The organism is Microlunatus flavus (genome assembly GCF_900110855.1).
Taxonomy (GTDB): domain Bacteria; phylum Actinomycetota; class Actinomycetes; order Propionibacteriales; family Propionibacteriaceae; genus Microlunatus; species Microlunatus flavus.
The window spans coordinates 1-56,575 of record NZ_FOFA01000013.1 but is presented as its reverse complement, the minus strand read 5'-3'; the positions used below and the strand labels follow the sequence as shown (position 1 = coordinate 56,575).

The window sequence follows — 56,575 nt, the reverse complement described above, 5'->3', positions numbered from 1 at the left end:
CAGCTTCCTCGCGCTGCAGACCTCGGCGTCCCGCGTCATCTGGGCGTACGCCCGCGACGAGGCGCTGCCCGCGCACCGTGCGCTGTCCCGGCTCTCCCGCGGCCAGCGCCAGCCGGTGGTCGCCCTGCTGGTGACGACCGTCGTCGGGTCGGTGCTGTTCCTGCTGAGCAACCTGTCGCCGAACGTCTACCTGCTCATGGTCAACTTCACGACCGGTGGCTTCTTCATCGCGTTCCTCTTCCCGCTCGTCGGCGCGCTGGTCAGCCAGCTGCGCGGAACCTGGCGGCCCTCGACCTTCTCACTGGGCCGGGCGACGCTCCCGCTGAGCGTCGCGGCGGTGCTCTGGGCCACGTTCGAGTTCCTCAACATCGCCTGGCCCCGGCACGTCAACGACGCGCGCTACCTCGACTGGTCGGTGTGGATCGCCATCGTCGTGCTCGGCGTGGTCGGGCTGACGATCTTCGCCGTCGTCCGGAGGCGGATGTTCCCGGCCGAGGCCGGCGACGACGAGCTGGACGACGACGGGCACCGGGTGGTCGCCGTCGGAGGCCGCACGCCTCCAGGCGTTCCGCGAGCGCCAGCGAGTGGAACGCAGCGGGGGGTGAGGGGGGTCGTCCCCCCTCAGGACACCGACGGGGACGTCAGGTGAGCGCCGGGACCACCGAGCAGCCCGGCGTCGCCGTCGTCACCGGCGCGGCCAGCGGCATCGGGGCGGCCGTCGCCGCCGAGCTGCGCGAGCGGGGGTGGCGAGTCGCCGGCCTCGACCTGACGGCGAGCGGGGCCGTCGACCTCGCCCTCGAGGTGGACGTCCGCGACGGGGCCGCGATGGCCGAGGCCGTGGACCGGGCCGGGCGCGAGCTCGGCGACGTCACGGCCGCGGTCTCCGTCGCCGGCCACTACGCGATGGCTCCCCTCGCGGAGATCACCACCGAGCAGTGGCAGCGGATGCTGCGCGTGCACCTCGGCGGCTTCACCAACCTCGCGCGCGCGGTCCTGCCCGGCCTGCTGGCCCGCAGGTCCGGCAGCGTCGTGGCGATCGCGAGCGAGCTCGCGATCGGCGGGGGCGACGAGGACGCGCACTACGCCGCGGCCAAGGGGGCCGTGCTCGGCGCCGTCCGCAGCCTCGCGGCCGAGGCAGCACCGAGAGGTGTCCGGGTCAACGCCGTCGCCCCCGGACCGACCGACACCCCGCTGCTCGCCCCCGACTCGCCGTGGCGGGACCGGGACTACCTCGACACGCTCCCGTTGCGGCGGCTCGGCTCGCCGCAGGAGGTCGCGCTGTGCGTGGCCTGGCTGCTCGAGGAGGGCACCTTCTGCGTCGGCGAGGTCCTCAACCCCAACGCCGGAGCGGTGATCTGATGAGTCGTACGGACCTGACGGGGCGGGTCGCGCTCGTCACCGGCGCCGCCCAGGGCATGGGCGCGGCGCACGCCGCCCGGCTCGCGGCGGACGGGGCCACCGTCGTCGTCAACGACCGGGAGCCGAGCGAGGCCCTCGACCGGGTGGCGCACGAGGTCGGCGGCACCGCCCTCGCCGCCGACCTCAGCGACCCCGGGCAGGTCGCCGAGCTCGTCGCCCGCACCGAGGAGACGGCCGGCCGGCTCGACGTCCTCGTCGCCAACCACGCGTACATGAGCATGGCGCCGTTCCTCGAGCACGACGTCGACGACTGGTGGAAGGTCGTCGACACCAACCTCGGCGGGACGTTCCACCTGGTCCGCTCGGCCGCGGCCGGCATGGTCGCGCGGGGTGCCGGCCGGGTCGTCGTGATCAGCAGCATCTGGGGACTGACCGGCTGGCCGGAGGCGAGCGCGTACGCGGCCTCGAAGTCCGGGCTCGTGTCCCTGATCAAGACGCTCGGGCGCGAGCTCGCCCCGCACGGCGTGATCGTCAACGGCATCGCACCCGGGGTGATCGACACCCCCCAGCTGCAGGTCGACGCCGACGCGGCCCGCGTGCCGCTGGCGGAGATCCACGCGCGCTACGCCGAGGCCATCCCCCTGGGCCGCATCGGCGCGCCCGAGGAGGTCTCGGCCGCGGTCTCCCTGCTCGCCGACTTCCGGCTCCAGGCCATGGTCGGCCAGGTCGTGCAGGTCAACGGCGGGGAGCTGCGCGGACGTGCCTGAGCAGCCGAGCCGCCAGCCGACCAGCCACGCCGACCCCAGGAGCGGGTCGGGCACCCCCGAGACGGATCCGGAGCAGCCGTGAACGAGCACCACATCCACCACCCGAACGGCCACGTCGGGCAGGTCGACGGCCTCGTCGTGCCGCGGTTCGCCGACCTCACGACGTTCGCGCGCCTGCCCCGGCGCTCCGACGTCGAGCGTCACGACGTCGCCGTGGTCGGCGTCCCCTTCGACGCCGGCACCACCTACCGGCCCGGGGCGCGCTTCGGCCCGTCGGCGATCCGTGAGGCCTCGCGCCTGCTGCGCCCGTACAACCCCGCGCTCGACGTCGCGCCGTTCGAGGTCGCCCAGGTCGTCGACGCCGGTGACATCGCCTGCAACCCGTTCGACATCCCCGCCGCCATGGACCAGATCCAGGCCGGCGTCGCGTCGCTGACGACCGGCGGGCGGCCGCTGGTGGTCCTCGGCGGTGACCACACCGTCGCGCTGCCCGTCCTGCGCGCGCTGCACGCCCATCACGGGCCCGTCTCGCTGATCCACTTCGACGCGCACCTCGACACCTGGGACACCTACTTCGCGGCGCCGTACACCCACGGCACCCCGTTCCGCCGGGCCAGCGAGGAGGGGCTGCTGCGCAAGGACCGCTCGGTGCACGTCGGCATCCGCGGCTCGCTCTACGACCGCCACGACCTGATCGACGACGCCGAGCTGGGCTTCACGATCGTGCACTGCCGCGACGTGGACCGGCTCGGCGTCGACGGGGTGCTGGAGCGGGTCCTGGACCGCGTCGGGGACGCGCCCGTCTACGTGTCGGTCGACATCGACGTGCTCGACCCCGCCTTCGCCCCGGCCACCGGGACGCCCGAGGCCGGCGGCCTGACGAGCCGGGAGCTGCTCGCGATCCTGCGCGGGCTGCAGCCGCTCCGGATCGTCGGCGCCGACGTCGTCGAGGTGTCCCCCGCCTACGACCACGCCGAGGTCACCGCGGTCGCCGCGGCCAACCTCGCGTACGAGTTCGTCACGCTGATGGCGCAGGCGAGCGCGTCGTGACCGTCGAGAGCGGCGGGGCCGCCTGGCCGGACGGGTACCGCGCGGCCGCCGCCTTCACCTTCGACATGGACGCGGAGTCCGCCGTGCTCTGGGGCTCGCCGGAGAACGCCGACCGGATGAGCGTCATGAGCCACCAGGCGTACGGGCCGCTGGTCGGGGTCCCGCGGCTGCTGACCCTGCTCGAGCGCCACGGCGTCACGGCGACGTTCTTCGTGCCGGGCTTCACCGCCGAGCGCCACGCCGACGTCGTCCGCTCGGTCGTCGACGCGGGCCACGAGGTCGCCCACCACGGCTACCTGCACGAGCAGCCGACCGCGCTCAGCCTCGCCGAGGAGGTGACCGCGCTGGACCGCGGGCTGGAGGCCCTCGAGCGGGTGGCCGGCGTGCGCCCGGTCGGCTACCGCGCGCCGATGTGGGACCTGTCGTGGCGCACGCCGGGGCTGCTCGCCGAGCGTGGGTTCGCGTACGACTCCAGCCTGATGGACGCCGACGCGCCCTACGTGCTCGACGTGGACGGGCGCAGCAGCCTGGTCGAGATCCCCATCCAGTGGGCGCTCGACGACTGGGAGCAGTACTGCTACCTGCCCGACGTCACCGGTAGCGGGCTCATCGAGACGCCGCGCAAGGCCCGCGAGCTGTGGCAGGCCGAGTTCGACGCGCTCCGCGAGGTCGGCGGCTGCTGGGTGCTCACCAACCACCCCTTCCTCTCGGGCCGGCCGTCGCGCGCGGCCGAGCTCGGGCGGCTGATGGAGCACGTCACAGCCGCCGACGACGTCTGGGTCGCCCCGCTGCACGAGATCGCGGCGTGGACCCGGAGCCGCGACCTCACCCCCCGCACCATCGAGCGCATCCGGGCCGAGGACCTGCCGGGCTGACGGCTCCGCCGCCTGCCCGGCGCCCGGCGGTCAGGCGGGCTGGAGGTGGAGGTCCGTCGCGGCGGCCGGCGTGAGGGTCAGCGCGCGCACGTCGGCGACGAAGCGGTCGGCGATGCGCTGGTGGCCTGCGTTGGACGGATGCCCGTTCGCCGGGTTCGCGGCCCAGGTCCCGTCGCCCGGCACGAACCACCGCTCCGCGACCGGGTCGACGAAGACGGCTCCGGTCCCGGCTGCCGCGGCCTTGACCTGGTCGTTGACCCGGATGAACTCGGGGTCCGGCCTGCCGTAGGGAGTGGCGGGACCGAGCATGAGCAGCTGGGCTCGCGGGTAGCGCTCCCGCACGATGCGCACCGTCGTGGCCAGGTTGGTGTCGAGCTCGGCCGCGGTGTAGCGGATGTCGTTCGACGACCCCTGCAGGACGATCAGGTCGTAGGCGTCCGCCGGCTGCTTGAGGAGCCGGTCGGCGAAGATGCCGGCGCCGTACGTCGTCGGGTTCACGTAGCCGGAGCCGTGGCGGCCGTCGCGGGTGAGCGCCCAGCCGAGCGGCTCGGCGATCTTGTAGGCGTAGCCGTTCGACGACGGCTCCGCACCCACGCCCTCGGTGTAGGAGTCACCGACGAGCAGCACGTTCGGGTGCGCCGGCAGGTCAAGCCGTGGCGCCGGGGTTCCTGGCGACGCGGCCGGGTCTGGGGTCGGCGTGGGGGTCGGCGTGGGGGTCGGCGTCGGCGTCGGCGTAGGCGTGGGCGTGACCACCGGCGTCGGGGTCGGCGTGGGCGTCGGCGTCGGCGTCGGCGTGGGCGTGGGCGTGGGCGTGGGCGTCGGCGTGGGCGTCGGCGTGGGCGTCGGCGTGGGCGTGGGTGTGACCATGGGCGTGGAAGTCGGCGTGGGCGTGACCACCGGCGTCGGAGTCGGCGTGGGCTTCGGGTTGACCGTAGGCGTGGGCGTCGGAGTCGGGGTCACCACCGGCGTGGGCATGGGGGTCGGCGTCACCACCGGCGTGGCCGCGGGCGTCGGCGTCACCACCGGCGTCGGGCTCGGCGTCACCACAGGGGTGGGGGTCGGGGTGGGCGACGGCGTGGTCTGCGGCGGGCTGGGCGCCAGGTCCTTGGCGAGCGTCCGGGTCTTGACCGCGCTCGAGTAGGACGAGAGGTTGTCGCCGCCCTTGCTCGTCACGCGGACCTTCACGTAGTAGGTCTTGTCGCGCTTGAGACCCGTGAGGGTGCTCGTCGTGCCGGTGGTGCTCACGTACTTGGCGTCCTTCATCGAGGACGAGGTCGAGTACTGGAGGCGGTACTTCGGGGCCTTGGACACGGCCTTCCAGGTCATGGTCACCGAGCTCGTGGTGGGGGTGCTGGCCTTCAGGCCGGTCGGCGCCTTCGTCGAGGCGGCGTGCGCCGACCCGGGTCCGGCGGTGACGAGCGAGACGGCCAGCAGGGCGACGACCACGAGCAGCCGCGACCAGGACGTGGTCGCGCCACGCAGGGCGCTGAGGGACACGGGCACTCCAGGGATGGTCGGGACGCGCGGGGCGGGCGCGGCCGGGGACGACGGGGTCGACGTGGGTCGACGAGACGACGGCGGCGGCGTTCGGGCCGGCCGGTCGAGGTGCTGGGGCCGGCGCCGCCCAGGCCCCCGGTGCCTGGGTGGAGCCGGGTCGGGCCGCCCTGACGGCGGCCCGACCGGGCCCGTGGGGGGTCAGGCGGTCCGGGGCAGGACCAGCGAGGCGCGGATGAGGTTGTGGTCCGACGGGATGGTGCCGACGAAGTCGCCGTTCGCGTCCTTGTCGACCACGGTCTCCCACTCGGGGACCTTGATCGTCGGGGAGACGAAGATGTAGTCGATGTAGGAACCGTTGACCCAGCTCGGGTGGGTGTTCACCGTGCGGTTGAAGTCGTTGAAGCTGTCCACCCAGGTGTTGATGCGCTTGACGACCGTCGCGCCCGGCGCGGTCTTGGTGGTGCCGAAGGCGGCGCCCAGCGGGTCGACCAGGCCACCCTTGACGAGCACGTCGTACGGGGCGTTCGTGGGCGAGTACGAGTGCGCGAAGCGGCTCGAGTTCAGGTCACCGACGAACACGACCGGCAGGTGCTCGGGGTTGTGCTCCTGCACCGCCGCGAGCGCGACCTCGGTCTGGGTGCGGCGCAGGTCGTAGAACGCGGTCGAGCCGGCCTTGTCCTTCGTCGGCTCGAGGTGCGTCGAGGCGAACATGAAGCGGTTGCCGGTGGACAGCTGACGGAACTGCGCCCAGGCGACGTAGCGGGCGTTGTCGTCGGGGTCGACGAAGGGCAGCTGCTTCGAGCCCTGGTCGAGCATCGCGACCCGCGCGCTGTCGAAGATGATCTTCGTGTCCTGCGAGGCGCCCTGGTCCTTGTAGACGCAGTTCGACGGGGTCGTGGACTTCACGCAGTTGTTGCGGTTGGCGTTGGTCAGCGTCCAGGTCCCGCCGAGGCGGTTGCGCAGGTCCTCGAACTGCGACAGCGAGATGCTCTTGCCGCTCTCGTCCTTCAGCCACGACTGGCCGGCTTCCTGCAGACCGACGACGTCGAGGTGCTGGCCGAGGATCGTGTCGACGACGGCCTGGCGGCGGCCCTCCCAGCGCAGCTCGTTCGGCACGCCCGAGAAGCAGTTGGCGCACTTGATGTTGTAGCTCGCGACCCGCACCGGCTCCGCCGCGCCCTGCGTGGGCGTCGCGGTGGGCGTGGGCGTCGAGGTGGGCGTCGGGCTCGGCGTCTGCGTCGGCGTCGGGCTCGGCGTGGCCGTCGGGCTCGGCGTGGACGTCGGGCTCGGCGTCGGCGTCGGGCTCGGCGTGGACGTCGGGCTCGGCGTGGGGGTCGGGGCCGTCTTGACCGGGTCCGGCTCGGCGAGGGTCTTGACCTTGACGGCCTTGGAGTACTTGGAGAGGTTGTGGCCCTCCGCGTCGATCACGCGCACCTTGACGTAGTAGGTCTTGCCCGCCGTCAGGCCGTCGAGGGTGCCCGTGGTCCGGGTCTCGCGCTGGTACTTCGCCTGCTTCATCTTCTTGGAGGTCGAGTACTGCAGCCGGTACGCGGGTGCCTTGGCGACCGCCTTCCACCGCAGCGTGAGCGTGGTCGGGGTCTTCGCGCCCACCTTCAGCCCCGAGGGGGCCTTCGTCGTGGCGGCGTCGGCCTGGCCGGGCGCCGTCCCGAGGAGGGCGGCGGCGAGCAGGACGACGATCAGGAGCAGCCGCGACCAGGTGGTGGCGGTGCGGACGGCGGGGTTGGACACGGGGCCTCCAATGGAACGAGTCGCAGCACCCCGAGCGGCCTCTGGCGTCGCTTCCCCGCGGGGCGACTACCCCCGTACGCACGAGGCGTCGGTGAGGTCGTGTTGATCAGCTGGAAGATCGACCAGGTGATCGCTCGCCCGCGCCGGCGTATTAGCACGGCGCTCCTAAGAACGCGGTGTGGGGTTCGCCGAGGATCCTCAGGTTCCGCGGAAGGGCTCCAGCTCGAGGCCGAAGACGTCGGCGCACTCCTGGCACGAGCCGAGCCGCTGGGCCCGGTCGAGCGGGGCCGTCCACTCGGGCACGGTCCCCCGCGCGACGCGGCGGCAGGGTCGTTCCGCGCCGAAGCGGGTCGGGACCCGACAGCGGCCGGGGTGCGCGGCGCTCGGCTCCGGCACGCCCACGAGCTCGGGCTGGGCGTCCACGCTGCCTGCCTAGCACCCCGTGGTCACGGGCCGACGACGCCGGACCGGCGCGCCCTCGCGCTGAGCGCTCAGCGCGCGCCGAGCACCGTCCCGAGCGTCCAGGGCAGCACCAGCAGCAGGACGCCGACGAGCAGGCAGACGGCGTCGGCCCGGCCGAACGTCGAGGGCAACGCGTACGTCCGACGGCGGACGGCGGCGAAGCCGCGCGCGTCCATCGCGACGCTCAGCTCCTGCGCCGCGCGCAGGGCGTGCACGAGCAGCCCGAGCGTGAGGGAGGCCGCCTGGCGCACTCGCGCGACCGGCGAGCGCCGGGGGGCCAGCCCCCGGACGTGACGGACCTGCGCCATGGCCCGCCAGCTGCGGGCGAAGTCGTCCAGGCGCAGCAGGCCCGCGCTCGCCGTGACCACCGGGCGCGCGGGCAGGCGCAGCCGCTGGCCGAGGGCGTCGGCGAGCGTGCTCGGTCGCAGCAGCCCGACGAGCAGGGCACCGGGCACGACGAGGCACAGGATCCGCGTGACCTCCTTGGCGGCGAGGGCCCCGCTGCCGGGCGAGAAGGCGCCGCCGGCGTTCAGCAGCAGCGTCGACCAGCCGACGGACAGCGCGGCCAGCCCGACCGGGGCGAGGCGCAGCAGCACCGGCCGGACGCGCCGGACGGCGAACGGTGACAGCAGCAGCGTCACCGTGAGGGTGAGGAGGCCGACCAGCGCGTCCGTCACGGCGAACGACCCGACCCCGGCGAGCACGGCCGTGCCGAGCAGCGCCAGCGGGTTGCAGCGCCCGGCGGGCGGCAGGCCAGGCTCGTGCACGGGCCGCACGTGGTGGTCGGCCGGCTCGAGCGCGGTCGGGGCGTGGCCGTCGAGCGCGAGCCGGGTGCCGAGCCGCGCGGCGAGGCGCGGGTCGTGCGTCGTGGCGACCACCGCGCTCCCGGAGCGCTGCACGGCGTCGAGCACGCCCGCGACCGCCGCCCAGGTCTGGCGGTCCTGCCCGACCGTCGGCTCGTCGAGGAGGACGACGGCCGGGTCGTGGGCCGTCGCCGCCGCGAGCACGACCCGGCGCTGCTCGCCTCCGGACACGGCGTACGGGTTCTCGTCGCGCAGCGCCGTCAGCCCGAGCGCCTCGACGAGCAGGTCGGCGCGGGCCCGGGACGCGGCGAGCCGTTCGGGGTCGCCGGCGTGCAGGACCTCACCGGTCGCGCGCACCTCCTCCAGCACGGTCCGGGCGGTGAAGGCGGACTCGCTGTCCTGGGGCGCCCAGCCCACGTGGCGGGCGAGGACGGGCGAGCTCGCGGCCACGGTCGGGAGCGGGGTCCAGCCGTCCTCGGTCCGCAGGTCCGCGGTGCCGGCCGCCGGCCGCTCCAGACCGGCCAGCACCCGGAGCAGCGTCGACTTGCCCGCACCGCTCGGACCGACCACGGCCAGCGACTCGCCGGCCGCCAGCTCGCCGGCGGCGTCCTCGACGAGCGCGTGGCCGTCCGGCGCGGCTACCCGCAGCCCGCGCCACCGCAGCCCGGCCGCGGCGCGGCCCCGGTCGGGCAGCGCGAGGGCGAGGGGCTCGGGGTCGGGCGCGCCCGGGACCCACACGCCCGCGGCCAGGAGCGCCGGTGCGCGCGCGCTCAGCACGTCGCGCACCGCCCCGTCGGCCAGCACCCGGCCGCCGTCGAGCACGACCAGCCGGTCGCACACGTCGAGCCACGGACCGAGCTGGTGCTCGGCGACCACCAGCGTGACCCCGGCCGCGTCGGCGGCCTCGCGGACCGCGGCCACGACCCGCGTGGCGGCGGCCGCGTCGAGCATGGCCGTGGGCTCGTCGAGCAGCAGCACCTCCGGCCCGAGGGCCAGCGCCCCGGCCAGCGCGAGGCGCGCCCCCTCCCCGCCCGACAGCGCGGCGGTCGGCCGCTCGGCGCCGTACGGGAAGGCGACGGCGCCGAGGGCGTCGACCACCCGGCTGCGGATCGTCGCGGGGGGTTGCGACCGGTTCTCGGGCCCGAAGGCGACGTCGCGGCCGACGTGCTCGGCGACCACGCCCGCGCGCGGGTCCTGCAGCAGCAGCCCCACGGCGCCCGGACGTTCCTGGGGGTCCCGTCCGCCGAGCGTCACCTGACCGACGAGCTCGCCCTCGCTGTCGTCGAGCAGGCCGGCCAGCCCGCGCAGCAGGGTCGACTTGCCCGACCCGCTGGCGCCGGCGAGCAGCACCCGCTCGCCCGGTGCGAACCGGAGCCCGACGTCGACGAGCGTCGGCGTGGCGCGCGCGTACGGGCGCCAGGTCAGCCCCGACGCCTCGAGGGCCCCCACCGCCATCGGCGCGCCGACCTGGGCCCGCGCGCCGGGTCGAAGCGTCACGGGACCCGGTCGGTCAGCCGCGACCAGCGGCCCGGTCCCGTCCGGCCGCGAAGGGCGCCAGCGCCCCGGTGCGGGCCAGCGCCCGGACGACGACCCAGCCGAGCACGCCGGCGAGGACGGCCCCCGACACGGCCATGGTCACCGCGTAGAGGCTGATGTAGCCGAACGACCACTCGGGGTAGTAGAGCCGCCACTCGTACGCGGCTTCGAGGACGCCGGCGATCGCGGCCCCGACCGCCGCGGGCAGCAGGGTCCAGCGGCGGTAGGCGAGCAGCGCGAAGCCGAGCTCGACGCCGAGGCCCTGCAGCGCACCGGAGCCGAGGGTCGCGATGCCCCACTGGCCGCCGAGGAGCGGCTCGACGGAGGCGGCGACGATCTCGGCGAGCAGCGCCGCGCCCGGCCGGCGCACGATCAGCGCGGCGACGACGGCGGGGATCCAGTAGAAGCCGTAGATGAGGCCGGCCAACGGCGGCAGCGCGCTGAACAGCGGTTGCAGCACGTTGCCCACCGCCCCCCACCCGACGAAGGCGATGCCGAACGCGACGGCGAGCAGCACGACGGTGATCAGGTCGACGGTCCGCCACCGGCCCCGGGGACGGGTCGTGCGCGGCGGTGCCTGGGTGGAGCTGGTCATGACGAGGTCCCTTCAACAGAAGGGGCCCGCCCGGCGTGGGCCGGGCGGCGAGCTCTCGACTCCCTACGCCGGTGCGAGCCGGATCAGGTTCGAGGGTCTGCGGATCTGCCGCACTCTCAGCGCCCTCTCGGCGCTCCCCTGTCGTCGTCGACCACGGTAGCGCCCGCGTCGCGCCGCAGCGGTGACGTCCGCGCGCACCACCCGCCACCACCGCGAGAAGGAGCCGTGCGACACTTTCTTGCCTAACTTTACTAAGTCTGCCGGGGCGCCCTAGGGTCGGACGACGAGCCGCCAGCGGTTCGCGTCCCGGGCCCCGAAGCCCCTCCCGAGCGAAGGAACACCGCCGTGCCGCACGCCCGCATCGACATGCACCGCAGCCTCCAGCCCAAGATGGCCGACATCAGCGCGGCGATCCTGCGCGGGATGGTGACCGGCTTCGAGATGCCCGCCGACGACCTGTTCCAGATCTTCCGGCTCCACGAGCCGGGCGAGCTCGTCTACTCCCCCACGTTCCCGAACCAGCAGCGCGACGACATCGTCTTCATCGAGCTCGTGGCGAGCAAGGGCTTCACCGACGCGCAGAAGCAGGCCGCCATGGAGGCGATCGTCGACGAGGTCTCGGCCCTCGACATCAAGCGCGACAACCTGCTGCTGGTGATCAACGAGGTCGGCCAGACCGCGACCTGGTACGCCCCCGAGCCCGTCTGAGCGGGCCCGGCCCACCACCCGAACCGTCTCCACCCAGCCCCACCCTCGAAGCGGAGGAACCGCATGGCGCGCGTGCTGAAGCCCGGCCAGACGTCCCAGGTCTGGGTCGCCGGCCCCGACCTCGACGAGCCGCAGCTGCTGCTCGAGACCTCCGAGCTGCTGCTCGAGGCCCCGAACTGGAGCCTCGACGGGCGCACGCTGGTGCTCAACGGCGACGGTGCGCTGTGGACGCTCGACGCCGCGGGCGGGAGCGGTCCCCGGCGGGTGGCCTTCGAGGGGCTGCCCGAGATCAACAACGACCACGTCCTCGCCCCCGACGGCGAGCACGTCTTCATGTCGGCGATGGACACGCACGTCTACCGCGGGTCCCTCGCGGGCGGGCCCGTCGAGCGGATGACGCCGGAGGACGGCCGCTGGCACTTCCTGCACGGCGTCTCGCCCGACGGCACCCGCCTCGCGTACGTGGAGATCGCCACCATGGAGCAGCCCGTGGGCCGGCTCGTCGTGCTCGAGGCGGACGGCACCCCGCGCACCGTCGACACCGGGCCGGACCACATCGACGGCCCCGAGTGGTCGCCGGACGGCGCGTGGATCTACTTCAACACCGAGGGCTTCACCACCGCTCCGGGCCACGCACAGCTCGCGCGGGTCCCCGACGGCGGCGGCGCGGTGGAGCAGCTGGTGAGCACGGGCACGGTCGACTGGTTCCCGCACCTGTCCCCCGACGGCGCGTACGCGACCTCCATCTCCTTCCCGGCCGGCACGCTCGGCCACCCCGCCGACCTCGACGTCGAGGTGCGTCTCGTCGCCACCAGCGACTGGAGCACCCCGCTGCAGCGCCACCGGCTCTTCGGCGGCCAGGGCACGCTCAACGTCAACAGCTGGTCGCCCGACAGCACGCGCTACGCCTTCGTCGCCTACCCGGTCGCCTGAGCGGCGCGGCGGACACCCGTCCCCGGCCCGGCGGCGGTCGCGAGAGGATCGCACCCATGGCACGCGTCTGGCTCCCGTACGCCGACCTCGAGGAGGCGGCGCGGCGTCTCGGCGGGCTGCCCGACGGACTCGAGGTCGACTGCTGGACGGCCGACACCGACGAGACGCCGGCCTCGACCGCAGAGGTCGAGATGGTCGTGCTGCCCTACCTCCGCCCGGGCAGCGAGCGGGTGCTCGCCGGTCTGCCCGCGCTGCGCGTCGCGCAGACCCTGACCGCCGGGGTCGACGACGTGGCGCCGTACGTGCCGGCCCACGTCACGCTCTGCAACGCGGCGGGCGTGCACGACGCCAGCACCGCGGAGCTGGCGCTCGCACTGATGCTGGCCAGCGGGCGGCACCTCGACGAGTTCGCGCGCCACCAGGAACAGGGCCGCTGGCGCCGACGCTTCGGGACGGCGCTGGCCGACCGGCGGGTGCTGATCCTCGGCTACGGCGGCATCGGGGCGGCGATCGAGGCGCGGCTGCGGCCGTTCGAGGTCGCCTCCGTCACCCGCGTCGCGCGCCGGGCGCGCACGGAGCCGCCGGTCCACGCCACCACCGAGCTGTCCGCACTGCTGCCCGAGGCCGACGTGCTCGTGGTGATCGCCCCGCTGACCGACGAGACGCGCGGAATCGTGGACGCGGCGGCGCTCGCCCGGCTGCCCGACGGGGCGCTCGTCGTCAACGTCGCCCGGGGCCCCCTCGTCGACACCGACGCGCTGCTGGCGGAGACGAGCAGCGGGCGGCTGCACGCGGCGCTCGACGTGACCGACCCCGAGCCGCTGCCGGCCGACCACCCGCTGTGGCACGTGCCGAACGTGCTGATCTCCCCGCACGTGGGCGGGGCCAGCACAGCCTTCTTCCCGCGCGCCGACCGGATGATCGCCGAGCAGGTCCGACGCTTCGCCCGCGGCGAGCCGCTGGCCAACGTCGTACGCCGGCCCTCCTGATCCCGCTCGCCACACCCGCCCGTGGCGCGGGCGGTGGCGTTCAGCGCGGGGTGACGGCCTCCAGCGCCCACAGCGCGTTCTTCGCGGTCGGGCACGGGTAGGAGTCGAGGGCCTGCTCCTCGTGGCTGCGGCAGACCCGGCACCGCAGGACGGTGCGGCCGTCCGGACCGGTCCCCGGTTCCGGGTCGTGGCCGTTGAGGATGATCGCGAGCGCGCCGACCAGGCGGTCGCCGTTCGTCAGGGCCGGGCGCAGCACGTGGTCGCGGCGGCGCAGCACCTCGGCCTGCTCGTCGGAGCCGGGCGCGTCGTCCGCGGGCCAGGACGCGAACGCGCTCACCTCGTCGAGCCCCGCGAGGCTGCGGCCGTCGGTGAGGGAACGGGTGGTGGCGTCGAGGTCCTCGAAGCCCATGGTCCAGTCCGGGAACCGGCGCTGCGTCGCGGCGCTGCTCCAGACGGTCGTGACCTGCTGGTGCCGGACGTCCATCGCGATGCGGTCGTAGAGCTCGCGCACGACGCGTTCCTCCCCCTCGAGCAGCTGCATCACCCGTCCCCGGCGGTAGAGCAGCAGCCCGGTGACCCCCCGGTCGGCGTTGCGCGAGCGGCTGGCGACCAGCAGGTCGACGAGCTCGGCGTCCGTCATGGGCCGCACCATGGTGCTGGTGTAGGCCGTGGTGAAGATCACCCGCTGACGGTAGTGGCTCCTGCTGAGCGACGAGCCCGGCGCGGCACATCCACGCTCCGGCGCTAGCCTCCGGGCTCAGGACGGGTCGCTCGGCCCGTCCCCGACGACGAGGAGGCGGGGCCGATGCGGGCCGTGATCTACGACCGGGCGCTGGAGCCCGAGGCGCGCGAGGTCCCCGACCCGGAGCCGGGTCCCGGCGAGGTCCTGATCAAGGTGGCGCAGGCCGGCTTCTGCGGGACGGACCTGCACCTGCACACCGGCGGCTTCGACGCGCGCTTCCCGCTGATCCCGGGCCACGAGGGCGTGGGGACCGTCGTCGGCCTCGGCGCCGGGACCACGGGCTTCGACGTCGGCCAGCAGGTCGTCGTCAACCCGAACGCGTACTGCGGGCACTGCGCCTACTGCCGTGCGGGCGACCTCGTGCGCTGCGAGAACCTCCTCGCCGTCGGGGTGAACCGGGACGGGATGTTCGCGGAGCTGGTCTCGGTGCCGGCGGGGCAGGTCTTCGACGCCGACGGCCTCGACCCCGACGTCGCGGTCCTCGCCGAGCCGGCGTCGTGCGCGATGCACGGCCTGGAGCGGCTCCGGCCGCGCCCGGGCAGCAGCGCGCTGGTCTTCGGCGCGGGGCCGACCGGTTCGCTGCTCGCGCAGATGATGGCCTCCGGCGGCGTCGCTCACGTGAGCGTCGCCGACCCGTCGGCGGCCAAGCTGGAGACGGTCCGCGGGCTCGGCATCGACCAGACCCTGCCCATCGAGATGATCACCGAGGCCAACGCGGCCTCGGTCGTGGAACGGCTCCGCGCCGCCTCCCCCACCGGCACCGGGTACGACGTCGTCGTCGAGGCGACCGGCTCGGCGACCGTCGGGAACCTCGGCGTCCCGCTGCTGCGCAACGGCGGCACCCTGCTGGTCTACGGGGTCGCCTCCGAGCAGGCCCGGCTGTCGGTCGCACCGTACGAGCTGTTCCGCCGCGAGCTCACGGTGATGGGCTCGTTCGCCGAGATGACCTCCTTCGCGGCCGCGCTCGCCGCGCTGAGGACCGGCCGGGTCCGCACCCAGGGCCTGATCACGCACCGCTTCGGCCTCGACGACTACGCGGGCGCCATCGAGGCGGCGCGCCACGACCGCACCGCCCACAAGATCGTCATCGTCCCGTGAGCGTGCGCTCGGCCTTCGTGACCGGCGCCGCCGGGGGCATCGGCCGTGCGATCGCGCTGCGTCTGGCCGCCGACGGGCTGGCGGTGTCGGTCGTCGACCTGCCCGGCGCCCGCGACGCGCTCGACGCCGTGGTCGCGCAGCTCGGCGGTACTGACGGGGGCGCGCTGGCGCTGACGGCCGACGTGGCCGACAGCGCGTCCGTCGACGCCGCGGTCGCCGCCCACGTCACGCACCACGGCGGGCTCGACGTGATGGTCGCCAACGCAGGCATCGCCGTCACCGCGCCGCTGGTGGAGACGACCGACGAGCAGTGGCGCCGCGTGCTCGACGTGAACGTCGGCGGCGTCTTCCACTGCTACCGCGCGGCCGCGCGTCAGCTGGTCGCGCAGGGACGCGGCGGTCGCATCATCGGGGCGGCATCGGTCGCCGCGCACCGCGCCGGGAAGTGGCAGTCGGCGTACTCGGCGTCCAAGTTCGCCGTGCGCGGGATGAGCCAGTCGCTCGCCCAGGAGCTCGGCGAGCACGGCATCACCGTGAACGTCTACAGCCCCGGCGTCGTGCAGACGCCCATGTGGGACGCGATCGACGTCGACATGGCGGGACGGCGTGGGACGCCCGTGGGTTCGGAGATGCAGGCGATGGTCGCCGGCATCCCGCTCGGCCGCCTCGAGGTGCCCGACGACGTGGCCGGCGTGGTGTCGTTCCTCGCCTCGCCCGACGCCGCGTACGTCACCGGCCAGTCCATCGTCGTCGACGGGGGCATGTGGTTCGGCTGAGCCGGCTGCCCGGCCCTCTCCCCGCGAACCGCTGACTCCCGACATCCCGATCGCCAGATCGGCCGTCGGGAGTCAGCGTTTCGCGGGCGAGGACTGGTCGGGAGGTGGGGGACGGGCCGGGTGGTCGAGGGCCGCCTCAGCGGACCCGGCCGAGCGCGACGAGGGCCATGAGCAGCGCGCCGAGGCTCTCGTTGTCGGTGATCCCGCCGCGACCGATCGTCGCGAGGAGCTCGGCGACGGGCACCGCGCGGACCGACGAGATGCCCTCCGCCTCGGTCTCGGCCCCGCCGACCTCGGTGAGCCCCGTGGCCAGGAACACCTGCCCGCGCGCGTCGGCCACGCCGTTGAGCGAGTGGACCTCACCCAGGGCCCGCCACTGGAGCGCGGCGTACCCGGTCTCCTCGCGCAGCTCGCGCCGCGCGGCGACCAGCAGGTCCTCGCCGTCGCTGCCGCCGGCCGGGACCTCCAGGCTCGGGGCGCCGGTCGTGTAGCGGTCGACGGTGACCAGCAGGACCTCGTCGGCGTCGGTGACCGCCACGACGAACACCGCGGGGTGTCGCACCTCGACCACCCCGTACACGCCGGTGCCGCCGTCGGGACGGCGGACCTGGTCCTCGCGGACCCGGATCCAGGGGTTCTCGTACACGGCACGGCTGGCGAGGGTCGACCACACGAGGCCCCATCCTTGTCCCCATGCACCTCTACCTCGACACCGCCGACCGGGCGGCCGCGGAACCGCTGCTCGCCACGGGGCTGTTCGCGGGCCTGACGACGAACCCGACGATCCTGCAGCGGTCGTCGCAGGGCGTCGCCGACATCGAGGAGATCCACGCCTGGGCGCACGCGGCCGGCGCGCGGGAGATCTTCTTCCAGGCCTGGGGTGAGGACACCGCGACCCTGGTCGAGCGCGGGCTGCGGCTGAGCGAGCTGGGCCCGGACGTCGTGGTCAAGCTGGTCGTCTCCAAGGCCGGTGCCGCCGCCTGCACCGAGCTGTCGAGCCGCGGCATCCGGACGCTGCTGACCGCCGTCTACCACCCCGGGCAGGCGATGGTGGCGGCCGCCGCCGGCGCGACCTACATCGCGCCCTACCTGGGCCGGCTCGCCGACGCCGGGCGCGACGCGATCGGCGACGTGGTCGCCATGCACGAGCTGCTCGCCGCGACGGGCAGCCAGACGCGGGTGCTGCTGGCCAGCATCCGCGACGTCGACTCCATGGTCACCCTCGCCCGCGCTGGGGTCGCGCACTTCACCATGGCGCCGGCCGTCGCCGAGGCGTTCTTCACCGACGAGCTGACCGCCGCCGCGGCCCAGGCCTTCGAGGACGCGGTCGTCGCGACCACCCGATGACGCCGCCGGCCGGCCCGACCACGAGCGCGTCCGTCGTCGTCGCGGGTGACGCCTTCGTCGACCTGACCTCGGCCACCACGGCCTCCGGGGGTCCGGCGTACGAGCCGCACCCGGGCGGTTCGTGCCTCAACGTCGCCGTCGGCCTCGGCCGCCTCGGGGTGCCGACGGCGCTGCTGGCCCGGGTGTCGGACGACGGGTTCGGCGCGCTGCTGCGCGACCACCTCGCCGGCTCCGGAGTCGCCCGTGACCTGCTGCTGCCCAGCACCGACCCGACCGGGCTGTCGGTGGCCGACGTCCGCGAGGGCGTGGCCTCCTACCGCTTCTACAACGCCGGCACGGCCGACCGCGGCCTGGCGGGCGAGCACCTGCGCGGCGTACGGCTGCCGGACGGGGCGGCGCTGCACGTCGGGTCGGTGGCGCTGGCGTACGAGCCGCAGGCCACGACGCTGGGCGACCTCGTCGAGGCCGAGGCCGGCCGCCGGCTGGTGTCGCTCGACCCGAACGTCCGCCCGGGCGTGGTCGAGGACCCCGACCGCTACCGCGCGCGGATCGCCCGCTGGGCGGCGCTGAGCGACGTGGTCAAGGTCAGCGACGAGGACCTGGCGTGGCTGCACCCGGACGAGCCGGTCGCCGACGTCGCCCGACGCTGGCTCACCGCGCGTGCCGGCCTGGTGCTGGTGACCTCGGGGGCCGACGGGGCCTGGGCCGCGACTCCCGACCTGGACGCGCGCGTCGCCACCCCGACGGTCACCGTGGTCGACACGGTGGGCGCGGGCGACGCGTTCATGGCCGCGACCCTCGCCTGGCTGTGGCGGGCTGGCCGGCTCACGAAGGACGGCGTCCGCACGCTCGGGCAGGCCGACCTCGACGCCCTGCTCGCGCTCGCCGTGCGCGTCGCCGCCGACACGTGCACGCGGGCCGGCGCGGAACCACCGCGCTGGAGCCTGCCGGCCTGACGCGGGTCGGCGCGCGGCTCAGGCGGGCGTGACCCGCAGGACCCGCGCGGCCGGGACCCCGCTCGTGCTGACGACCCGGAGGCTGCGGTCGGCGGGCGACCACGTGGTCGTCCACGTCGTCGCCTCCCGCGGGAAGACCTGCTCGACCACGACCTCGTCGCCCACCGGCAGCCTGAGGGTCTCGAGGGCCCGCAGGTCGAGCACGGTGTCCGCGTCCCCCGGCTCGCGCGACCAGACGAACAGGTGCGCCACGCCTGCACCGACGAGCCCCAGCGCGACCCACGCGTCGTCCCACCCGGGCAGCCCCAGCGGCCAGCACGGCACCGTCCGGCTGAGGTCGTCGCGCAGGGTCTTGCCGAGCTCCACCGCCTCGGTGACGAGGGCGAGCTGCTCGGGCGTCATGCCGTCGAGGTGCCCGGAGAGGTACAGGCGCCCGGACAGGCCCGTGACGAGGGTGAACGCGGCCTCCTCCGGGCTCATCGAGGGCTGCGGGTAGGCCCAGCTCGCGGCCTGCTCGGGCAGCACCGCGGCCGGCGTCGCCGCGGCGATCGCCGCGTACCGCAGCGGGTCCTGCTGGTCGGAGGTGGACTGCAGCTGCAGGCGGGCGAGCATGGCGGGGTCGGAGCGCATGGCCCCCGAACCGCAGTTCTCGAGCACCAGCGCCGGGTGCCGGTCGAGGACGCCGTCCAGCCAGGCCAGGTGCGCCCGGTTGTGCGCGAGCAGCCCGGCGCCCGGGCTGTCGGCGTCCACGTCGGTGCCCGAGCCCGGGTCGACGTTGTAGTCGAGCTTGAAGTAGCCGACCCCGAGCTCGCCGACGAGCCGGTCGACCACGCCGTCGAGGTGCGCGCGGGCGGCCGGGTGGCGCAGGTCGAGCACGAACCGCTGGTTCTCGACGACCCGCTGCCCGGCCCGCTGCAGGAACGCCTCCGCCGGGAGCCGGTCGGCCAGCGGGCTGTCGACGCCGACGACCTCGGGCTCGAGCCACAGCCCCGGAACCATCCCGTGGCCGCGGATCCGGTCCAGCACCTCCTCCAGGCCACCCGGGAAGCGGGTGCGCGAGGGCTGCCACTCCCCCACGCTCGGCCACCAGTGCCCGCTGTCGTCGTACCAGCCGGCGTCGATGCAGAAGACCTCCGCGCCGGCCGCGGCGGCGGCGTCCACCAGGGGCAGCAGCCGCTCGGTGGTCGGGTCGCCCTCGAGGGTGTTCATGTAGTCGTTGAAGACGATGCGCGGCGGGTCGTCGAGCGGGTGCGGGCGCCGCTGCGTGCGCCGGTGGGCCGTGAGGTGCGCGAGCGCCCGGGTCAGGTCGGGCGCGACGGTGACGGCCACCGGGACCGACGTGAACGACTCCCCCGGGCGCAGGACCTGCAGCCACTGGTGGTCGTCGTCGGTCGGCCCGCTGAGCGCGAGGTAGCCGTCGGCGGTGTCCTCGCCCAGCTCGTAGCGCCAGGCCCCGTTGTGCTCCACCTGCCAGGCCCACGCGACCCCGGCGTCCGCGTCGTCGACGGCGGCGACCGGGACGTGGGTGCCGCTCGACCAGGTGCCCGTGGAGACCACGGCGCGCGTCCCGCGGGGGTCCTGGGCGGTGAGGTCCTGCCCGAGGTGGGGGTAGCGCGTGGCGTCGGCCGGCTCGCTGAACCATCGCCCCTCGCCCAGCCACTCGCTCAGCGCCCGGTGCAGCGTCCAGCGCCGGATCCCGGCCGGCGCGTCGGAGCCGGCGGGCGTCCCGAGGTGCGTGGCGAACGAGGCCACCGAGCGCACCACGACGGGCTCGGTGCCGTCGTTCACCAGGCGCACGGACGACCCCAGGGCGGGGACGCCGTCGACCAGCGTGAGCACCACCTCGCCGCGCAGCCCGGTGACCGGGTCGGCGACCGTGAGGACCAGCTCCGTACGCCGTCCGTCGTGCGTCTCGCGGTGCTCGACGTGGCGGGCACGGCCGCCGACGGTCGTGCCCACCAGCCGTCCGCTGGAGGCCGCGCGGCCGTCGGCGACCGTCACCACCTCGAGCAGCGGACGGCCCGGGGGCAGCTCGAGCGCCACCCCGTCGGCCTCGACGCCCGCCAGGCGCGGCGCCTCGTCCTCGGACCAGGCGATCGTCACCGCCATCGCCGTGCTGCCGAACCGCAGCCGCTCCTCCGGTGCCACCCGTGACCTCCTTGTGGGGCGCCGCCGTCGGCGCCGCCCTAGAGTGCCCCGCACGGGAGCAGGGCCGGACAGCGGGGTCGCACGCCGGCGGCGGCGTACGGCCCGGCGGGAGGAGCGGCATGAGCGGGTTCGACGGGCGGACGGTCCTGGTGACCGGGGCGAGCGGCGGCATCGGCGGGGAGACGGTGCGCCAGCTCGTGGCCGCGGGCGCCGACGTGGTGGCGAGCGGTCGCTCGACGGAGGCGCTGGAGGCGCTCGCCGCCGAGACCGGCGCGCGGGTGCTGCCCTTCGACCTGACGTCGGAGGACAGCGTGCGCGACGCGCTCGGGGGGCTCGAGGTGTACGGCGTCGTCAACTGCGGCGGCTGGGGCGGCGAGATCGCGACCCCGCAGGAGACCGACATCGAGGTGTTCGACCGCGTGATGTCGATCAACGCGCGCGGCGCCCTGCTGGTGATCAAGTACACGTCCCGCTCCATGATCAGCGCGGGTCGCGGCGGGTCGGTCGTCAACGTCTCGAGCCAGGCCAGCCTGGTCGCGCTGAACGGCCACGTCTCGTACGGCTCGTCGAAGGCCGCGCTCGACAACATCACGCGCGTCTCGGCGCTGGAGCTCGGCCGGCACGGCATCCGCGTCAACTCGGTCAACCCGACGGTGGTCATGACGCCGATGTCGGCCTGGTACTGGGGCCGCGACGACATCCAGGGACCGTTCCTCGAGGCGATGCCGCTGGGGCGGTGGGCGACGGAGGCCGAGATCGCCGCACCGATCGTGTTCCTGCTCGGGGACGGCGCGTCCATGATCACCGGGGTGTCGCTGGCGATCGACGGCGGCTACTCGATCCGCTGAGCCCGACCGGACGCGAACCCGAGGAGGACCCCGTGCGCCCGCTCACGTACCTGGTCGCCAGCAGCCTGGACGGCCGCATCGCCGCGCCGGACGGCTCGACCGACGCCTTCCCGTTCGATCCCGCGTACGGCGCGGCGCTCGCGCAGGACTGGGGCGACGCCCTGCCGACCGCGTTCCACACCGCCTTCGGCACGACGCCGCCCGGGGACCGCTTCGACGCGGTGGTCATGGGTCGGGGGACGTTCGAGCCGGCGCTGCAGGCCGGCGTCGCCGACCCGTACGCGCACCTCGACACCTACGTCTGCTCGACCACGCTCGACCCCGCCGAGCACCCGGGCGTCACGGTCGTGGCCGCCGACCCCGTCGCGCTGGTGCGGGACCTCAAGCGCGCCGACGGCACCGGGATCTGGCTCTGCGGGGGCGGCCGGCTCGCCGCGACGCTGGCCGACGAGATCGACCGCCTCGTGGTGAAGCTCAACCCGGTCACGCTCGGCGCGGGCCGGCCGCTGGTCGACGGCGCGTACGACCCGCGGGCCTGGCGACTGGAGTCCACCCGGACCTTCGAGGTCGGCGTCGTGCTCCTGGAGTACGCCCGTCAGTCCTGAGCCGGCGCCAGCTCGACCCGCCCGGCGTCGCCGTCGACCGTGACGAGGTCGCCGGTGCGGATGCGCCGGGTCGCGCTGCCGGTGCCGAGGACGGCCGGGATGCCGTACTCGCGGGCGACGATCGAGCTGTGGCTCAGCGGCCCGCCGATGTCGGTGACGACCGCCGCTGCCCGCGGGAAGAGCGACGTCCAGGCGGGCGTGGTGATCGCGGCGACGAGGACCTCCCCCGGCTCGAAGGAGGAGAAGTCCGCCGGCCCCGACACCACCCGCGCCCGTGCGGTCACCCGGCCCGCGCTGCCCGCGAGCCCGTCGAGGACGTCGCCGGTCTGCTCGCTCACGGCCGGCAGGAAGCGGCCCATCAGCCGGTCCAGGCGGGGGCGCTGCGGCAGGAGCTGCGGCGGCGTCACCCGCCGCTGCCCACGCCACACCTCCTGGCGCCGCTCGACCTCCGCGGCCAGGTCGGGCACGTCGCCGCCCGCGGCGAGCGTGCGCACCTCCGCCTCGCGCAGCCACAGCACGAGGTCCTCCGCTTCGAGCAGGCGGCGGCTCAGCTCGTGCAGGAGCCGGCGCATCAGCGGCCAGGCGAGCCCGACGTCGGCGAGCGCGTCCTCCCGCAGCGGCGCGTTGGCCTGCGCCCAGGCGAGCAGCCGCCGGAACGCCCAGCCCCGCAGCGGCCCCACACCGCTCAGGGCGGCGATGCCGGCGTGCTCGCGCCGGTCGGCGAGGCCCTGCTGGCGCAGGTACGGGTCGCTCCCCTCCCCGCGCACGAAGAAGCGCACGGCGTCGACGAGCGGTCCGGGCTCCTCGGCGGGGACCGGGTTGGCGAAGTCCAGGTCGTAGACGAGGTGCCCGTACGCGGCCAGGTGGGCCGCGAACCGGCGGCGCCACTCGGCGAGGTCGGTCGGTCCCTCGTCGCCGGCGTCGAGCAGGGTCTCGACGGGCGTGGTCAGGACCGTCTCGGCCAGCCCCGGCTGCCCGCGGGTCCACGTGGCCAGATCCCACAGCGACTTCTCCGCGCGGATCGGGACGCTGTCGAAGCCCAGCAGGAACGTCGCCGCCGGCGGGCCGCCCGGAACCTTCACGAAGCGGTCGTAGAACCAGGTCAGGAACGTCTCGCTGAAGGCCGCCAGCGGGATGATCGTCTGCACCGCCGTGTAGTACTCGGTGCCGGCGTCCAGCAGCGTGCGCACGCGGTCGAGCAGCGCCGCGGCGGGCAGGTCGCCCCCCTCCTCGGCGGTCGCCTCCGCGCTCGCCGCCTGCACCGCCGCGACGTAGCGCGGGTGGGCGTACGTGCGCCAGCGGTGCTCCGTGCCGCCCTGCCCGCGCGTCAGCAGCATCCGGAACGCCCCGCCGCTGTGCAGCATCAGCCGGGCCATGCCGGCGACGCTGTAGCGGTAGTAGGCGTAGCCGTTGACCGTCGGCAGGTCGACGTCGTCCTCGCCGACGACGCCGTCGCCGACCAGCTCGCGGAACAGCGCCTGCAGCGACCGCGACACCGACGTCCGCACCAGGTCGGCGAAGAGCGGCGTCAGCGGGTCGGGCAGCTGCTCGACGATGCTGGCGCGGGCGTAGAAGGCGTGCGGGTCGGGCACCGACCAGTCGGTCGGCGGGTCGGCCTCCGGCGGCGGGAGCACCGTGATCGGCCGCGCCTGGACGAGGAGGAACGTCTGGTCGCGGCGCACCCACTCGACGTCCTGCGGCGCGCCGAAGCACTCCTGCACCCGGGCGCCGAGCCGGGCCAGCTCGACGACGGACGGGTCGTCGAGGACGGGCGCGCGGCGCCGGTCGTCGGGCACCTCGCGCTCCACGGTGCCCTCGGCGGCGTACGCGGTCATGACCCGCTTGTCGGCGGTGCGGCGGGAGACGACGGTCCCCTCCGGCAGCCGGACCACGACCTCGTCGGTGTCGACGAGCCCGCCGACCACGGCCTCGCCGAGGCCCCACGCCGCGGAGACGACCGTCTCGTGGCGCCGGCCGTTCGCCGGGTTGGCCGTGAACATCACGCCCGCCGCGTCCGCCTCGACCATCTCCTGCACGACGACGGCCATCGCGGCGTCGGCGACCCCGCGCTCGGCGCGGTAGGCGACGGCGCGCTCGGTGAACAGCGACGCCCAGCACCGCCGGACCGCGTCGAGCAGGGCGTCGTCGCCGCGGACGTTCAGGTAGGTGTCCTGCTGCCCGGCGAAGCTCGCGCCCTCGAGGTCCTCCGCCGTGGCCGACGACCGCACGGCCACGGGCGGGCGGCCGAGGTCGGCGTACGCGGCCAGCACCGCCGCCCGCACCGGCTCACCGAGGGTGCCACCGGCGTGGTCGGCCCGGTACGCCTCGGTCGTCACGACGAAGCCGGGCGGGACCGGGAACCCGGCGCGGACGAGCGCGCCGAGGTTCGCCCCCTTGCCACCGGCCAGGGCCACGTCTCCGCGGCCGAACTCCTCCAGCGACCCGACGACGCCCATCACCTCACGCCTCCTCACCTCGGAGACAAGCACTCACCGACGTCGGCCGCAAGGGCTGGTCGCCGCGCCCGCGCGACCGGCCTCAGCGGCGGGCGCGCAGCAGCACGGAGCCCGCGTCGCCGGAGCGGATCTCGACTGCGGCGATCGCGTCGAGCCGCAGGGGGCTGGTGCCGGAGGGGTGCATGACGCGGTTGGGACGGGCCGTCCACGGCTTCACCTCGCTGGCGCTGCCGTCCTGCCCCACGACCCAGACCGAGTACGCCTCGCCCTCGTCGGCGTCGGCGTACTGGCACTCGACGCGCACCTCCGTCCCGGCGCCCGCGGGGGCGAGGTCGACGACCGCGGTCAGCGGCGACGGTTCCACCACGCTGAAGGCGAGCCGCTGCGCGGCCGGCTGGCCGACGACCGGACGCAGGACGTAGCCGGCGAGCCCGCCGAGCACGGCGACGAGCACCGCCGCGGCGGCGACCTGCCACCACCGGGGCCGCAGGGCCCGGCGGCGGTCGAGCGGGACGACCTCCCGGGTCGGCTCGTGGTCGGCCACCGGCCGGTCGACCGGCGAGGGGCCGGGAGCGGCCGGCTCCGCGTCCCACACCTCCGACGCGGGCACCTGCGCGAGCAGGCCGGGCATGCCGGCGAGCTCGCCGACCGCCTCCCGGCAGCGCGCGCACCCGGCGAGGTGCTCCTCGAACTCGGCCCGCTCGTCGGGCGCGAGGGCACCGAGGACGTACGCGGCGTCCCACTGCGCGTACCGGTCGGTGCTCACGGCGCGGTCACCCCCTTCTCCTGCAGCAGCAGCCGCAGGCTCCGCAGCCCGTAGTGGAGCCGGGACTTCACGGTGCCGGGCGGCACCCCCAGCATGCGGGCGATCTCGGCGACCGGTCGACCCTCGTAGTGCGCGGCGACGATCACCGCCCGGTGCTCGGGCGACAGGCCGCGCAGCGCGTCCGCGATCAGCCACTGGTCGAGCACCGCGCTGGAGGCGTCGGCGTCCGCCGGCGCCCAGCGCGCCAGGGTCTCCTCGTCGGCCGACCGCTCGTGGCGGTGCGCGGCGCTGCGCCAGCGGTCGACCACGAGGTGCCGGGTGACCGTGAAGAGCCAGGCCCGCGCCGACCGGTCGTCGGTCGCGGCCACCTCGGGATGGTTCCAGGCGCGCAGCAGCGCGTCCTGGACGACGTCGCGCGCGAGGTCGGGGTCGTGGGTGAGGCGCTGCGCGAAGCCGAGCAGGGCGGCCCCGTGCTGCTCCTGCAGCCGCCGGAGACCCTCCGCGGTCCCCGGCGCCTCCTCCACGCCCACGCTCGTCGCCCTCCTCAGCCCGCGGACTTCTTCACCTCGGTCCCGTCCGGCGCGATCACGTACCAGACGCCGCCGACGCCCTGGCCCGTCACGTCGCCGGCGGCCTTGTCCTTGACGAACAGGTAGACCGGGCGGCCCTCGAGCGTGATCTGGGCGGAACCGTCGTCGCGCTTGATCGTGCCGACCTTCGCGGTCACGCCCTCGACCGTCGGGGTGCTGCCCGCCGGCGCGATCGCCGGCCACGCGGCGAGGCAGTCCCCGGAGCAGACGCTCGTGCCCGACCCGGCCTTGTCCTTGTCGAAGTAGTACGCCGTCCGGCCCTGGCTGTCCACCACGACGCTGCCCAGCGAGGTGCTCGCGACCTTCAGGTCGGCCCCCGCCGCGGCGCTCGTGGCGGCGGCGGACGGGGCGCTGGAGCTCGCGCTGCTGGCGGGCGCGGGTTCCGCCGCCGGTGCGCTGCCTGCGGGGGACGAGCACGCGGCCAGCGCCACGAGCACCAGCGCGCCGCCCGTCACCCCGCTCCACCGCGTCCTCGACCTCGCCGCTGCGCTGACTGCGCTGGCTGCTGACCTCATCTCGACCCCTTTCGTCGGTCCCGGACGAGCAGACGGTGCAGCGCCCAGTTCGGTTCACCGACCCGGGCAGGTGGCGAGAAGGGTGTACCTCAGAGGTCGAGCGCGCGGGCGATCGGGACGCCCGGGCGGTAGGCGAGGTGGAGGTACGACGGCGCCTCGAGCACGGTGAGGTCGGCCCGGGCGCCGACGACGACCCGGCCGACGTCGGTGCGGCGCAGCGCCCGCGCGCCGCCCGCCGTGGCCGCCACGAGGGCCTGGGCCGGGGTGAGGCCCATCTCCCGCACGGCCAGCGCCATCACCCACGGCATGGAGCTGGAGAAGCAGGTGCCGGGGTTGCAGTCGGTCGCCAGCGCGAGCGAGACGCCGGCCCGCAGCAGCGCCGCCGCGTCGGGATAGGGCGAGCGGGTCGAGTACTCGACGCCGGGCAGCAACGTGGCCGTGGTCGTCGCGGCGGCGCCCACGAGGGCGTCGACGTCGGCCCGCTCCAGGAACGTGCAGTGGTCCACGCTGGCCGCACCGAGCTCCACCGCCAGCCGGACCCCGGGTCCGGGGCCGAGCTGGTTGCCGTGCACCCGCAGCCCGAGCCCGGCCGCAGCGCCGGCGGTCAGGACGGTGCGGGCCTCGTCGGCGTCGAAGGCGTGGGCAGAACCTGGTTCGCAGAAGACGTCGACCCAGCGCGCGTACGCGGCGGCCGCCGCGAGCATCGGGCCGGCGACCTGCGCGACGTAGGCCGACCGGTCCGCCCCGGCGGGCACGACGTGCGCGCCGAGGAACGTCGTCTCGCGGGTGTGCCGGCCGGCGATGCGCAGGGCGCGGACCTCGTCGGCGACGGTGAGGCCGTAGCCCGACTTGATCTCCACCGTCGTGGTGCCCTGCGCGCGCATCTCCGCGACCCGGGCGGCGACGAGGCCGTCGAGCTCGTCGTCGGTCGCCACCCGCGTGGCCGCGACCGTCGTGGCGATGCCGCCGCCGTCGTAGCGCTGCCCGGCCATCCGCGCGGCGAACTCGGCGCTTCGGTCGCCGGCGAAGACGAGGTGGGCGTGCGAGTCGACGAAACCGGGGACGACGGCGCGCCCGCCGACGTCGACGCGGCGGTCGGCCGCGGGAGCCGCGCTCGGCGCACCGGCCCAGGCGACCAGGCCGTCCTCGACGAGCACGGCGGCGTCGTGGCGCAGCCCGAGCCCCTCCGGTCCCGTCCCGTCGACGGTCGCGAGCTCGCCGATGCCCGTCACGAGGACGCTGCCGATCCTGCTGGTCACGCCTCCTCCAGGCGGTCGAGGGCTTCGCGCAGCAGCCGGGCCGGGTCGCCGAGGACGTGGTGGCCGTCGCGGACCACCGTGCGGCCGCCCACGAGGACGCGGTCGACGTCCGCCGCGGTCGCCGCGTACGGGACCTGGTCGGGACGGGCGCCGGTCGTGCGGACCGAGTCGGTGCGCACGACGACGAGGTCGGCCGGGGCGCCGACGGCGAGGCGGCCGCCGTCCCAGCCGAGGCTCGCGTAGCCCGCCGCGCTCGCGGCCGTCACCAGCTCGGCCGGGCTGAACCGGCCGCGTTCGCCGCTGGCGAGCCGCTCGTGGGCCTCGAGCCCGCACAGCTCCTCGAACGGGTCGACCACGGCCTGGCTGTCGGAACCCAGCGTGAGCGGGCTGCCCGCCTCGTGCAGCCGCCGTGCCGGGCCGATGCCGTCGGCGAGGTCGCGCTCGGTGGTCGGGCAGAAGCAGGCGGCGGTCCCCGTCGTGCCGAGGAGGGCGACGTCGGCGTCGGTGAGGTGGGTGGCGTGCACCGCCGTGGTGCGCGGGCCGAGCAGGCCCGCGTCGGCGAGGAGCCGCGTCGGCGTGCAGCCGTGGACGGCCCGGACCGCGGCGTTCTCGGCAGGCTGCTCGCTGAGGTGGACGTGCACCGGCCGCGTGCCCGCGGCACCGGCGAGCGCGGAGAGGGCGTCGGCGGGAACCGCGCGGACCGAGTGGGCGGCCGCGCCGATCCGGGCCGTCGCGGTGGGGCGCAGCCGGTCGACGCGGGCGTGCCAGGCCTCCACGTCGCCGTCGGAGAAGCGCCGCTGGACCTCGTCGAGCGGCTGGTGCCCCGCGGCGGTGAGCCCGCCGGCGAGGTAGAGCGTGTCGAGCAGCGTGAGGCGCAGGCCGGCCTGCTCGGCGGCGTCGACCAGCGCGGCGCCCATGGCGTTCGGGTCGGCGTACGGGCGTCCCTGCGGGTCGTGGTGCAGGTAGTGGAACTCGCCGACGCACGTGTAGCCGGCGAGGGCCATCTCCGCGAACACCGCCAGCGCGAGCGCGCGGTAGGTGTCCGGGTCGAGGCGCGTCGCGACGGCGTACATCTGCTCCCGCCACGTCCAGAAGGTGCCGCCGCCGTGCGTACGCCCCCGCAGGGCGCGGTGGAAGGCGTGGCTGTGACCGTTCGCGAGGCCGGGCAGGACGAGGCCGTCGAGGCGTTCGTCGCCGGGCTGCGGGGCGGTCCCGGTGGTGATCGCGGTGAAGGTCCCGTCGACGACCTCGAGGCGCACGTCGGCGTGGACGCCGTCCGGCAGCCAGGCGTACGGCGCGTGGTGGCCGGTCACGCCGGTGCGCCCGTCAGGTCGGCGAGCACGGCGGTCAGCGCGTCGACACCGGCCAGGCAGTCGTCGCGGTCGGCGTGCTCGGCGGGCGCGTGGGAGACGCCGGTCGGGTTGCGGACGAGGAGCATGGCCGTGCTGACGCCGGCGTTCGCGAGGATCCCGGCGTCGTGCCCGGCCCCGGTGGCGAGCACCGGGGCGTCGCCGAGGAGCGTGCCGAGGCGTTGCGCCAGCGCCGGGTCGAAGGTCGTCGGCGGGGTCCACGACTCCTGGGCGAGGGTTCCGCCGGCGCGGGCGACCGCCGCGGCGACCTGCTCGACGGCGGCGTGCACGGAACGTTCGTCGGCGCCGCGGGCGTCGAGCCAGGCGGTGACGTGCGACGGGACGGCGTTCACCCCGCCCGGCTCGACGACGATCCGGCCGACGGTCGCCAGGCAGCCGTGCCGCTCGGCCGCGCGGCGCGCCTCCTGCACGACCCACGTGGCCGCGAGCAGCGCGTCGTCGCGGTCGTCGAGCGCGGTCGTGCCGGCGTGGTTCGCGGTGCCGGGGACGTCGGCCCGCCAGCGGCCGTGCGGCCAGATGCTGCCGGCGACGCCCACGGCGCGGCCGCGGTCGACGAGTCGGCGGCCCTGCTCCCCTCCCTGCTCCACGTGCAGCTCGACGAACGTGCCCACCCGGCGCAGCGCCTCGGGGTCGGGACCCAGGTCCTCCGGGCGGCGCCCGGCGGCGCGCAGGGCCTCGGCCAGCGTGGTGCCGTCGGCGTCGGCCAGGCCGAGCGCCCGGTCGGCCTCCAGGGCCCCGGTGATCACCCGGGAGCCGGCGCACGCCACCCCGAACCGCGCCCCCTCCTCGTCGACGAAGCTCACGACCCCGAGGGGCCGCGCGGGCTGGTGCCCCCGGGCGCGCAGGGCGTCGAGCGCCGCGAACGCGCTGACCACGCCGAGCGGGCCGTCGTACGCGCCACCGTCCGGGACGCTGTCCAGGTGGGAGCCGGTGACGACACCGGGAGCGGCGTCGGGGTCGCCCCACCACGCCCACCGGTTGCCGGCCCGGTCCTCGACGAGGTCGAGCCCGCGGCGGGCCGCCTCCCCCGCGAACCACTCGTGCAGGGTGTGGTCGGTCCGCGTCCACGCGAACCGTCGGTAGCCGCCCGTGCGCGGCTCCCGCCCGAGGTCGGCGAGGTCGGCCCAGAGGCCGTCGAAGGTGCTCCCCACGGCGTCAGGCGCCCTCGCGCAGCGGGACCCGGACGCCCTGCTCCGCGGCGACCTCGACGGCGCGGTCGTAGCCCGCGTCGACGTGGCGGATGACGCCCATGGCGGGGTCGTTGGTGAGGACCCGCGCGAGCTTCTGCGCGGCCAGCGGTGTGCCGTCGGCGAGCGACACCTGCCCGGCGTGCAGCGAGCGGCCGATCCCCACGCCGCCGCCGTGGTGGATCGACACCCAGGACGCCCCGGAGGCGGTGTTGATCATGGCGTTGAGCAGCGGCCAGTCGGCGATCGCGTCGGAGCCGTCGAGCATCGCCTCGGTCTCGCGGTAGGGGCTGGCGACCGAGCCCGTGTCGAGATGATCACGCCCGATGACGATCGGCGCGCTGATCTCCCCCGACGCGACGAGGTCGTTGAACAGCAGCCCCGCGCGGTCCCGCTCGCCCTGGCCCAGCCAGCAGATCCGGGCGGGCAGGCCCTGGAAGCTGATCTTGTCCTGGGCGCCGCGCATCCACTTCTGCAGGCGGTCGTCGTCGGAGAAGAGCTCCATGACCGCGCGGTCGGTGACGGCGATGTCCTTCGGGTCGCCCGAGAGCGCGACCCAGCGGAACGGGCCCCGGCCCTCGCAGAACAGCGGACGGATGTAGGCGGGGACGAAGCCCGGGAAGTCGAAGGCCCGCGCGTACCCGCCCTGACGGGCCTCGTCGCGGATCGAGTTGCCGTAGTCGAAGACCTCCGCGCCCGCGTCGAGGAAGCCGACCATCGCCTCGACGTGGCGGGCCATCGACTCCCGCGCGCGTAGCGTGAAGTCGTCGGGGTCCTTCTCCGCCAGCGTGCGCCAGTCGGCCACGTCGACGCCGAGCGGCAGGTAGGACAGCGGGTCGTGCGCGCTGGTCTGGTCGGTCACCACGTCGACCGGCACGCCGCGGCGCAGCAGCTCGGGGAAGACCTCGGCGCAGTTCCCGACCACGCCGACCGACCAGGCCCGCCGCTCGGCCGTGGCCGCGAGCGCCTTGTCGACGGCCTGGTCGAGCGAGTCGGCGACCTCGTCGAGGTAGCGGTGCTGCACGCGCCGCTCGAGGCGGCTGCGGTCGACGTCCACGACCAGGCAGACGCCGTCGTTGAGCGTGACGGCCAGCGGCTGCGCGCCGCCCATGCCGCCGCAGCCGCCGGTGAGGGTGAGGGTCCCGGCGAGGGTTCCGCCGAACCGCTTCTCCGCCACCGCCGCGAACGTCTCGTACGTCCCCTGCACGATGCCCTGCGTGCCGATGTAGATCCACGAGCCGGCCGTCATCTGCCCGTACATGGTCAGCCCGAGCTGCTCCAGGCGGCGGAACTCCGGCCACGTCGCCCAGTCGCCGACGAGGTTGGAGTTGGCGATGATCACCCGCGGCGCCCACTCGTGGGTCTGCATGACGCCGACCGGCCGTCCCGACTGCACGAGCATCGTCTCGTCCGGCGCGAGGGTGGTGAGCGTCCTGATCATGGCGTCGTACGAGCGCCAGTCCCGGGCCGCCCGGCCGGTGCCGCCGTAGACGACGAGGTCGTCGGGACGTTCCGCCACCTCGGGGTCGAGGTTGTTCATGAGCATCCGCATCGGGGCCTCGGTGGCCCACGAGCGGGCGGTCAGGGTCGTGCCGCGGGGTGCGCGTACGGGTCGGGCGCCGTCCATCGGGTCTCGTCCTCTCGGAAAGTGGTCGGTTGCGGTGATTCTGGGGGCCGGAAGGAGGTCGGGAGCGACCACTTTCCGGAGATGTCTGGGTGAGGCGGGGTCAGGCGAGCGCGCCGGTGACGGCCTCGACGGCGGCGAGGACGCTGCCGTCGGCGAGGACGCGGACGGCCGTCTCGAGGTCGGGGGCGAGCCAGCGGTCGGGGCCCGGACCGGCGATGCCGGCCTCACGGAGGACGCCGATCGCCGCTGCGCTGGCGGGCGAGGGCTGCAGCGGCGTGCGGAGCTCGAGGCCGCGGGCGGCCGTCATCAGCTCGATCGCGAGCACCCGGGTCAGGCCGTCGACCGCGCGGCGCAGCTTGCGCGCCGCGGACCAGCCCATGGAGACGTGGTCCTCCTGCATCGCCGAGCTCGGGATCGAGTCGACCGAGGCCGGCGCGGCCAGCCGCTTGAGGTCGGAGACGATCGCCGCCTGCGTGTACTGGGCGATCATCAGCCCGGAGTCGACCCCGGGGTCGTCGGCCAGAAAGGGCGGCAGCCCGGCGCTGCGGGCCGGATCGAGGAAGCGGTCGGTGCGCCGTTCGGCCATGCTCGCCAGGTCGGCGACGACGATCGCGAGGAAGTCGAGCACGTACGCGACCGGGGCGCCGTGGAAGTTGCCGTTCGACTCGACGCGGCCGTCGGGCGTGACCACCGGGTTGTCGACGGCCGCGGCGAGCTCGGCGAGCGCGACCCGTTCGGCGTGGTCGACGGTGTCGCGCGCCCCGCCCGCGACCTGCGGGGCGCAGCGCAGCGAGTACGCGTCCTGGACGCGGGTGCAGGCGCTCGACCCCGTGGGGTCGGCGCGGTGCGACTCCCGGATCGCGCTGCCGGCCATGACCGCGCGCAGGTTGGCGGCGGAGGCGCGCTGACCGGGGTGCGGGCGGAGCGCCTGCAGGTCGTCGGCGAAGACGGCGTCGCTGCCGAGCAGGCCCTCGACGCTCATCGCCGCGGTCACGTCGGCCGTCCGCAGCAGGCGGCGCAGATCGGCGATCGCCAGCACGAGCATGCCGAGCATGCCGTCGGTGCCGTTGATCAGCGCCAGGCCCTCCTTCTCCGCGAGGACGACGGGCTCGATGCCGGCGGCGGCGAGGGCCTCGGCCGTCGGCACCCGCTCGCCGCCGGCGTCGCGGACGACGCCCTCCCCCATCAGGGCCAGCGCGCAGTGCGCCAGGGGCGCGAGGTCGCCGGAGCAGCCGAGGCTGCCGTGCTCGTGCACGACCGGCGTGATCCCGGCGTTGATCATGGCCACGTACGTGCGCAGGGTCTCCTCCCGCACGCCGGTGCGGCCGGTCGCCAGCGTCGAGATGCGCAGCAGCGCGAGCGCGCGGACCACCTCGCGCTCGACCTCCGGGCCGGACCCGGCGGCGTGCGAGCGGACGAGGCTGCGCTGCAGCTCGGTACGGCGCTCGAGCGGGATGTGGCGCGTGGCCAGGGCGCCGAACCCGGTCGAGATCCCGTAGTGCGGCACCGGGTCGTCGGCCAGCGCCTCCACCAGGGCCCGCGTCCGCCGGACCTCGGCCCACGCCTCCTCGCTGAGGATGATCTTCGCGTCGTCGCGCGCGACGGCGACGACGTCGCTGATCATCAGCGGCCCCGTGCCGACGACGACGGTGGTGGAGCTGGTGCGCGTGGACATGACCTCATCCCACGGCATCCGTGAGCCCGCGGCCAGCACGGCGACGCATAGTCTGTCCCGTATCTGAGACAGTGCGAGACGCACGAGGGCGGACGAGGGGGGCCGTGGTGTCGGACGCGCCCGCGGCGGACCGCGTGCTGGAGGTGCTGTCGCTGCTCGCGCGCGAACCGGAGCCGGTGCCCGGAGGAACCGTCGCGACCCGGCTCGGCCTGCCGCGCTCGACGGCGTACCGCCTCCTCGCCGTGCTGGTCGAGCACGGCTACGTCTCCTACCTCGCCGAGGAGCGGCGCTACGGGCTGGGCGTGGCGGCGTACGAGCTCGGGTCGGCCTACCAGCGGCAGGCGCCGCTGCAGCGCATCGCCCGCCCGCTGCTGCACGGCCTGGTCGACCACGTCCACCAGAACGCGCACCTGGCCGTCCTGCAGGGGCGCGACGTGCTCTACGTGATCGAGGAGCGCGCACCGGGCCGGCCGCTGCTGGTCACCGACGTGGGCGTGCGGCTGCCCGCCGTGCGCACCGCGAGCGGCCTGGCGATGCTCGCCGCCCTACCCAGGACGCAGGTGCGGGCGCTGTTCCCGGACACGGCGGCGTTCCCCGGCGGCGAGCACGACCCGGCCACGCCGACCGCCCTGCGCCGGCTGCTGGTCGACGTCCGCACCCGCGGGCACGCGACCGAGGAGGGGTCCGTCACGGCGGGGCTGAGCTCCGTCGCGCAGGTCGTGCGCGACCACACCGGCTACCCCGCCGCCGCGGTGGCGATCACCTACGCGGCGGACGACGTGGACCGCGCCACCGTCAGCCGCCTGGCCCAGGCCGCGACGACGACGGCTGCGACCCTCTCCCGCCGCCTCGGCTTCCGCGGCTGAGCCGGGACAGCGAAAGTTCTGCTGCGTTGACCACCTCTGGGGTGGTCAACCCTGCAGAAGTTCGGGGGGCGGTGACCTCAGATGTTCGAGCCGTCCGGCGGCACGCCGTCGGGCAGCGCGGCGGCCGCGCCGGTCCCGTCACCGGCGCCCGGGCAGTCGAGGTCGAGCGTGTACGCGGTCATCGAGAGCGAGCCGTAGGCGTAGCCGTCGACGAGCACGTCGGCCCCGCGGTCGGCGGCGCCGGCCAGGCCGGCGAGGTAGAGCAGCGGGATGTAGTGGTCGGGCGTGGGCACGGCGGTGCGGAAGTCGCGGTGCGCGTCGGCCGCGGCGACCTCGGCCGGGTCGTCGGCCATCGTCGCCTTGATGTGCTCGTCGAAGCGCTGCGCCCAGTCGAAGCCCTGGTCGGGCAGCCCGCCGTCCATGCCGCCGAGGTTGTGCACGACGTTGCCGCTGCCGATCACCAGCACGCCCTGCTCGCGCAGCGGGGCCAGCCGCGCGCCGAGGTCGAGGTGGTAGTCGAGCGGCTTGTCGGCGTTGATGCTCAGCTGCATGACGGGGATGCCCGCGTCGGGGAACGTGTGCATGAGCACCGACCAGGTGCCGTGGTCGATGCCCCAGCTGTCGACGTCGGCGCCCACCCAGGTCGGGTGCACGGCGTCGCTGACCTCCTCGACGAAGGACGGCATCCCGGGCGCCGGGTAGTCGACGTCGAACAGCTCCTGCGGGAAGCCGTAGAAGTCGTGGATCGTGCGCGGCCGCGGCATCGCGGTGACGGCGGTGGCGTTGATGTACCAGTGCGCCGACACCACGAGGATCGCGCGCGGTCGCGGCACCGCCTCGCCGAGCGCCCGCCAGGCCCGCGTGTAGCGGTTGTCGGCGAGCGCGTTCATCGGGTTGCCGTGGCCGATGAACGCGGCAGGCATCAGGTCGGGTGCGACGACGCCGGTCACGAGACTCCCTCGGCGTGCGGGTGCGGATGCGGATGGTCGTGACCGTGGGCGTGGTCGGCGTGCCCGACGCGCTCGACGCCACGACTCGCGGGCGTCGGTACGGGAACACCCGGCTCGAGCCCGGCGGCGACCGCGGCCGCGGTGGCGGCGGCCAGGACGTCGACGGCGGGACGACCGCTCTGCGCGGCCGCCCGGGCCACGTCCTCGAACTCCGGCGTCGCCCGCACGACCCGCCCGCCGTCGTGGCTGACCTTGATGCCGACCCGCTGCCCGGCGACGTCGACGTCGACCCAGGTCCGCGGCAGCGCGTGCTTCTCGACCGTGGTCTGCCGCACGCCGATGGTCGAGGTCTGCGCGTGGACGACCGTCCGCAGCCGCGGCGCCGTCTCCGGCGTGCCGAGCACGGTGAGGACGTGCGCCGGGCGACCCTTCTTCATCGCGACCGGCGCGAGCCAGGCGTCCTGCGCACCGGCCCCGAGCAGCGCGGTGAGCACGCCGGGCCAGAGACGGGGGTCGAGGTCGTCGACGTTCGCCTCGAGGACGACCCCGGTCTGCCCGCGAGCGGGAGCGGGGTTGCCGGTGCGCTCGCCCACGAGGACGCGGGTGAGGTTGGGCCGGCCGGCGGTGTCACGCGTCCCCGCGCCGCTGCCCGAGGTCTCGAGCCGCATGGCCGGCAGGTCCTCGCAGGCCTGCGCGAGGGTGGTCACGAGGGCCATCCCGGTCGGGGTGGTCAGCTCGCCCGGCCCGTCGCCGCGGACGCGCCAGCCGCGCGACAGCTCGACGACCGCCGGGCCGGGCACGGCGATGCGTCCGTGCGCCATCCGGACGGTGCCGGAGCCGAGGGCGACCTCGCCGGCGCTCAGCGTCTCCACCTCGAGGTCGGCCAGCGCCGCGCAGACGCCGACGACGTCGGCGATCGAGTCGAGGGCCCCGACCTCGTGGAAGTGCACGTCGGCCGCGGGGATGCCGTGCGCGCGGGCCTCGGCGTCGGCCAGCCGGCCGAACACCGCGAGCGCGTCGCGGCGTACGCGCTCGGGCACCTCGGCGTCGCCGAGCATCACCTGGATGGTGCGCCAGTCGCGGTGCGGCGGGTCGTCGACGAGCATCCGCACGTCGGCCTTCGTCGCCCGCATGCCGGCGCGCGTGACCGTGCGCACCTCGATGGCGACCGCACCGGCGACGACGGCGTCGACCGCCCGCTGCACGGCGTCGAGCGACGCGCCGGCGTCGAGCAGCGCGCCGAGCAGCATGTCGCCCGCGACGCCGGCCGACGCGTCGACCCAGACGTGCCTCACGCGCCCGTCCCCTGCTGAGGTGCGGCTGCGGGCGTGGGCTCGGCGATCTGCGCGGCCAGGTGACCGGCGCCGTAGCCGTTGTCGATGTTGACGACGCTCACCCCGGGCGCGCAGGCGTTGAGCATGGTCAGCAGCGCCGCAACACCGCCGAACGCCGCCCCGTAGCCGACCGAGGTCGGCACCGCGACGACCGGCGCCCGGACGAGCCCGGCGACCACGCTCGGCAGCGCCCCGTCCATGCCGGCGGCGACGACGATCGCGCGGGCCGAGCGCAGCAGGTCGAGCTTGCCGAGGATCCGGTGCAGCCCGGCCACGCCCACGTCGACGACGAGCTCGGCGGGCCGGCCGAGGTGGCGGGCGGTCAGGTACGCCTCGCGGGCGACCGGCAGGTCGGAGGTGCCGGCGGCCAGGACGAGCACGAGCCCACCGGTCCCCTCCGGCTCGGCGGCCGGCCAGGCCACGATGCGGGCCACCGGGTCCCACGACGCGTCGGGCAGCGCCTCGAGAACGGCGGCGGCGTGGTCCTCCCCGGCCCGGGTGAAGAGCGTCTTGACGTCCGGCCGCCCGGCGACGACCCGGGCGATCGCCCCGACCTGCTCCGGCGTCTTGCCGGCGCAGTAGACGGCCTCGGCGTAGCCGCGACGCTCCTGCCGGTCCAGGTCGAGCTCGGCGACGCCGGCCAGCGGGTCGCTCACGCGCGCTGCCCGAGGGCGCTGAGCGTGAACACGCCGGACTGCATCCCGCCCAGGTCGAGCGCGACGAAGCGGAAGCCCGCCCCGAGCACGGCCTCGCGGACGGCGACGCGCAGCGGGTCGGACACCGCCCGTACGAGGTCCTCGGCCGGCAGCTCCACGCGCGCGACCTCGCCGTGGTGGCGCACCCGCGCGTCGGCGAACCCGAGCCGCCGCAGCCCCTGCTCGGCCCGGTCGACCTGGCCGAGCTTCTCCGGGGTCACCTCGGTGTGGTGCGGGATCCGCGAGGCCAGGCACGGGGCGGCCGGCTTGTCGGCGCACGGCAGCGCCCAGGTGCGGGCGAGGCGGCGCACGGCCTCCTTGTCGAGCCCGGCGTCACGCAGCGGGGCGAGGACCCGGTGCTCGACGGCGGCGCGGCTGCCGGGCCGGTCGGGGCGCAGGGCGTCGTCGAGGTTCTCCCCGTACGCGACCGCGTCGAGCGACTGCGCCCGGACGACCTCGTCGGAGATCCGCGTGAACAGCTCGTTCTTGCAGTGGAAGCAGCGGTCCGGGCCGTTGGCGCGGTAGGCGGGCAGGCTGCCCTCGTCGGTCGCCACCTCGACCAGGGCCGCACCGATCACGCGCGCGACCTCGTGCGCGGCGGCGCGCTCGTCGGTCGCCAGGCTCGGCGACACGCCCAGGACCGCGACCACGCGGCCGGGCCCGAGCACCCGGACGGCGGCGGCCAGCAGCACGGCGGAGTCCACGCCGCCGGAGAAGGCGACGCCGAGGCGGTCGACCCCGGCGAGGGCCCCGCGGACCGCCTCGAGCGCGGCCTGCTCCTCGGCCGCGTCGGCGCGGGGGCTGGCGAGGTCGACGACCTCGAGGGGGGCTGGCGCGGGCACGGTTCCTCCGATGGGGCGGGGCGACGAGGTCGGGCGGGTTCCGGACGGGTCCGGGGACGCGGGGAGTCCGGGGTCGAGCCTCACCCCGAACCGTCCGGCGCGGGTGGGCGGGTCACCCGTCGAGACCCGTCGGGCCGAGCAGCGTCAGGAGCGCGGCCGGCGGGTTCATGCCGCCACCCTGCCCGGCGGCCCCGCCGCGCACAAGGAACGGGCGCCGCAGGATCGCGGTGAGCGGCCGGGCGGCTGCGGCCGCACGCGTGCCGCCCGCTCTGCGGTAGACCGTGGGGGTGCCCCCTGAGCTCCCGGTGCTGCTGGTCCTCGACCTCGTCGGAACGTTCGCCTTCGCGCTCAACGGCGCCCTGACCGCGATCCGTACGGTCGACGTCGACCTCGTGGGCGTGCTGACGCTCGGCATCATCACCGCGGTCGGCGGCGGGATCGTCCGAGACGTGCTGCTGGGGGCGCTGCCGCCGGCGACGTTCGTCGACTGGCGCTACCTGGCGGTGGCAGCCGGCGGGGCGCTGCTCGCGTTCCTCTTCAGCCCCCAGCTGCGCCGCCTGCGGATCTCCATCCACCTCCTCGACGCGGCCGGGCTGAGCCTGTTCGCCGTGACGGGCACGGGCAAGGCCCTCGAGCTCGGCATGGGGCCCGCGCAGGCGATCCTGCTCGGTGCGCTGACCGGCGTCGGCGGCGGGACCGTGTGCGACGTGCTCATCCGGCGGGTGCCCGACGTGCTGCGCACCGGCCTCTACGCCATCCCGGCCCTGGTCGCGGCCGCGCTCGTCGTGGTCGCGAGCCGGACCGGCGTGGACGAGCTGCTGGGCGCCCCGGCGGCGCTGAGCGCGGCCGCGGTGTGCTTCGCGATCCGGATGGTCGGGCTGCGGTTCCGGCTGAACGCACCCCGCCCGCGCGGCGTCCCCCGCCGCCCGCCCGGTCAGAACCCGTGAGACCGGCCCCCACGCCTCGTGCCGCCTACACCTCGATGACGCCCTCGAGGTAGGGCACGCAGCCGCCGCCCAGCACCACCCGGTCGCCGGCGAGCCGGCAGGCGAGCTCCGCACCCCGACGAGAGGCCTGCTGGGCCAGGAACGAGGTCCGCCCGGTCCGCGCCGCCCAGAACGGGACGAGCCCGCAGTGCGCGCCGCCGGTCGCCGGGTCCTCGTCGATGCCCTTGGCCGGGGCGAAGTAGCGGCTGACGAAGTCGTACGGCCCGTCCCCGGCGGCCGTGACGACCACCCCGCTGCGGTCCAGCCGCGCGACCGCGGCGAGGTCGGGACGCAGGGCGCGGACCTCGTCGGCCGACGCCAGCAGCGCGAGGTGGTTGCCCCCGTCGGTCGCGGTCTCCACCGGCGTCGTGCCGAGGGCGGCGGCCAGTGCGGCGGACGGCGGCTCCGGCGTGACCGTCCGGACCGGCAGGTCGATCGCGTACGCGGTCCCCTCCCGGCGCACCGTCAGCGGGCCGCTGGCCGTGGCGAAGACCACCTCCGACCGGCCCGGTTCGAGGCGCTCGAGCACGACCGCGCCCGCCGCGAGGGTCGCGTGCCCGCACAGCGCGACCTCGGTGACCGGGGTGAACCAGCGCAGCCGGTGCCCGTCCGCCGCTACGACGAGGAACGCCGTCTCGGCCAGGTTGTTCTCCGCCGCGACCGCCTGCATCAGCGCGTCGTCGAGGAGCTCCTCGAGCACCACCACCGCCGCCGGGTTGCCGGTGAAGCGCCGCGTCGCGAAGGCGTCGAGCTGGAAGAGGGGCAGCCGCACCGCCGCATGCTAGGCCGCGGTCAGCCCGGTCGGCCGAGGTCGACCAGGCCCACCTCGTACGCCAGCACCACGGCCTGGGTGCGGTCCCGGGCCCCGAGCTTGCGGAGGACGGCGGCCACGTGGGTGCGGACCGTCTCCGTCCCGAGCACCAGCCGGGCCGCGACCTCGGCGTTCGTGAGGCCCTGGGCCACGAGGGCGAGGACCTCGGCCTCGCGTGGGGTCAGCGGTGGCCCCTCGTACGGCGCGGGTGACGGCCGGTGGGCGGCCAGGGCGAGCTGGCGCACCGCGTCCGGGTAGAGGAGGCTCGCCCCCGCCGCCACGGCGCGCACGGCGGCGACCAGCTCGGCGGCCGTCGCCCGCTTGAGGACGAAGCCGGCCGCCCCGGCCCGCAGCGCGGCGAGCACGAAGTCGTCGCTGGAGAAGGTGGTCACCACCAGGACCTTCGGCGGCCGCGGCAGCCGGAGCACGAGCTCGGTGGCCCGGATGCCGTCGACGTCGGGCATCCGGACGTCCATGCAGACCACGTCAGGCTCGAGGGTGCGGGACAGCGCCACCGCCTCGGCGCCGCTGCCGCCCTCGCCGACCACCGCCAGGTCCGGCTCGGCCTCGAGGATCATCCGCAGCCCCTGGCGCACGAGGGGCTCGTCGTCGACGACCAGCACCCGCAGCACGGGGGCGTCCGTCTCAGCCACGGGTGCCGTTCCTGGGCAGCTCGACGTCGAGGACCCAGCGCCCGCCGACGGGACCGGCCTGCACGCTGCCGCCCAGCAGCCGTACCCGCTCGGCGACGCCGGTGAGCCCGAGGCCGCGCGCCGTCGCGGGCACCGTGCCCGCCGGCGTCCGGGGGCTCGACACCTGCACCCGCAGCGCGCGGGCCGTCGTGGCGACGCGCAGCTGCACAGCACCCGGCGCGGCGTGCCGGGCCGCGTTGGTCAGGCCCTCGGCCACGACGAGGTACGCGGTCGTCGACGTCAGCCGCGGGACCCAGGGCAGCTCGTCGACCCGGCAGTCGAGCGTCATGCCGCCGCTGCGGTAGGTCGCGAGCAGCGCGTCGAGCCGGTCCAGGCCCGGGGCCGTCTCACGCACCACCGCACCGCTGCGCAGGCTGCCGAGCAGGTCGTCGAGCTCACCCAGCGCGCCGCGGGCGGTGTCCTCGATGGTCCCGAGCGACTCCTCGGTCCGGCGGGGGTCGCTGGCGAGCACCCGCCGGCCGGCAGCGGCCTGCAGCCCGATGATCGTCAGGGCGTGGCCGATCCCGTCGTGCAGCTCCCGGGCGAGCCGGGTGTGGGCGGCCTCGGCCTCGAGCCGCGCGAGGGCGACGACCAACCGGTCCTGCGCGGTCGGGCCGAGCAGCCGGGCGACGGCCCGCACGGCCAGGCGGCGCAGACCCGTCACCGCGAGCCCGACGAGGAGGACACCGGCCAGGCCGGTCGCGAGCGCGGCGGGCCCGGACCACGGCGCGAAGGTCCGCCCCGCCAGCTGCACGGGTCCGCCCCGCAGCTGGACGACGACGGACGCCACCAGGGCGGGCAGCACCCCGACCAGCAGCACCCCGGCCAGGAGGCCGAGCACCAGGTGGGTCGCGACGGTGGCGACGGTCCGGCGCCGGTGGGTGGCAGCGGGCTCCTCCGGCAGCACGAGCTCGCTGCGGACCCCGAGCAGCGTGCGGGCCGCCGTGACCTCGAGCTCGCGGACGCCGGGCAGCAGCCCCAGCAGGGCGACGAGGAGGACCAGGGCCAGGGTCAGCGCCACGCTCGCCGACCCCCGTCCCGGGGCGACGACCTGCACGAGCCCGGTGACCAGCAGCAGCGCCGCCAGCCCGATCGCGGCGCCCACCAGCAGCCAGGCGGCCCCGAGCGCCTCGCGGCGCAGGACCGGCCGGCTCGGCACGACGCGGCGTCGCGAGGGGGCCATGGCTCATCCTCTCGCGGGCGCCGGCGCGCCCTGGACGGAGCGGTGCTGCGCGTAGCCCCACACCGCCAGCGCCAGCGCCGGACCCCAGACCCAGAACGGGAAGACCAGCGCGAGCTCGAGCCGCTCCAGCCGGGTGAGCCCGTCCCCGACCTCGTCCGCCGCCGGCAGCAGCGCCATGCGCAGCATGGGCACGGCCGCCGCCGACAGGAGGCCGGCGACGAGGCCGCCGGGCACGGCGGCCGCCGCGACCGGCACGCGTCGTCCAACCAGACGCGGGAACCACCGCGGGAACCGCTCGCCCCACGGCAGCACGAGCCCGAGGGTCAGCACGCTCCCGAGCAGGGCGGCGCCACCCAGCAGCAGGCCCCACAGGCGCATCTCCCCGCTCAACCCGCCCGGGGCGAGCAGCGGGTGGGGCGTCAGCCAGGTCAGCCGCAGCAACCCGTACGGCAGCGGCCCGGCGGCGGCGACCAGGGTGAGGGCGACGCGGTGCCGCAGCACCCAGCCGCCCGCCGTCCGTACGCCCTCCGAGCCGCGGAGCAGCCGCAGGACGACGAGCACCCAGGCCGCGGTGACGGCGACGACCAGCACGGTCGTGCCGATCCGGGGCGCCGCCGCCGCGAAACCGGCGGCGAGGGCCTGCCCCAGCCGGCCGAGGGCGGCGGTCGCCGAGGTCCAGGACCTCGCGACGGCGAGGAGCACGGCGAGGACGCCGACGAGCACCGGCCAGCGGAGCCGGCGGTAGCGGCGGACGACCAGGGCGAGCAGCACGACGACGCCGAGCGGCAGGGCCGCCGCCAGGAGGTAGCCCGCCAGCGAGATCGTCGTGACGCTCTGCAGGGCGACGCCGAAGCCGGCCACCTCCACGAGCGCGAGCACGAGCAGCCGGCGGGACCGTCGCCGCGGGGCCCGGAGGGCGGAGAGCGCGCCGGCCGCTCCCGCCAGCCCGAGCGCCCCGACCACCGCGGCGGTGGCGCGGGGACCCAGCAGCGCGCGGAGGACGAAGACCTCGGGGTCGCGGGAGAGCGCCGAGGCCGGGTGGACGGCCAGCCACGCGCCGACGGCAGCAGCCACCAGCCCGAGCAGGGCGGCGACGAGCAGCAGCGGGCGTGGTGGCGCCGTCGGGCGCGGAACCAGGGCGGACGGCGGCTGCGGGAGCGGGGTGCGGGTGGGCATGCCTCCACGCTCGCCGTCACCGGCCGGCCGGACCTCCCCCGAGCGGGTGAGGTGCCGTGCCGTCCGGGTGAGGCGGTTCCTCGTGAGCGCCTCAGGGGCAGGTGACGGAACCGTTCGCGGTGATGGTGTCGTCGTTCGTGATGCTCACGAGCCTGGTGTTCTTGACGGTGTAGGTCGTGCCGGACACGGAGGGCTTCGAGGTGCCGTCGGCCAGCGTGTAGCCGGTCGAGTGCGGGACGGCGAAGGTGAAGTCGTCGGCGTCGATGAGGCCGCTGTACGTCTGCTCCTCACCGTCCACCGTGACGGCGAGCTGCGCCATCCCGTCGTGGCAGGCGTTCGCGGTCATCCGTCCGGACAGTGCGCCGGTGAAGGTGATCTCCCCTCCGGACGACCCGGGCGCGGAGGACGCGGGCGCGGAGGCGGGCGGCCCCGAGCTGGCTGCGGAGCTGGCCGGGGCGGGCGTCGCGCTGCCGGCCTCGGACGCGGACGACGAGCAGCCGGCGAGGGCCGCGCAGGCGACCAGCGGGGCCAGGACAGGCACGGTGACGCGCGAGGAGACGCGGGAGACGAGACGCACGGGTGGGCTCCGATCCGACGGCGACGTGCTCCCGGAGACGCGGATGAAGGTCCTGATACGTCCGGTGCCACACTGCGGCGATGACCTCGCCTCCCGGCGTCGTCGGGGTGTTCGACCGTGCGGCGGCCACGTACGACGCCGTCGGCGTGCCGTTCTTCCGCCCCATCGCCGCGGGGCTCGTCGACGCGCTCGCGCCGCGGCCCGGGGAGCGTGCCCTCGACGTGGGCTGCGGCCGCGGGGCGGTGCTCGAGCTCCTGGCCCGGCGGGTCGGTCCGGACGGCCGGGCCGTCGGCCTCGACCTGGCCCCGGAGATGGTCAGGCTGACCGCCGCCGACCTCGCCGACCTCGCCCAGGTCGACGTACGGGTGGACGACGCGCAGCGGCCCGGCCTGCCGCCGCGGTCGTTCGACCTGGTCGCCTCCTCGCTCGTCCTCTTCTTCCTGCCCGACCCGCTCGCGGCCCTGAGCCGCTGGGCCGAGCTGCTGGTGCCGGGCGGCCGGGTCGGGGTCACGACGTTCGCCGGGGAGGACGAGGCCTGGCGTGCGGTCGACGACGTCTTCCTGCCCTACCTGCCGCAGCCGGACCCCGGCGGCTCGACCACCTCGGGAGCCGATCCCTTCGACTCCGACGAGGGCGTGGAGGGGCTGCTGGCCGGGGCCGGGTTCGAGAGCGTGCGGACGGTCGCCGCGACGCTGGAGGTGCGCTTCCGCGACGTCGACCAGCTGCTGGACTTCAGCTGGTCGCACGGGCAGCGGGCGCTGTGGGAGGCGGTCGGCGAGGAACGCCGGGGCGACGTCCGGGCGGCGGTCGCCGCCCGCGTGGCCGACCTGGGCCTGGACCGCGGCGAGATCGCGTTCACGCAGCGCGTCCGCCACACGTCGGCGAGCCGGAGGTGACCGTGGACGACGCGCCGGTGCCGGGAGCCGATGGCGCCCGGCGGCTCGCGGAGACCATGTTCGCCGAGGCGCTCGCCGCAGGCCAGAGCACGCGGGCCGTCGCCGACGACGCCGTGGCGGACGAGGTCCGCCAGGCCCTGCGCGACCTCGGGCGGACGGCCGACGTCCGCCTGCGCACCGCACGCATGAATGACCTCGTCGTCGTCGCGCGGCTCGACGCCGCGATCTGGACCGACGACACCGCCACCATGCGCGCCAAGCTGACGCCGCCCTCCTGAACCCCACCGGGACCGTCGGAGCCACCTCGTACGCTTCCGGGCGTGATGCGCGACGAGCCGACCAGGGACTGCCGATGAGCAAGGTCGACGCCCAGCGGGCGATGCGTGAGGCGAAGTACGCGCGGCTGAGGGCGAGCGGCCCGACCCGGCGCGAGGCCGCGGCCCAGGCCGCTCCCGAGCCGACCGCCCTGGTCGAGGAGGTCCCCGCGACGACGAGCCCCGCGCCCAAGGTCAAGAAGCCGCGCGCCGCGAAGACCACGGCACCGACCGCGGCGACCGGGGCCGAGGACGCCCTCCTGCCGGTCGAGCCGGCCGCGACCGACGGGCTCTGCGGGCACAAGTCCATGAACGGTCGCGCCTGCACCCGCCCGGCGGGCCACGCCGAGAAGAGCCACCGCTACGGCTGATCCCTCCCTCTGAGGGCCCGCGTCAGCGGGCGACGCGCGCGCCGGTCAGGACCAGGCCGCGCGGCTCGAAGGCCTCGACGGCGGGCGGTGGCTCCGTCGTCGCCGCTCAGGCGGTCCGTGCGAGGTCGAAGAGCTCGGCCCGCAGCGACCCCAGTGCGGCGACGCGGGCCCCGCGGAGCGGCGCGCCCCCACCCAACCCCGCCGGGACGACGCGGGTCGGCGGGACGAGCAGGGCGTCCGCACGGTGGACCAGCCGGGCGGTGAAGTCCGCCGCGCCGGCCCAGGGCCCTCCCACGACGACGGCCGCGGGGTTGAGCAGCGCGGCGACGGTGACGAGCACGCCGGCGACGGCCTCGACGACGACGTCGCGGCGTCGCACGTCCTCCCGGTCGCCGCCCTCCAGCACCCGCACCACCGCGTCGACCGCGATCGTGTCGGAGCCCGGGCGCAGCAGCCCGAGCTCGCCGAAGCAGTCGACCAGGGCCATCGCCCGCCCGCCGGGCCCGGTGGTCAGCACGTGGGCGGGCTCCCCCGCCAGGCCGGTGTGGCCGCGGACGAGCTGCCCGCCCTGCACGAGCGCACCGCCGAGCCCGTGCCCGAGGTGCAGGTAGCAGAAGTCCTCCACCCCGGCCGCGACCCCCTCGTCGCGCTCGGCGAGCGCGGCCCAGTTCACGTCGTTGTCGACCTCCACCCCGACGCCGAGCAGCGGCTCGAGCAGCGGTCGCACGTCGAGCTCGTCGACGAGGAACGGCGAGTGCGGCAGGTGCACGAGCCGCCCCGTGGCGCGGTCGACCGGACCGGCGAGCGACAGGGCGCAGGCGCGTACGGGGCCGGGCAGGTCGGTCGTGGCCTCCTCCCCGAGGCCGGCGAGGAGGGGCGCGAGCACGGCTCCGGTCACCGGGCTCGGCGTGGCCCGCGACGTCCGTCGCAGCACGGCGCCGCGCACGTCGAGCACCTCGGCCACGAGGCCGTCGGGCCCGCCCTCGAGGGCCAGGGCGACGCCGAGGTCCCCGCGCAGCCGGTAGTGGACGCCCGCCGGCCCCCGTCGCCCCGACGGCGCGGCCCCGACCTCCACGAGGACGCCGTCCTGCTCGAGGCGGCGCACGGCCTCCGACACCGTCGGCTTGGAGATGCCGGTGGCGGCCGCGATCTCGGCCCGCGTCATCGCCTCGGTGGCCAGCAGCTGGTCCACGACGTGGCGGTCGGTGATCCGGCGCAGCAGCGCCAGGGAGGCCCGCGGCGTGCCGGACGTGTCGGTCATGGGGTCCTCTCGTCGCACCGCCGAAAAACAGTAAGGAGTCCTTGCACTTTAGCCGGACGGTGTCCTACAGTTCCACCACGGGTTCAGTAAAGAGTCCTGACTACTCACCGCGGAGGTCACCACCATGTCCACGAGCACCGCTGCCTCGACGCCGGTCAGCGCGCTGACCGGGCTCCCCCACTGGGAGACGATCCCCGACGACATCCCTGCGGCGACGGGGCAGATCAAGGCCGCGATCCGCGCCCGGATCGAGGCGTCGGGCCGCACGGTGGAGCAGGTCGTCGCGGAGGTCGAGGCGTTCCTCGAGGGCGAGATCGCCGACATCGAGGCGGCGCGGGCCCGCGGCGAGGACGTCTGGCCGGTCATCGAGTACGCCGACATCGAGGCGGGCACGGTCAGCGAGGAGCAGGTGGCGCTGTTGAAGCGTCGCGGCTGCGCCGTGGTGCGCGGGCACTTCGACCGGGACCGGGCCGAGGCCTGGGACGCCGGCGTCGTGGACTACGTCGAGTCGAACCGCTTCTTCGAGAGCTACGCCGGGCCGGCCGACGACTTCTTCGGCACGCTCGGCGCGGAGATGAGCAAGCCGGAGATCTACCCGATCTACTGGTCGGCGGCGCAGATGGAGGCCCGCCAGGACCCGCGGATGGCGACGGTGCAGGCGTTCCTCAACGGCCGCTGGACGCACGAGAGCGAGGGCCGGCGCTGGTTCGAGCCCGAGGTCGACACCCTCTACCCCGACCGGATCCGCCGCCGCCCGCCGGGCGCGACCTCGGGCGGCCTGGGCACCCACCTCGACCCCGGGACGCTCGACCTGTGGATGACCGAGGGCTACCAGCAGCACTTCCGGCACCTGTTCTCCGGCGACGTCGCCGCGTACGACCCGTGGGACGCCGCGTACCGCACCGAGGCGGCGCAGTACCCGGGCTCGACCATGTGCTCGGCGTTCCGCACGTTCCAGGGCTGGACGGCGCTGAGCGAGATGGCCCATGACCAGGGCGTGCTGCACACGGTGCCGATCCCGAAGGCGATGGCCTACCTGATGCTCCGCCCGCTGCTCGACGACGTCGACGAGGGCGAGATGTGCGGCGTGCAGCCGAACCGCACGTTCCCGGTCAACGAGCGCTACCACGCCATCCTGACCCGGGCCCTGTCCGGCATCCCCGACGTCGAGCCGGGCGACTCGGTGTGGTGGCACTGCGACATGATCCACGCGGTCGCGCCGGTCACCGACCAGCAGGGCTGGGGCAACGTCATCTACATCCCGGCCGCCCCGCGCTGCACCAAGAACGAGGCGTACGCCGCCTCCGTGCGCGAGGCCTTCCTGACCGGCAAGAGCCCCTCGGACTTCCCCGAGGAGGACTACGAGGCGAGCTGGCCGAACCGGTTCGGCCCCGACCGGCTCAACGAGATCGGCCGCCGCGGGCTCGGCCTCTGACCCGGCCCCTGCGTCCGCCTGCCCCGGGCGTCACCAGAAACCCACGACATCGTGAGATGGACGTGCTCTGCCCAGCTTGCAGACCGTGCAGAGCACGAGGACTTCGCGACCAGCGCGACGGACGGTCCGACTCGGGGGCAGCGAGCTCGTCTGCTCAATAGGAAGCGCCAGATCGCTTGCCGACCCCTCCTGGGGCCGTTCCGAGCGATCTGGCGCTTCCTTGTGAGCAAGACCCGGGACAGGAACCGCTAGAGCGCGGAACCGTCGCCGAGCTGGTGGTACGCCCGGTCGTGGTAGACGAGCGGGGCCGTGGCCCCGGGCTGCGCCGACTCGAGCACGCGGACCAGGACCAGGAAGCTCGACCCGGCCGGGATGCGCTGGACGACCTCGCCGCGCACCCACGCGGGGGCGTCGTCGAGGACCGGCTCACCGGTCGGCAGCCGGTGCCAGTCGACACCGGCGAACCGGTCGACGCCGCGGGTCGCGAACCGGGCCGAGACGTCGACCTGCTCGGCGCCGAGGAAGTTCACGGTGAGCGACGTCGCCTCGGCCAGCGTCGGCCACGCAGACGAGGTCGCGGCGATGGAGAACGCGAGCAGCGGCGGGTCGGCGGACACCGAGATCACCGACGTGGCCGTGAAGCCCACCGGCCGGTCGCCGTCGGCGAGCGCGACGATCGCCACGCCCGCGGGGTGGCGGCGGAAGATCGCCTTGAACGTGTCGGCGGCGACGGCCGCAGGCACGTCGGCGACTGGTGCCGTGGCGGCGACCTCGGTCAGCGGGGTCACCGGCAGGCCCTCGCGGGTGCTGGGGTCGGCGGTCATGAGGTCCTCTTCTCGGGGATGGGGGTCCCGAGCAGCGCAGCGACGAGCGGCCCGGCCTCGTCGGCCCACCGGGCCGCGAGGTCGTCGAGGTCACCGAGCTGGGACTCGGTCACGGCGAAGGGTCGGGTGGGCGCGAGCGCGCCCAGCTCGACCAGGAGCGGCCGCAGCAGGTGCTCGGCCACGAAGGCGTGCGCCGGGCTGGCGGACACCGTGACGGGGACGACGAGCGTCCCCTTCAGGCCGCCGCCCGGGTAGCGGTCGACGAACGCCTTGAGCAGGCCGGTGTAGCTGGCCTTGTAGACGGGCGTGGCCACGACGACCACGGCCGCACCGGCCACGGTCGCGGCGGCCCGGTCGGCGTCGGGCGCCTCGGGGCTGAAGAGCTGCGACGCGACGTCGGCGAGCTCGACCTCCGTCACCGGTCCCGTGAGGCCGGCGCGGTCCGCGACCCGCTCGGCGAGGGTGCGGGCGACGAGCAGCGTCCGCGAACCCTTCCGCGGGTTGCCCGACAGCGCGACGACCTCCGTACGCGTCGGCGTCTCGACGGCGGCGCCGCTCATGCGCCCACCTCCGCCGTGGCCGCGGCCGGCGCCGCGAGCTGACCGAGCCCGAGGTGGTCGCGCAGCGTGGTGCCCGCGTACTCGGTGCGGAACGACCCGCGCTCCTGCAGCAGCGGGACGACCTCGTCGGCGAACCGGTCGAGCCCGCCCGGGGTGATGTGCGGGACGAGGATGAAGCCGTCGCAGACGTCGTCCTGCACGTAGCGGTCGATCTGGTCGGCGATGGTCTTCGCGGAGCCGACGAAGTTCTGCCGGTTCGTCGTCTCCACGACCAGCTCGCGCAGCGAGAGGTGCTCGGCCTCGGCGCGGGCGCGCCACTCGCGTGCCGTCGCGACCGGGTCCTTGTGCATGCGGACGCTGGCGCGGCCCTTGCTGATCAGCTCGTCGCTGACGACCGGGTCGAACGACGGCGGCGGGCCGTCGGGGTCGAGGTCGGACAGGTCGGTGTTCCACAGCTGCTCGGCGAGCTTGATCGCCGTGGCCGGGCTGACCTGCGCGAGGCGCACCTCGCGGCCCAGCTCCTCGGCCTCGGCGTCGGTGTCGGCCAGGGCGAACGTCGACGCCGGCAGCACGACGAGCTGGTCGTGGCGACGGCCGTACCTGCCGAGGCGACCCTTCACGTCGGCGTAGAACGCACGGCCGGCCTCGTACGTGCCGTGCCGGGTGAAGATCGCGTCGGCCGTGGCCGCGGCGAACTCGCGCCCCTCGTCGGAGTCGCCGGCCTGGAAGATCACCGGGCGGCCCTGCGGGCTGCGCGGCGTGGTGAACGCGCCGGAGATGTCGAAGTGCTGGTCGTGGTGGCGGAACGTCCCCACCTCGGGCCGCACCAGGAACTCCCCCGTCTCCTTGTCGGCCACGATCTCGTCGCCGCGCCAGGAGTCGAACAGCGCGAAGGCCGCGTCGAGGAAGTGCTGGGCCCGGCCGTAGCGCTCGTCCTGAGGGAGGAAGCCGCCGCGGCGGAAGTTCTCGCCGGTGAAGGCGTCCCAGGACGTGACGACGTTCCAGGCCGCGCGCCCGGCCGACAGGTGGTCGAGCGAGGCGAACTGGCGGGCGACCTCGTACGGCTCGTTGAACGTCGAGTTGATCGTCCCCGCCAGGCCGAGCCGCTCGGTGACGGCGGCGAGGGCGGCCAGCACCGTGAACGTGTCCGGCCGACCCACGACGTCGAGGTCGTAGATCTGCCCGCCCTGCTCGCGCAGGCGCAGCCCCTCGGCGAGGAAGAAGAAGTCGAACTTCGCCCGCTCGGCCGTCTGGGCCAGGTGCCGGAACGAGGAGAAGTCGATGTGGCTGCCCGCCGCGGGGTCGCTCCACACGGTCGTGTTGTTGACGCCCGGGAAGTGGGCGGCGAGGTGGATCTGCTTGCGCGGCTTGCCGCGGACGGTCTGCTCGGTCACGCGAGGGCCTCTCCGGTGGTGGCGTAACGGTTGGCCGGGCGCTCCAGCCCGAGGCGCTCGCGCAGGGTGCCGTCGTCGTACGCGGTCCGGAACGCCCCGCGGCGCTGCAGCTCGGGGACGAGCGCGTCGACGACCGCGTCGAGGTCCTGCGGCAGCGCGGCCGGCCGCAGCCGGAAGCCGGTCAGACCGGCCTCGGCGCGGGCGAGCAGCAGGTCGGCCAGCCCCTGGGGCGTGCCGACGAACAGCTCCGCGTCGCTGGCGAAGCGCCGCCCGGACCACGCCTCGAGCTGCGCCCAGCGGGCGTCGGCCTGGGCCTGGTCGTCCTCGAGCAGCACGACCAGGTCGCCGAACACGTGGTCGGGACCCACCCGGCCGGCGGCCCGGCGCGCGGCGACGATCTCGGCGACCTGCGCACCCGCCGTGGCGTTGTCGTGCGGGGTGATCAGGACCACGTCGGCGGAGCGGGCGGCGAAGGCGCGCGGCACCTCGGCGTGCGCGAGGGCGACGACGACGGGCTGGCCCTGGGGCGGGCGCGGCGTGATCGACGGGCCGCGCACGGAGAAGAAGCGGCCGGCGAAGTCGACGTAGTGCAGCTTGTCGCGGTCGACGAACCGTCCGGTCGCGACGTCGCGGATCTCCGCGTCGTCCTCCCAGCTGTCCCACAGCCGACGCACGACCTCGACCGCGTCCCCGGCCTCCTCGAAGAGGTCGCGGACGACCGCCTGGGTGGCCTCGTCGTCGACGAACGGGTCGCCCCACGCCTCGCGCCGCCCGAAGTGGGCGACCTCCTCGGGGCGGGCCGACACCTGCGGGCGCCAGCCGCCGCGGCCCTGGGACACGTGGTCGAGGGTGGCGATGGCCTTCGACAGGTGGAACGGCTCGGTGTGGGTCACCGTCGCGGTCGGCACGAGCCCGATCCGGCTGGTCAGCGGCGCCACGCGGGCGGCGACCAGGACGGCGTCCAGGCGCCCGCGGACCTCGTCGGTGCGGTGGTCGGGCCCGACGGGCGAGGTGCTCTGCAGCGCCAGCCCGTCCTCGATCGTGACGAGGTCGAGCAGCCCCTCCTCCGCGCGCCGGACCAGGTCGACCCAGTAGCCGGGCGTGAGCAGGTCCCGCGGACGGGCGGCCGGCAGCCGCCAGGCAGCGGGGTGCCAGCCGGCGCCGTCGAGGGCGACGGCGAGGTGCAGCGGGGTGGCGGTCACTGCGCCCTCCTCGGGTGCTCGTACGGATCGGTCGTGCTCGTGGGCAGGAACGACGGCGTCCCGCCGATGCTCGCCCACCGGGTGCTGGTCCGGAACGCCGGCAGCTCGGCGAGCCACGCCGCGTAGCGCGCCAGGTGGCGGAACGCGGTCAGCGGCGGGCCGACCTGCACGGAGTCGTACCGGGCCAACGTGACCCACAACCGGATGTCCGCCTCGGTGATTCCGTGGCCGACGAGGAAGCCGCCGTCGGCCAGCCGGTCGTCGAGCGCGTCGAGGGCGGCCAGCAGCGCGGAGCGTGCCTCCGGCGCCGCTTGTCCCCCGCCCGCGGCGCGGCCCAGGCCGTGGTTGACCGCCGGCCCGAGCCAGGCGTCGAGGGCGTCGATCTCGGCCCGGTGCTCGACCGGGTAGGTGTCGATGCCGGGGGTCCGGTAGCCCGGGAACTGCGTGGCCACGTCGATCCCGAGGGTCGCGTAGTCGTTGCTGACGATCCGCAGGGTCTTGGTGTCCCAGAGCGCCGGGACGTTGACCAGGCCGTCGAACCCGGGCTCGGTCACCTCGTACGCCTCGCGCAGGAAGGTGAAGCCGTTGACCGGGTCGGGCCCGTCCGCCTCCCGGAAGGCCCATCCGCGGCCGTCGCGGACGTCGTCGACGTAGGACACGCCGACCGTGGAGAGGAGCCCGTTGACCGCCAGCTCGAGCACCACGCGCTGCGACCACGGGCAGGTCCAGCTGGCGTAGAGGTGGTAGCGGCCGGCCTCGGCCTGGAATCCGGTCGAGCCGTCGGCGCTGAGCCGCCCGGTGAAGCGGTAGAGCGGGCGGGGGTCGTCGGGGCGCTGGGGGTTGCGGTACGGGCCGTACGTCGCGAGGTCGGCGGCGCCGGCGAAGGCGGGCCGCGGTGGGGAGAGGGTCATCGGTCGGCTCCGGTCGAGGGGACGGTGCAGGGGCTGGCGGGGACGCTGCCGGCGTCGAGGTCGGCGAGGCTCGCCAGGGCGGACCAGGCGGGCGCCGGGCGGTCGTCGGGCGACGGGCGACAGCTGCCACCGTCGGCGGCGTAGGTCCAGCGGGGGCCGTCGGCGAGCAGCTGGTCGAGGGCGCCGAGCAGCCGGTCGACGTCGGCCGAGCTCGAGCCCACGCCGAGGCTGGCACGGACCAGGCCGTCGCCGGCGGCCACGCCCAGGCGGGCCAGGAGCGGGTGGGCGCAGAAGCGACCGTCGCGGACCCCGATGCCGTGCTCGGCGGAGAGGTACGCCGCGACCTGCGCGGAGCGCCAGCCGGGCACGGCGAAGCTCACCACCCCGACGGCGTCGGGCGCGTCCGACCAGATCCGGACCGGCTCGACCCCGCGCTCCCGCAGGCCACCGACGAGCCGGGCGCGCAGCGCGGCCTCGTGCGCACGGACCCGGTCGACGCCGGTCTCGGCCAGCGCCCGGAGCGCCTCGGCCAGGGCGAGGGCGCCCAGCACGGCGGGCGTGCCACCCTCGTGGCGCTCGGGGCTGCGGGCCCAGGTCGTGCTCGCGCCCCCATCGGTCATCGTGACCTCGCGGACGGCCCCGCCGCCGGCCAGGTGCGGTTCGGCGGCGTCGAGCCAGTCGCGGCGTCCGACCAGGGCGCCGACGCCGTACGGCGCGTAGACCTTGTGGCCGGAGAACGCGACGTAGTCGGCGCCGGTCGCGGTGAGGTCGAAGCCCCGGTGCGGCAGCAGCTGCGCGGCGTCGACGGCGAGCCGGGCGCCGGCGGCGTGGGCCAGATCCGCCAGGCGGCGCAGGTCAGGCACCTCGCCGGTGACGTTCGAGGCGCCGGTCACGGCGAGCAGGGCCGCGGGCTCGCGGGCGAGCTCGGCGGCCAGCAGGGCCTCCGTCGCCGCGAGCGTCGACGCGCTGCGGACGACGCGGGCCCCGTACGGGCGGCGCGGGGAGCGCCACGGCAGGAGGTTCGCGTGGTGCTCGACGTCGAGGACGACGACGTCGCCGGGCACGGCGCCCGCGAGCAGGTTCAGCGCGTCGGTGGTGTTGCGGGTGAAGACCACGACGTCGTCGGCCCGGGCGCTGACGAAGGCGCCGACCGTCTGCCGTGCCTGCTCGTAGAGGGCCGTGCTCAGCTGCGAGAGGTAGCCGGCGCCGCGGTGCACGCTCGCGTACGCGGGCAGCGCGGCGGCGACGTGGTCGGCGACCCGCTGCAGGGCCGGGGCGCTGGCCGCGACGTCGAGGTGCACGGAGCGAGCCTGGCGGCCGCCGACGAGCGGGACCACCCAGCCGGCGCCCACGGTGGGCAGCAGGGGCGGCACGGCCGCGGCCGCCGCGGGTCGCGAGGTGGGCACCGCGGGGCGAATCAGGACAGACATCGAGGACCCTCCGGAGGGTTCAGGACCCCGTCGGAGCGGGGCCGCGCTTGCCGGTGCCCGTGCGGCACCGGCCGTGTCATCACCCGGGGCACCCCACCGCGGAGGAGGGTTGCCGGCCAGCAAGCCGGGGCTTGTCGCTGACGCTCGTGACGCAGGCACTCTAACTCGGTATTTCCTAGTAGTGGACTTAGGTACGGATGGTGGACAGGTGTGGCGTCCTCACAGGGAGCGGAGGAGCACCGACAGGCGCGCCGCGACCTCGGCCGGGCACGGAGCCCCGGCGGGCGTAGCGCGCGGTCCCGCCCGCTCCGTGGGCGTCGCGGCCCTGGAGGGACGCGCGTCCGCGACCGGTGCCGCACCCCGGAGCGCCGCCGTGGCGGGCCTGCGGTCCACGTCAGGACCTCGTACCCGCACCGACGGGCTCGCCGCCGCGCGCCTCGTCGGCCGCGCTGCGGGGCAGGGCGAGCAGCGCCCGCGCGACGTGGTCGTTGAGCCGGTGGACCGGCGCGTTGGTGCAGGGCCGCGCGAAGGCCGCCGCCTTGACGGCCGTGTGCATCCCGAGCACGAAGCGCCGCTCCGCCACCGAACCGTCGGCTCGCACCAGCCGCTGCGCCGGATCCGTCCGCAGCTGGCCGGTGTCGACCGGCTCGCTGTCGGGAGCGAGCAGCACCTGGGAGACCACGTCGCCGCGGGCGGCGAGCGCGGTCAGCAGCGGGTCCTCCGCGCGCGCCAGGTCGAAGGCGGGCAGCGTCGCCTCGACGAGCGCGTGCGCCTCGACCTCGCCGGGAACGTTCGTCGAACGGGCCACGAACACCCCGCGCTCCCGGTCGGCCTCGACCTCGAGCCCGCCGCCGAGGAACGAGACCACGCCCGCCTCCTCCAGCGCGAGCAGCTGCTCGAGCCGGTCCGGCGGCGGCCCGCTGGCCCAGAAGCTGAAGAAGCCCATGAACCAGCCGTAGAAGTCACCCAGCAGCGATCGCGGGTCCATGAGCGGCGACGCGAGCGCGGCACCGATCACCGGCATCACGGCCAGCAGCGCGTGGAAGGCGCCGAGGTCGGCGCTCCAGCGCGGGTCGGCCCGGCGGTCGACGTCGTCGCGGACGTGGCGCCGCAGCACCTGCGTCAGCTCGGCGCGGTCCGCGACGTGGACGTCGCGCAGCGGCCGGTCGACCACGGCCGGGTCGAAGCGGTCGGCCGGGTCGGGCACGACCTCGGCGATCCACCGCTCGTACGCCTCGCTCCCCCACTCCAGCGCGGCGAACGTCTCGGCGAACTCCTCCCACGCCACGGCGATGCGGCCGGGGTGCCCGAGGCCGAGCTCGAGGTAGGAGGCCCACGCGACCTCGCGGCCGATCAGCGGCCAGAGGTCGGCGAGGAAGTCGATGGGCTCGCCCCGCGCGAGCAGGGCGCCAACGGCCTCGGACGTGCAGAAGGTGGTCCGGGTCGGCTTGGGCGCCTGCAGCCGGTACATCGGCTTGGCGTGGTACGGCACGCCGCGCCGCGAGCCCACGAGCAGGTGCGGCTCCGCACCGGACGGCAGGTAGCGCAGCCGGCCGGCGGCCGCGCGCTCGCCGCCCTCCGCGGGGACGAAGCGGCCGCCGCGGCCCTCCGTGACCAGCACGAGGAGGTCGACGAAGTCGAGCCCGAAGCCGCGCACGAGGACGTCCTGCCCGCCCGGGACGCCGTCGAGGTCGAGGTCCCCGGCGTAGCCGGGCGGCAGGTAGAAGAGGTCGTGCTCGTCGGCGAACGCGCCGAGCGCCGCGAACCGGGGCGCCGGCGCGACGTCGACGTGGCTGTTCGTGAGGACGACGGCGTCGACCGCGAGCAGCTCGCCGTCCTCGAGCACGACGACCTCCCGCGCCCCGGGCTCGCCGCTCCCCTCGAGCAGGTCCACCGCGCGGTGGGCGTGCGTACGGACGGTGACGCCGGCGGGCAGGCGCGAGAGCGTCCGGTCGACGGCCCAGGAGAGGTACGCGCTCGCCAGCCGGCGGGTCGGGAAGTCCAGCGGGCCGAGCCGGCCCGCCTCGTCCGCGAGCTCGGGGTCGTCGAGGTCGGCGCCGTAGGTCTCGCACCACTCGGCCAGGGTCGGGCCCGGGGTCACCGGCCCGCCCATGACGACGCTCTCGTCGACGAAGGCGGTCAGGTCCTCGGTCGTGGTGTTCAGCCGCAGCAACGCCGACTGCGCGTCGCGCCACACCCGGCCGCCGCCCGGCGGGTAGGGGTCGACCAGGTGGATCTCGACGGGTCCCGCGTCCTGGGCGGCGGCGTTCGCGACCAGCCGCTCCAGCAGGCCCGCGCCCCGCGGGCCCACGCCGATCACGGCGAGCACGAGGCCCGGCCGTCCGTCGGTCGTCGCTGGCACAGCTCTCCTCGGGGGTCGTCGTCTGGAGAATTCTCTACAGGATTACTCGGGAACGCGGCGAGGTCCACGTCTGTTCCGTCACGTGCGCGCCGTCCGCTCCCAGCCACGCCCCCTGAGCTCGTCGAAGGGCCTCGTTGGGTTCTCGTGATCGTTGCAACGCCTCTATTGGTGGAGGTGGATGTTGACGTTCGGAGTGGGGGTCCGTCAGCGAGTGT

The 56,575-nt window shown here is 75.5% G+C and carries 54 protein-coding genes and 2 riboswitches (1 of these 56 cut by a window edge); of the genes, 20 read left to right on the top strand and 34 right to left on the bottom strand.

The genetic code is table 11. The features are described from left to right. The 5 genes from BMY04_RS21230 to BMY04_RS21210 all read left to right on the top strand — a co-directional run. Positions 1-649, top strand: partial view of an APC family permease gene (locus tag BMY04_RS21230; protein ID WP_232506557.1) — the end only. The gene continues 950 nt to the left of window position 1, outside the view; the window shows 649 of its 1,599 coding nt (coding positions 951-1,599); its start codon lies beyond the left edge, outside the window; the stop codon is at positions 647-649. Beyond that, positions 646-1,359: an SDR family NAD(P)-dependent oxidoreductase gene (locus tag BMY04_RS21225; protein WP_091186661.1), complete on the top strand. Its 714-nt coding sequence runs from the start codon at positions 646-648 to the stop codon at positions 1,357-1,359. Before BMY04_RS21230 ends, BMY04_RS21225 begins: the two co-directional genes overlap by 4 nt. After that, positions 1,359-2,126, top strand: a complete 768-nt coding sequence (locus tag BMY04_RS21220; protein ID WP_091186659.1) for an SDR family NAD(P)-dependent oxidoreductase — start codon at positions 1,359-1,361, stop codon at positions 2,124-2,126. The genes BMY04_RS21225 and BMY04_RS21220 overlap by 1 nt, the downstream gene beginning before the upstream one ends. A 78-nt stretch (positions 2,127-2,204) precedes the next feature. Beyond that, entirely contained in the window at positions 2,205-3,176 is a 972-nt protein-coding gene (gene speB, locus BMY04_RS21215) for an agmatinase (protein WP_091186656.1), read from the top strand. Then, the gene (locus BMY04_RS21210; RefSeq protein ID WP_232506556.1) at positions 3,173-4,051 is read left to right on the top strand and encodes a polysaccharide deacetylase family protein; all 879 of its coding nucleotides are present in this window, start codon (positions 3,173-3,175) and stop codon (positions 4,049-4,051) included. The genes speB and BMY04_RS21210 overlap by 4 nt, the downstream gene beginning before the upstream one ends. 30 nt (positions 4,052-4,081) lie before the next feature. Here the strand turns inward: BMY04_RS21210 and BMY04_RS21205 are convergent, their stop codons facing one another. From BMY04_RS21205 to BMY04_RS21185, 5 genes are all read right to left on the bottom strand, one after another. Further along, the gene (locus tag BMY04_RS21205) at positions 4,082-5,554 is read right to left on the bottom strand and encodes a GDSL-type esterase/lipase family protein (RefSeq protein WP_091186652.1); all 1,473 of its coding nucleotides are present in this window, start codon (positions 5,552-5,554) and stop codon (positions 4,082-4,084) included. 192 nt (positions 5,555-5,746) lie between these two features. Further along, the gene (locus BMY04_RS23190; RefSeq protein WP_091186648.1) at positions 5,747-7,297 is read right to left on the bottom strand and encodes an endonuclease/exonuclease/phosphatase family protein; all 1,551 of its coding nucleotides are present in this window, start codon (positions 7,295-7,297) and stop codon (positions 5,747-5,749) included. A gap of 198 nt (positions 7,298-7,495) precedes the next feature. Then, complete coding sequence (locus BMY04_RS21195) at positions 7,496-7,720, bottom strand: hypothetical protein (RefSeq protein ID WP_091186645.1); 225 nt, start codon at positions 7,718-7,720, stop codon at positions 7,496-7,498. A 68-nt stretch (positions 7,721-7,788) separates the two neighbouring features. Beyond that, positions 7,789-10,059, bottom strand: coding sequence for an ATP-binding cassette domain-containing protein (locus tag BMY04_RS21190; protein ID WP_198410333.1), 2,271 nt, complete (start codon positions 10,057-10,059; stop codon positions 7,789-7,791). Between the two features lie 13 nt (positions 10,060-10,072). Then, positions 10,073-10,693 carry an ECF transporter S component gene (locus BMY04_RS21185; RefSeq protein WP_091186639.1) on the bottom strand — a complete coding sequence of 207 codons (621 nt, stop codon included), beginning with the start codon at positions 10,691-10,693 and terminating at the stop codon, positions 10,073-10,075. Positions 10,694-10,736: 43 nt separating this feature from the next. Further along, positions 10,737-10,843, bottom strand: a riboswitch (TPP riboswitch). Positions 10,844-11,038: 195 nt separating this feature from the next. Here BMY04_RS21185 and BMY04_RS21180 point away from each other — a divergent pair. From BMY04_RS21180 to BMY04_RS21170, 3 genes are all read left to right on the top strand, one after another. Next, a complete protein-coding gene (locus tag BMY04_RS21180) occupies positions 11,039-11,401 on the top strand; it encodes a tautomerase family protein (protein ID WP_198410332.1) in 363 nt (120 codons plus the stop codon). Between the two features lie 63 nt (positions 11,402-11,464). Then, on the top strand, positions 11,465-12,334 hold the full coding sequence (locus tag BMY04_RS21175) for a TolB family protein (RefSeq protein WP_091186637.1): 870 nt from the start codon (positions 11,465-11,467) through the stop codon (positions 12,332-12,334). A gap of 56 nt (positions 12,335-12,390) precedes the next feature. Beyond that, a complete protein-coding gene (locus BMY04_RS21170) occupies positions 12,391-13,323 on the top strand; it encodes a 2-hydroxyacid dehydrogenase (protein WP_091186633.1) in 933 nt (310 codons plus the stop codon). A 40-nt stretch (positions 13,324-13,363) separates the two neighbouring features. Here BMY04_RS21170 and BMY04_RS21165 read toward each other — a convergent pair whose 3' ends face one another. After that, positions 13,364-14,005 (bottom strand): BLUF domain-containing protein, encoded by a 642-nt coding sequence (locus tag BMY04_RS21165; protein WP_091186629.1) that lies wholly within the window; start codon positions 14,003-14,005, stop codon positions 13,364-13,366. 123 nt (positions 14,006-14,128) lie between these two features. Between BMY04_RS21165 and BMY04_RS21160 the strand changes: the two genes are divergently transcribed. After that, the gene (locus tag BMY04_RS21160) at positions 14,129-15,163 is read left to right on the top strand and encodes a zinc-dependent alcohol dehydrogenase family protein (protein ID WP_091186625.1); all 1,035 of its coding nucleotides are present in this window, start codon (positions 14,129-14,131) and stop codon (positions 15,161-15,163) included. Next, complete coding sequence (locus BMY04_RS21155) at positions 15,160-15,939, top strand: SDR family oxidoreductase (RefSeq protein WP_198410331.1); 780 nt, start codon at positions 15,160-15,162, stop codon at positions 15,937-15,939. Before BMY04_RS21160 ends, BMY04_RS21155 begins: the two co-directional genes overlap by 4 nt. A gap of 136 nt (positions 15,940-16,075) precedes the next feature. Here the strand turns inward: BMY04_RS21155 and BMY04_RS21150 are convergent, their stop codons facing one another. Next, a complete protein-coding gene (locus BMY04_RS21150) occupies positions 16,076-16,612 on the bottom strand; it encodes an NUDIX domain-containing protein (protein ID WP_091186621.1) in 537 nt (178 codons plus the stop codon). Positions 16,613-16,632: 20 nt separating this feature from the next. Between BMY04_RS21150 and BMY04_RS21145 the strand changes: the two genes are divergently transcribed. Beyond that, positions 16,633-17,286, top strand: coding sequence for a transaldolase family protein (locus BMY04_RS21145; RefSeq protein WP_091186617.1), 654 nt, complete (start codon positions 16,633-16,635; stop codon positions 17,284-17,286). After that, positions 17,283-18,242 carry a carbohydrate kinase family protein gene (locus BMY04_RS21140; RefSeq protein WP_091186614.1) on the top strand — a complete coding sequence of 320 codons (960 nt, stop codon included), beginning with the start codon at positions 17,283-17,285 and terminating at the stop codon, positions 18,240-18,242. The genes BMY04_RS21145 and BMY04_RS21140 overlap by 4 nt, the downstream gene beginning before the upstream one ends. A gap of 18 nt (positions 18,243-18,260) precedes the next feature. Here BMY04_RS21140 and BMY04_RS21135 read toward each other — a convergent pair whose 3' ends face one another. Further along, positions 18,261-20,390 carry an alpha-galactosidase gene (locus tag BMY04_RS21135; protein WP_198410330.1) on the bottom strand — a complete coding sequence of 710 codons (2,130 nt, stop codon included), beginning with the start codon at positions 20,388-20,390 and terminating at the stop codon, positions 18,261-18,263. A 119-nt stretch (positions 20,391-20,509) separates the two neighbouring features. On the opposite strand from BMY04_RS21135, the gene BMY04_RS21130 reads away from it, so the two are divergent. Both BMY04_RS21130 and BMY04_RS21125 read left to right on the top strand, forming a co-directional pair. Beyond that, entirely contained in the window at positions 20,510-21,238 is a 729-nt protein-coding gene (locus BMY04_RS21130) for an SDR family oxidoreductase (protein ID WP_091186610.1), read from the top strand. Between the two features lie 32 nt (positions 21,239-21,270). Beyond that, on the top strand, positions 21,271-21,843 hold the full coding sequence (locus BMY04_RS21125) for a dihydrofolate reductase family protein (protein WP_091186606.1): 573 nt from the start codon (positions 21,271-21,273) through the stop codon (positions 21,841-21,843). Here BMY04_RS21125 and BMY04_RS21120 read toward each other — a convergent pair. The 9 genes from BMY04_RS21120 to hutH all read right to left on the bottom strand — a co-directional run bounded on the left by BMY04_RS21120 (position 21,834) and on the right by hutH (position 33,288). Continuing rightward, positions 21,834-24,299, bottom strand: coding sequence for a PEP/pyruvate-binding domain-containing protein (locus BMY04_RS21120; protein WP_091186603.1), 2,466 nt, complete (start codon positions 24,297-24,299; stop codon positions 21,834-21,836). The genes BMY04_RS21125 and BMY04_RS21120 overlap by 10 nt on opposite strands. 82 nt (positions 24,300-24,381) lie before the next feature. Continuing rightward, the gene (locus BMY04_RS21115; RefSeq protein ID WP_091186599.1) at positions 24,382-25,065 is read right to left on the bottom strand and encodes an anti-sigma factor; all 684 of its coding nucleotides are present in this window, start codon (positions 25,063-25,065) and stop codon (positions 24,382-24,384) included. Beyond that, complete coding sequence (locus BMY04_RS21110; protein ID WP_170854266.1) at positions 25,062-25,595, bottom strand: sigma-70 family RNA polymerase sigma factor; 534 nt, start codon at positions 25,593-25,595, stop codon at positions 25,062-25,064. The genes BMY04_RS21115 and BMY04_RS21110 overlap by 4 nt, the downstream gene beginning before the upstream one ends. Positions 25,596-25,609: 14 nt before the next feature. Further along, positions 25,610-26,110, bottom strand: coding sequence for a COG4315 family predicted lipoprotein (locus BMY04_RS21105; protein WP_198410328.1), 501 nt, complete (start codon positions 26,108-26,110; stop codon positions 25,610-25,612). 149 nt (positions 26,111-26,259) lie between these two features. Further along, positions 26,260-27,417 carry an imidazolonepropionase gene (gene hutI, locus BMY04_RS21100; protein WP_091186732.1) on the bottom strand — a complete coding sequence of 386 codons (1,158 nt, stop codon included), beginning with the start codon at positions 27,415-27,417 and terminating at the stop codon, positions 26,260-26,262. A gap of 8 nt (positions 27,418-27,425) precedes the next feature. Then, entirely contained in the window at positions 27,426-28,742 is a 1,317-nt protein-coding gene (locus BMY04_RS21095) for a formimidoylglutamate deiminase (protein WP_091186592.1), read from the bottom strand. Next, positions 28,739-29,950: an allantoate amidohydrolase gene (locus BMY04_RS21090; protein ID WP_091186588.1), complete on the bottom strand. Its 1,212-nt coding sequence runs from the start codon at positions 29,948-29,950 to the stop codon at positions 28,739-28,741. The genes BMY04_RS21095 and BMY04_RS21090 overlap by 4 nt, the downstream gene beginning before the upstream one ends. 4 nt (positions 29,951-29,954) lie before the next feature. After that, positions 29,955-31,613 (bottom strand): urocanate hydratase, encoded by a 1,659-nt coding sequence (locus BMY04_RS21085; protein ID WP_091186584.1) that lies wholly within the window; start codon positions 31,611-31,613, stop codon positions 29,955-29,957. A gap of 100 nt (positions 31,614-31,713) precedes the next feature. Further along, entirely contained in the window at positions 31,714-33,288 is a 1,575-nt protein-coding gene (hutH, locus tag BMY04_RS21080) for a histidine ammonia-lyase (protein WP_091186580.1), read from the bottom strand. A 104-nt stretch (positions 33,289-33,392) separates the two neighbouring features. Between hutH and BMY04_RS21075 the strand changes: the two genes are divergently transcribed. After that, on the top strand, positions 33,393-34,154 hold the full coding sequence (locus BMY04_RS21075; RefSeq protein ID WP_232506555.1) for an IclR family transcriptional regulator: 762 nt from the start codon (positions 33,393-33,395) through the stop codon (positions 34,152-34,154). A gap of 77 nt (positions 34,155-34,231) precedes the next feature. On the opposite strand, the gene ygiD is transcribed toward BMY04_RS21075, so the two are convergent. The 4 genes from ygiD to larE are packed head-to-tail and all read right to left on the bottom strand — an operon-like array spanning position 34,232 to position 37,975. After that, entirely contained in the window at positions 34,232-35,104 is an 873-nt protein-coding gene (gene ygiD / locus BMY04_RS21070; protein WP_232506554.1) for a 4,5-DOPA-extradiol-dioxygenase, read from the bottom strand. Further along, the gene (gene larC, locus BMY04_RS21065; RefSeq protein ID WP_091186575.1) at positions 35,101-36,399 is read right to left on the bottom strand and encodes a nickel pincer cofactor biosynthesis protein LarC; all 1,299 of its coding nucleotides are present in this window, start codon (positions 36,397-36,399) and stop codon (positions 35,101-35,103) included. Before larC ends, ygiD begins: the two co-directional genes overlap by 4 nt. Further along, on the bottom strand, positions 36,396-37,094 hold the full coding sequence (gene larB, locus BMY04_RS21060; RefSeq protein WP_091186572.1) for a nickel pincer cofactor biosynthesis protein LarB: 699 nt from the start codon (positions 37,092-37,094) through the stop codon (positions 36,396-36,398). Before larB ends, larC begins: the two co-directional genes overlap by 4 nt. Next, the gene (gene larE / locus BMY04_RS21055) at positions 37,091-37,975 is read right to left on the bottom strand and encodes an ATP-dependent sacrificial sulfur transferase LarE (protein WP_091186568.1); all 885 of its coding nucleotides are present in this window, start codon (positions 37,973-37,975) and stop codon (positions 37,091-37,093) included. Before larE ends, larB begins: the two co-directional genes overlap by 4 nt. A 287-nt stretch (positions 37,976-38,262) precedes the next feature. Here larE and BMY04_RS21050 point away from each other — a divergent pair, with 287 nt between their 5' ends. After that, on the top strand, positions 38,263-38,922 hold the full coding sequence (locus tag BMY04_RS21050) for a trimeric intracellular cation channel family protein (RefSeq protein ID WP_091186724.1): 660 nt from the start codon (positions 38,263-38,265) through the stop codon (positions 38,920-38,922). A 25-nt stretch (positions 38,923-38,947) separates the two neighbouring features. On the opposite strand, the gene BMY04_RS21045 is transcribed toward BMY04_RS21050, so the two are convergent. The 5 genes from BMY04_RS21045 to BMY04_RS21025 form a co-directional block, all read right to left on the bottom strand. Further along, the gene (locus BMY04_RS21045; protein ID WP_091186564.1) at positions 38,948-39,733 is read right to left on the bottom strand and encodes a PhzF family phenazine biosynthesis protein; all 786 of its coding nucleotides are present in this window, start codon (positions 39,731-39,733) and stop codon (positions 38,948-38,950) included. A 20-nt stretch (positions 39,734-39,753) separates the two neighbouring features. Next, positions 39,754-40,425 (bottom strand): response regulator transcription factor, encoded by a 672-nt coding sequence (locus tag BMY04_RS21040; RefSeq protein ID WP_269766243.1) that lies wholly within the window; start codon positions 40,423-40,425, stop codon positions 39,754-39,756. After that, on the bottom strand, positions 40,418-41,647 hold the full coding sequence (locus tag BMY04_RS21035) for a sensor histidine kinase (RefSeq protein WP_091186561.1): 1,230 nt from the start codon (positions 41,645-41,647) through the stop codon (positions 40,418-40,420). The genes BMY04_RS21040 and BMY04_RS21035 overlap by 8 nt, the downstream gene beginning before the upstream one ends. A gap of 3 nt (positions 41,648-41,650) precedes the next feature. After that, on the bottom strand, positions 41,651-42,823 hold the full coding sequence (locus tag BMY04_RS21030; protein WP_091186557.1) for a hypothetical protein: 1,173 nt from the start codon (positions 42,821-42,823) through the stop codon (positions 41,651-41,653). A 91-nt stretch (positions 42,824-42,914) separates the two neighbouring features. Further along, positions 42,915-43,400, bottom strand: coding sequence for a hypothetical protein (locus BMY04_RS21025; RefSeq protein WP_091186554.1), 486 nt, complete (start codon positions 43,398-43,400; stop codon positions 42,915-42,917). 80 nt (positions 43,401-43,480) lie between these two features. Here BMY04_RS21025 and BMY04_RS21020 point away from each other — a divergent pair, with 80 nt between their 5' ends. From BMY04_RS21020 to BMY04_RS21010, 3 genes are all read left to right on the top strand, one after another. Further along, positions 43,481-44,296 (top strand): class I SAM-dependent methyltransferase, encoded by an 816-nt coding sequence (locus BMY04_RS21020; RefSeq protein ID WP_091186551.1) that lies wholly within the window; start codon positions 43,481-43,483, stop codon positions 44,294-44,296. Positions 44,297-44,313: 17 nt separating this feature from the next. Next, positions 44,314-44,574 (top strand): hypothetical protein, encoded by a 261-nt coding sequence (locus BMY04_RS21015; RefSeq protein WP_139210070.1) that lies wholly within the window; start codon positions 44,314-44,316, stop codon positions 44,572-44,574. 74 nt (positions 44,575-44,648) lie between these two features. After that, entirely contained in the window at positions 44,649-44,981 is a 333-nt protein-coding gene (locus BMY04_RS21010; protein ID WP_091186542.1) for a hypothetical protein, read from the top strand. A gap of 106 nt (positions 44,982-45,087) precedes the next feature. Here BMY04_RS21010 and BMY04_RS21005 read toward each other — a convergent pair whose 3' ends face one another. Next, the gene (locus tag BMY04_RS21005; RefSeq protein ID WP_091186538.1) at positions 45,088-46,242 is read right to left on the bottom strand and encodes an ROK family transcriptional regulator; all 1,155 of its coding nucleotides are present in this window, start codon (positions 46,240-46,242) and stop codon (positions 45,088-45,090) included. Between the two features lie 124 nt (positions 46,243-46,366). Here BMY04_RS21005 and BMY04_RS21000 point away from each other — a divergent pair, with 124 nt between their 5' ends. Continuing rightward, positions 46,367-47,677, top strand: a complete 1,311-nt coding sequence (locus BMY04_RS21000) for a DUF1479 domain-containing protein (RefSeq protein ID WP_091186534.1) — start codon at positions 46,367-46,369, stop codon at positions 47,675-47,677. A gap of 248 nt (positions 47,678-47,925) precedes the next feature. On the opposite strand, the gene BMY04_RS20995 is transcribed toward BMY04_RS21000, so the two are convergent. From BMY04_RS20995 to BMY04_RS20965, 7 genes are all read right to left on the bottom strand, one after another. After that, positions 47,926-48,501 (bottom strand): flavin reductase family protein, encoded by a 576-nt coding sequence (locus tag BMY04_RS20995; protein WP_091186530.1) that lies wholly within the window; start codon positions 48,499-48,501, stop codon positions 47,926-47,928. Beyond that, the gene (locus tag BMY04_RS20990) at positions 48,498-49,061 is read right to left on the bottom strand and encodes an NADPH-dependent FMN reductase (protein ID WP_091186527.1); all 564 of its coding nucleotides are present in this window, start codon (positions 49,059-49,061) and stop codon (positions 48,498-48,500) included. Before BMY04_RS20990 ends, BMY04_RS20995 begins: the two co-directional genes overlap by 4 nt. Continuing rightward, on the bottom strand, positions 49,058-50,455 hold the full coding sequence (locus BMY04_RS20985; RefSeq protein ID WP_091186523.1) for an NtaA/DmoA family FMN-dependent monooxygenase: 1,398 nt from the start codon (positions 50,453-50,455) through the stop codon (positions 49,058-49,060). Before BMY04_RS20985 ends, BMY04_RS20990 begins: the two co-directional genes overlap by 4 nt. Continuing rightward, complete coding sequence (locus BMY04_RS23185; RefSeq protein WP_091186520.1) at positions 50,452-51,657, bottom strand: LLM class flavin-dependent oxidoreductase; 1,206 nt, start codon at positions 51,655-51,657, stop codon at positions 50,452-50,454. The genes BMY04_RS20985 and BMY04_RS23185 overlap by 4 nt, the downstream gene beginning before the upstream one ends. Further along, positions 51,654-52,568, bottom strand: a complete 915-nt coding sequence (locus BMY04_RS20975; protein WP_091186517.1) for a glutathione S-transferase C-terminal domain-containing protein — start codon at positions 52,566-52,568, stop codon at positions 51,654-51,656. The genes BMY04_RS23185 and BMY04_RS20975 overlap by 4 nt, the downstream gene beginning before the upstream one ends. Continuing rightward, positions 52,565-53,998, bottom strand: coding sequence for an aminotransferase class V-fold PLP-dependent enzyme (locus tag BMY04_RS20970; protein WP_091186513.1), 1,434 nt, complete (start codon positions 53,996-53,998; stop codon positions 52,565-52,567). Before BMY04_RS20970 ends, BMY04_RS20975 begins: the two co-directional genes overlap by 4 nt. Positions 53,999-54,036: 38 nt before the next feature. Beyond that, a riboswitch (SAM riboswitch) is annotated at positions 54,037-54,150 on the bottom strand. Between the two features lie 242 nt (positions 54,151-54,392). After that, the gene (locus BMY04_RS20965; RefSeq protein WP_091186509.1) at positions 54,393-56,360 is read right to left on the bottom strand and encodes an FAD/NAD(P)-binding protein; all 1,968 of its coding nucleotides are present in this window, start codon (positions 56,358-56,360) and stop codon (positions 54,393-54,395) included. Positions 56,361-56,575 lie beyond the last annotated feature (215 nt).

What these genes read in the sequence shown, in the direction of transcription:
- BMY04_RS21220 (WP_091186659.1), top strand. Translation starts at nt 1,359, where the DNA reads ATGAGTCGTACGGACCTGACGGGGCGGGTCGCGCTCGTCACCGGCGCC.
- BMY04_RS21185 (WP_091186639.1), bottom strand. Translation starts at nt 10,693, where the DNA reads ATGACCAGCTCCACCCAGGCACCGCCGCGCACGACCCGTCCCCGGGGC.
- BMY04_RS21175 (WP_091186637.1), top strand. Translation starts at nt 11,465, where the DNA reads ATGGCGCGCGTGCTGAAGCCCGGCCAGACGTCCCAGGTCTGGGTCGCC.
- BMY04_RS21170 (WP_091186633.1), top strand. Translation starts at nt 12,391, where the DNA reads ATGGCACGCGTCTGGCTCCCGTACGCCGACCTCGAGGAGGCGGCGCGG.
- BMY04_RS21160 (WP_091186625.1), top strand. Translation starts at nt 14,129, where the DNA reads ATGCGGGCCGTGATCTACGACCGGGCGCTGGAGCCCGAGGCGCGCGAG.
- BMY04_RS21145 (WP_091186617.1), top strand. Translation starts at nt 16,633, where the DNA reads ATGCACCTCTACCTCGACACCGCCGACCGGGCGGCCGCGGAACCGCTG.
- BMY04_RS21140 (WP_091186614.1), top strand. Translation starts at nt 17,283, where the DNA reads ATGACGCCGCCGGCCGGCCCGACCACGAGCGCGTCCGTCGTCGTCGCG.
- BMY04_RS21130 (WP_091186610.1), top strand. Translation starts at nt 20,510, where the DNA reads ATGAGCGGGTTCGACGGGCGGACGGTCCTGGTGACCGGGGCGAGCGGC.
- BMY04_RS21120 (WP_091186603.1), bottom strand. Translation starts at nt 24,299, where the DNA reads ATGGGCGTCGTCGGGTCGCTGGAGGAGTTCGGCCGCGGAGACGTGGCC.
- BMY04_RS21085 (WP_091186584.1), bottom strand. Translation starts at nt 31,613, where the DNA reads ATGGACGGCGCCCGACCCGTACGCGCACCCCGCGGCACGACCCTGACC.
- hutH (WP_091186580.1), bottom strand. Translation starts at nt 33,288, where the DNA reads ATGTCCACGCGCACCAGCTCCACCACCGTCGTCGTCGGCACGGGGCCG.
- BMY04_RS21035 (WP_091186561.1), bottom strand. Translation starts at nt 41,647, where the DNA reads ATGGCCCCCTCGCGACGCCGCGTCGTGCCGAGCCGGCCGGTCCTGCGC.
- BMY04_RS21030 (WP_091186557.1), bottom strand. Translation starts at nt 42,823, where the DNA reads ATGCCCACCCGCACCCCGCTCCCGCAGCCGCCGTCCGCCCTGGTTCCG.
- BMY04_RS21020 (WP_091186551.1), top strand. Translation starts at nt 43,481, where the DNA reads ATGACCTCGCCTCCCGGCGTCGTCGGGGTGTTCGACCGTGCGGCGGCC.
- BMY04_RS21010 (WP_091186542.1), top strand. Translation starts at nt 44,649, where the DNA reads ATGAGCAAGGTCGACGCCCAGCGGGCGATGCGTGAGGCGAAGTACGCG.
- BMY04_RS21005 (WP_091186538.1), bottom strand. Translation starts at nt 46,242, where the DNA reads ATGACCGACACGTCCGGCACGCCGCGGGCCTCCCTGGCGCTGCTGCGC.
- BMY04_RS21000 (WP_091186534.1), top strand. Translation starts at nt 46,367, where the DNA reads ATGTCCACGAGCACCGCTGCCTCGACGCCGGTCAGCGCGCTGACCGGG.
- BMY04_RS20995 (WP_091186530.1), bottom strand. Translation starts at nt 48,501, where the DNA reads ATGACCGCCGACCCCAGCACCCGCGAGGGCCTGCCGGTGACCCCGCTG.
- BMY04_RS20990 (WP_091186527.1), bottom strand. Translation starts at nt 49,061, where the DNA reads ATGAGCGGCGCCGCCGTCGAGACGCCGACGCGTACGGAGGTCGTCGCG.
- BMY04_RS20975 (WP_091186517.1), bottom strand. Translation starts at nt 52,568, where the DNA reads ATGACCCTCTCCCCACCGCGGCCCGCCTTCGCCGGCGCCGCCGACCTC.
- BMY04_RS20970 (WP_091186513.1), bottom strand. Translation starts at nt 53,998, where the DNA reads ATGTCTGTCCTGATTCGCCCCGCGGTGCCCACCTCGCGACCCGCGGCG.